At 70.7% G+C, this 41,585-nt stretch carries 35 protein-coding genes and 1 pseudogene (1 of these 36 running past the window's edge); 14 read left to right on the forward strand and 22 right to left on the reverse strand.

The features are described from left to right. Positions 1 to 339, reverse strand: the start of a protein-coding gene (locus ACIRFL_RS05980) for an LLM class F420-dependent oxidoreductase (protein WP_404024339.1). Its footprint begins 585 nt before the window's first position; the window shows 339 of its 924 coding nt (coding positions 1-339); it begins with the start codon at positions 337 to 339; its stop codon lies off the left edge, out of view. A 345-nt stretch (positions 340 to 684) separates the two neighbouring features. Here ACIRFL_RS05980 and ACIRFL_RS05985 point away from each other — a divergent pair, with 345 nt between their 5' ends. Further along, the gene (locus ACIRFL_RS05985; RefSeq protein WP_404024341.1) at positions 685 to 2,868 is read left to right on the forward strand and encodes a SpoIIE family protein phosphatase; all 2,184 of its coding nucleotides are present in this window, start codon (positions 685 to 687) and stop codon (positions 2,866 to 2,868) included. Between the two features lie 131 nt (positions 2,869 to 2,999). Here ACIRFL_RS05985 and ACIRFL_RS05990 read toward each other — a convergent pair whose 3' ends face one another. After that, positions 3,000 to 3,920 (reverse strand): NADP-dependent oxidoreductase, encoded by a 921-nt coding sequence (locus ACIRFL_RS05990; RefSeq protein ID WP_404024343.1) that lies wholly within the window; start codon positions 3,918 to 3,920, stop codon positions 3,000 to 3,002. Between the two features lie 270 nt (positions 3,921 to 4,190). On the opposite strand from ACIRFL_RS05990, the gene ACIRFL_RS05995 reads away from it, so the two are divergent. The 3 genes from ACIRFL_RS05995 to ACIRFL_RS06005 are packed head-to-tail and all read left to right on the forward strand — an operon-like array spanning position 4,191 to position 7,419. Beyond that, positions 4,191 to 5,015, forward strand: coding sequence for a 6-phosphogluconolactonase (locus tag ACIRFL_RS05995; RefSeq protein ID WP_404024345.1), 825 nt, complete (start codon positions 4,191 to 4,193; stop codon positions 5,013 to 5,015). 56 nt (positions 5,016 to 5,071) lie between these two features. Further along, a complete protein-coding gene (locus ACIRFL_RS06000; RefSeq protein WP_404024347.1) occupies positions 5,072 to 6,373 on the forward strand; it encodes a hypothetical protein in 1,302 nt (433 codons plus the stop codon). Continuing rightward, positions 6,370 to 7,419 (forward strand): BadF/BadG/BcrA/BcrD ATPase family protein, encoded by a 1,050-nt coding sequence (locus ACIRFL_RS06005; RefSeq protein WP_404024349.1) that lies wholly within the window; start codon positions 6,370 to 6,372, stop codon positions 7,417 to 7,419. Before ACIRFL_RS06000 ends, ACIRFL_RS06005 begins: the two co-directional genes overlap by 4 nt. 48 nt (positions 7,420 to 7,467) lie before the next feature. Here ACIRFL_RS06005 and ACIRFL_RS06010 read toward each other — a convergent pair whose 3' ends face one another. Beyond that, positions 7,468 to 8,214, reverse strand: coding sequence for a GntR family transcriptional regulator (locus ACIRFL_RS06010; protein ID WP_404024352.1), 747 nt, complete (start codon positions 8,212 to 8,214; stop codon positions 7,468 to 7,470). Positions 8,215 to 8,349: 135 nt separating this feature from the next. On the opposite strand from ACIRFL_RS06010, the gene ACIRFL_RS06015 reads away from it, so the two are divergent. The 4 genes from ACIRFL_RS06015 to ACIRFL_RS06030 all read left to right on the forward strand — a co-directional run bounded on the left by ACIRFL_RS06015 (position 8,350) and on the right by ACIRFL_RS06030 (position 14,079). After that, on the forward strand, positions 8,350 to 9,726 hold the full coding sequence (locus tag ACIRFL_RS06015) for an ABC transporter substrate-binding protein (protein ID WP_404024354.1): 1,377 nt from the start codon (positions 8,350 to 8,352) through the stop codon (positions 9,724 to 9,726). A 2-nt stretch (positions 9,727 to 9,728) separates the two neighbouring features. Continuing rightward, positions 9,729 to 10,697 carry a carbohydrate ABC transporter permease gene (locus tag ACIRFL_RS06020; protein WP_404024356.1) on the forward strand — a complete coding sequence of 323 codons (969 nt, stop codon included), beginning with the start codon at positions 9,729 to 9,731 and terminating at the stop codon, positions 10,695 to 10,697. After that, entirely contained in the window at positions 10,697 to 11,509 is an 813-nt protein-coding gene (locus tag ACIRFL_RS06025; RefSeq protein WP_404024358.1) for a carbohydrate ABC transporter permease, read from the forward strand. The genes ACIRFL_RS06020 and ACIRFL_RS06025 overlap by 1 nt, the downstream gene beginning before the upstream one ends. A gap of 143 nt (positions 11,510 to 11,652) precedes the next feature. Then, positions 11,653 to 14,079, forward strand: coding sequence for a beta-glucosidase (locus ACIRFL_RS06030; protein ID WP_404024360.1), 2,427 nt, complete (start codon positions 11,653 to 11,655; stop codon positions 14,077 to 14,079). A gap of 176 nt (positions 14,080 to 14,255) precedes the next feature. On the opposite strand, the gene ACIRFL_RS06035 is transcribed toward ACIRFL_RS06030, so the two are convergent. The 7 genes from ACIRFL_RS06035 to ACIRFL_RS06065 form a co-directional block, all read right to left on the reverse strand. Further along, positions 14,256 to 15,347, reverse strand: a complete 1,092-nt coding sequence (locus tag ACIRFL_RS06035) for a histidinol-phosphate transaminase (RefSeq protein WP_404024363.1) — start codon at positions 15,345 to 15,347, stop codon at positions 14,256 to 14,258. Continuing rightward, positions 15,344 to 16,882, reverse strand: coding sequence for a histidine ammonia-lyase (gene hutH, locus ACIRFL_RS06040; RefSeq protein ID WP_404024434.1), 1,539 nt, complete (start codon positions 16,880 to 16,882; stop codon positions 15,344 to 15,346). Before hutH ends, ACIRFL_RS06035 begins: the two co-directional genes overlap by 4 nt. A 168-nt stretch (positions 16,883 to 17,050) precedes the next feature. Beyond that, positions 17,051 to 18,253, reverse strand: a complete 1,203-nt coding sequence (locus tag ACIRFL_RS06045) for an alpha-hydroxy acid oxidase (RefSeq protein ID WP_404024365.1) — start codon at positions 18,251 to 18,253, stop codon at positions 17,051 to 17,053. A 14-nt stretch (positions 18,254 to 18,267) separates the two neighbouring features. Continuing rightward, positions 18,268 to 19,737 carry a purine-cytosine permease family protein gene (locus tag ACIRFL_RS06050; protein ID WP_404024368.1) on the reverse strand — a complete coding sequence of 490 codons (1,470 nt, stop codon included), beginning with the start codon at positions 19,735 to 19,737 and terminating at the stop codon, positions 18,268 to 18,270. Positions 19,738 to 19,790: 53 nt separating this feature from the next. Further along, positions 19,791 to 21,131: a histidinol dehydrogenase gene (gene hisD, locus ACIRFL_RS06055; protein WP_404024370.1), complete on the reverse strand. Its 1,341-nt coding sequence runs from the start codon at positions 21,129 to 21,131 to the stop codon at positions 19,791 to 19,793. Positions 21,132 to 21,306: 175 nt separating this feature from the next. Beyond that, complete coding sequence (locus ACIRFL_RS06060) at positions 21,307 to 22,035, reverse strand: SDR family NAD(P)-dependent oxidoreductase (RefSeq protein ID WP_404024373.1); 729 nt, start codon at positions 22,033 to 22,035, stop codon at positions 21,307 to 21,309. Position 22,036: 1 nt separating this feature from the next. Beyond that, the gene (locus tag ACIRFL_RS06065; protein WP_404024375.1) at positions 22,037 to 23,092 is read right to left on the reverse strand and encodes a zinc-binding dehydrogenase; all 1,056 of its coding nucleotides are present in this window, start codon (positions 23,090 to 23,092) and stop codon (positions 22,037 to 22,039) included. A gap of 167 nt (positions 23,093 to 23,259) precedes the next feature. Between ACIRFL_RS06065 and ACIRFL_RS06070 the strand changes: the two genes are divergently transcribed. Further along, on the forward strand, positions 23,260 to 24,039 hold the full coding sequence (locus ACIRFL_RS06070; protein WP_404024378.1) for an IclR family transcriptional regulator: 780 nt from the start codon (positions 23,260 to 23,262) through the stop codon (positions 24,037 to 24,039). A gap of 346 nt (positions 24,040 to 24,385) precedes the next feature. On the opposite strand, the gene ACIRFL_RS06075 is transcribed toward ACIRFL_RS06070, so the two are convergent. From ACIRFL_RS06075 to ACIRFL_RS06110, 8 genes are all read right to left on the reverse strand, one after another. Beyond that, positions 24,386 to 25,186: an IclR family transcriptional regulator gene (locus ACIRFL_RS06075; protein ID WP_404024381.1), complete on the reverse strand. Its 801-nt coding sequence runs from the start codon at positions 25,184 to 25,186 to the stop codon at positions 24,386 to 24,388. Between the two features lie 120 nt (positions 25,187 to 25,306). Beyond that, positions 25,307 to 25,942, reverse strand: coding sequence for a hypothetical protein (locus ACIRFL_RS06080; RefSeq protein ID WP_404024383.1), 636 nt, complete (start codon positions 25,940 to 25,942; stop codon positions 25,307 to 25,309). A gap of 128 nt (positions 25,943 to 26,070) precedes the next feature. Continuing rightward, entirely contained in the window at positions 26,071 to 26,694 is a 624-nt protein-coding gene (locus ACIRFL_RS06085) for a bifunctional 4-hydroxy-2-oxoglutarate aldolase/2-dehydro-3-deoxy-phosphogluconate aldolase (protein WP_404024385.1), read from the reverse strand. Continuing rightward, a complete protein-coding gene (locus ACIRFL_RS06090) occupies positions 26,691 to 27,443 on the reverse strand; it encodes an IclR family transcriptional regulator (RefSeq protein ID WP_404024389.1) in 753 nt (250 codons plus the stop codon). Before ACIRFL_RS06090 ends, ACIRFL_RS06085 begins: the two co-directional genes overlap by 4 nt. A gap of 12 nt (positions 27,444 to 27,455) precedes the next feature. Next, positions 27,456 to 28,451, reverse strand: coding sequence for a sugar kinase (locus ACIRFL_RS06095; RefSeq protein WP_404024392.1), 996 nt, complete (start codon positions 28,449 to 28,451; stop codon positions 27,456 to 27,458). After that, on the reverse strand, positions 28,448 to 29,458 hold the full coding sequence (locus tag ACIRFL_RS06100; protein ID WP_404024395.1) for a 2-hydroxyacid dehydrogenase: 1,011 nt from the start codon (positions 29,456 to 29,458) through the stop codon (positions 28,448 to 28,450). The genes ACIRFL_RS06095 and ACIRFL_RS06100 overlap by 4 nt, the downstream gene beginning before the upstream one ends. 2 nt (positions 29,459 to 29,460) lie before the next feature. Then, a complete protein-coding gene (locus tag ACIRFL_RS06105; protein WP_404024397.1) occupies positions 29,461 to 30,252 on the reverse strand; it encodes an SDR family oxidoreductase in 792 nt (263 codons plus the stop codon). Positions 30,253 to 30,258: 6 nt separating this feature from the next. Then, a complete protein-coding gene (locus tag ACIRFL_RS06110; RefSeq protein WP_404024400.1) occupies positions 30,259 to 31,314 on the reverse strand; it encodes a zinc-binding dehydrogenase in 1,056 nt (351 codons plus the stop codon). 217 nt (positions 31,315 to 31,531) lie between these two features. On the opposite strand from ACIRFL_RS06110, the gene ACIRFL_RS06115 reads away from it, so the two are divergent. Both ACIRFL_RS06115 and ACIRFL_RS06120 read left to right on the forward strand, forming a co-directional pair. Further along, on the forward strand, positions 31,532 to 32,719 hold the full coding sequence (locus ACIRFL_RS06115) for an enolase C-terminal domain-like protein (protein WP_404024403.1): 1,188 nt from the start codon (positions 31,532 to 31,534) through the stop codon (positions 32,717 to 32,719). A 630-nt stretch (positions 32,720 to 33,349) separates the two neighbouring features. Next, a complete protein-coding gene (locus tag ACIRFL_RS06120; protein ID WP_404024406.1) occupies positions 33,350 to 34,540 on the forward strand; it encodes a mandelate racemase/muconate lactonizing enzyme family protein in 1,191 nt (396 codons plus the stop codon). Positions 34,541 to 34,577: 37 nt separating this feature from the next. Here the strand turns inward: ACIRFL_RS06120 and ACIRFL_RS06125 are convergent, their stop codons facing one another. Beyond that, on the reverse strand, positions 34,578 to 35,816 hold the full coding sequence (locus ACIRFL_RS06125) for an aminotransferase class V-fold PLP-dependent enzyme (RefSeq protein WP_404024409.1): 1,239 nt from the start codon (positions 35,814 to 35,816) through the stop codon (positions 34,578 to 34,580). A gap of 92 nt (positions 35,817 to 35,908) precedes the next feature. Here ACIRFL_RS06125 and ACIRFL_RS06130 point away from each other — a divergent pair. Further along, positions 35,909 to 36,022: pseudogene (locus ACIRFL_RS06130) on the forward strand (GntR family transcriptional regulator); the annotation flags it as partial. Between the two features lie 26 nt (positions 36,023 to 36,048). Here ACIRFL_RS06130 and ACIRFL_RS06135 read toward each other — a convergent pair. The 3 genes from ACIRFL_RS06135 to ACIRFL_RS06145 form a co-directional block, all read right to left on the reverse strand. Continuing rightward, entirely contained in the window at positions 36,049 to 36,615 is a 567-nt protein-coding gene (locus ACIRFL_RS06135; RefSeq protein ID WP_404024440.1) for a hypothetical protein, read from the reverse strand. A 107-nt stretch (positions 36,616 to 36,722) separates the two neighbouring features. Then, entirely contained in the window at positions 36,723 to 37,619 is an 897-nt protein-coding gene (gene murQ, locus ACIRFL_RS06140; RefSeq protein WP_404024411.1) for an N-acetylmuramic acid 6-phosphate etherase, read from the reverse strand. Positions 37,620 to 37,666: 47 nt separating this feature from the next. Further along, a complete protein-coding gene (locus tag ACIRFL_RS06145; protein ID WP_404024412.1) occupies positions 37,667 to 38,614 on the reverse strand; it encodes a MurR/RpiR family transcriptional regulator in 948 nt (315 codons plus the stop codon). 213 nt (positions 38,615 to 38,827) lie between these two features. Here ACIRFL_RS06145 and ACIRFL_RS06150 point away from each other — a divergent pair, with 213 nt between their 5' ends. Further along, positions 38,828 to 39,817, forward strand: coding sequence for a BadF/BadG/BcrA/BcrD ATPase family protein (locus tag ACIRFL_RS06150; RefSeq protein ID WP_404024414.1), 990 nt, complete (start codon positions 38,828 to 38,830; stop codon positions 39,815 to 39,817). A gap of 8 nt (positions 39,818 to 39,825) precedes the next feature. Next, positions 39,826 to 41,391 (forward strand): sodium:solute symporter, encoded by a 1,566-nt coding sequence (locus ACIRFL_RS06155; RefSeq protein WP_404024416.1) that lies wholly within the window; start codon positions 39,826 to 39,828, stop codon positions 41,389 to 41,391. The last annotated feature ends 194 nt before the right edge of the window (positions 41,392 to 41,585 follow it).

Below are 41,585 nucleotides of genomic sequence, written 5' to 3' on the forward strand. Positions count from 1 at the left end.
GGGCCGGGTGAAGGGAAGTCCGAAGCCGGTCTCCGTCAGCAGCCTGGTGCCCAGGGCCAGCCCGAGGTGGTAGCGGCCGTGCGTCGCGGCCTGGGCGGTCTGGGCCTGGCTGGAGACGAGCAGCGGGTGCCGGCCGAAGACGGGGAGCGCGGACGTCCCCACGTGCAGTCCGGGTACCTCGCGCCCGGCGATCGCCGCGAGCTGGGGCGAGTCCGCGCCGAAGGTCTGCCCGAACCAGGCCGAGTGCAGACCCGCCGCCGCGGCCTCGCGCGCCAGCTCCACCGTGGTGTCGACCTGGTTGTCCGCGTCGGACGCGTTGAGTGCTACTCCTACCGTCATGCCAGTCAGAACGGTCGGCGGCCGAACCCGCATTCCGTCCGCATGTTTCAGCTTCTTGTCAGTCATGTGTACGGGACGCAGCCCACACCGGTCCGGCACCGGTGACTGCGCAGAGCCCCGTCCCCTGGCGCAGGCCGCGCGGAGGCGTGCCGAGGGCGGTGCGCGGCCGGCACCGCCGTCGTCGGGCAGCGGGCGGGAAAACAGCAAAGTGCTGCCGGAGTATTAGTTGATCGAAAAACGTGAACGCGGACCGCCTCATTCAACCGCTGAATAGCCGATGGGCCGCCCGCACATTTATCATGTGCTCTATTGGAGGTGGTTCGACGGCGCCGGGAGCTGAGCGGTATGAACGCTGACACGCGCGGGCCCGGCCGCCGAGCGGATGCGCGTACCGCCGGCGGCCGTGACGACGTCCTCGTGGACGCCGCGTGCCGCACGCTGCGTGATCTGCACGCTTCCTCGGTGGCCCTGTTCCTTCCCGTGCAGGGTGAGCCCATCCTGGGCGCGGCCGTCGCCGCCGTCGAACCGCTCGGCGTCGGACTGATGGAGCGGCTGCCCATGGACGACGAGATTTTCCCGTCCGTCGCCGCCTATAAAACCGGCAGGCCCAAGGTCGCGCACTCCATCGACACGCTCGGCAAGTATCCGGAATTCGCCGTCTTCGTTCCCTATCCCCTCACCATCGCATCGGCGCCATTGGAATCGGCGGGTAAACGCTTTGGTGCGATCGCCGCCTTCTGGCCCGGAATTTGCCGTCATATCCGTCCTGATGAACTGGACCGGCTTTCCGCTGTGGGCCGTGAGGTCGCCCGCGAACTGATTCCGTTGGCAGCGGCGGGCGTCTCCATGCAAGCCGGCGAGATTCCGCTGGTGACCGCCATGTGTACGGTGTCTCCGGCCGCCGGGGACGACACGGTGCGGGACGCGGAGGTGGCTCCCTTCCTGTACCACATTCAGCAACTGGCCCTGCGGCTGACCGGGGCGCTCAGCCTTGAGGACGTCGTCCAGGTGGTCAACCGGCGAGTCGTCGCCGGACTGAAGGCCCGGGCGACCGTCATCACCTCGCTGGAGAACGGGCGCCTGCGGGTGGTGGGCGCCTCCGGTTGTTCGCAGGTTTTCCTGCGGCGGCTGGAAGTCTCCTCGTCCCGTGGCGGCATGCCCGAGGAACGCGCGATGACCGAGAAGAGCCAGCTCTTCTTCGACACGTCGCATCCGGAGACGAGGGATCGGGTCGAGTCGGCGGCGGGCGAGGGCGCCGAGGAATACGTATGGGTGGTGAGCCCCCTTATGGCGGGTACGCGCGTGCTCGGTACGTGTTCCATCGGTTTCACGGCCGACGGCCGTCACTTTGCCGCCGAGCGCGCCGCCCTCCATGCCCTGGTGCCCCTTCTTGGGCAGGCGTTCGAGCGGATCCGCGCCGAGGAGGCCTCGCACGCGCTGGCGCGGCAGTTGCAGCAGGCCCTCCTGCCGAGAATGCTGCCGAGTATTCCGGGACTCGTCTCCACCAGCCGCTATGTGCCTGCCAGCGGTGGTCTTGAACTGGGCGGCGACTGGTACGACCTGATTCCCGTCCCGGCCGGCGGTGTCACGGCCGTCATCGGAGACGTGCAAGGCCACAGCACGGCCGCGACGGTGGTGATGGGGCAGCTCCGCAGCGCCGTTCGGGCCTATGCCACCGACGGTGCCGGCCCCGGTTCACTGCTGCGGCGTACCAATCGTCTGCTCGGCGAACTGAAGACGGACCTCTTCGCCACCTGCTGCTGTGCCTTGCTCGACCCGGAAACCGGATGCATGCGCGTCGCGACAGCCGGTCACCCGTTTCCCTTGATCAGGCAGGCGTCCGGTGACTATCTCGATCCCCGGGCGGATGTGGGCCCGCCGCTCGGAGTCGACGCCGAGTACGAGTACAGCGATGTCAGCGTTCATCTGGATCCCGGAGCACTGGTCGCCTTCTACACCGACGGTTTCCTGCGCGCCGGCCCCGGACATGAGATGAGCCGCGGTGTCATCGACGGCGCCTTCGCCGTCTCCCACGGCCAGTTGGAGGCCATCGGCGACGAGGTGGTGAAACGCACGACCGTCTTTCCGCGGGCCGTGGACGATGCGGCACTGCTGCTTCTGCGCTATGAGGAGCCCTCCGCGCAGGCACGTCACTTTGTGCAGCGTCTGGAGATCGCGCGGCGTGATCTGCGGGGAGTGCAGCGCGCCCGACTGTTTCTGCGGGCCTGGCTGGCCGCATGGTCGCTCAACGCGCTCCACGACGAGGCGCAACTCCTGCTGTCGGAAGTCGTGACGAACGCGCTCGTCCATGCCGACAGCGACGTGGACCTCAGGGTGCGGCGGTATCCGCACTATCTGCGCGTGGAGGTCAGGGACAGCGATCCCCACCCCGCCATCAACGTCGGACGTCCTGGCGAGGCCCAGGCGGAAGGCGGCCGGGGGATGATGATCGTCTCGACGCTCGCCTCGGCATGGGGCAACTCGCCGAGCGGCCGCGGAAAAACCGTGTGGTTCGAGCTGCCTTTCTGACACCGGCCCGGCACCGCGGACCTGTGCGACGCGGCTCCTGCGCGGGGCCGAAGTTGGTGGGCCCGGTGAAACCGAGCCCACCAACTTCGGCAAGTACCGACGCGCAGTCCGGTCACGACGGGTGTCCTGGTTCAGTCTTCGGTGACGCGGATGATCGTCTTGCCCGGGGTGCGTCTGCCGGGGGTGAATGCGGTGGGTGCCTCGGCGAGCGGCCGTACCGCACCGACGTCCTGCTTGAGCCGGCCGTCCCTCAGCCGTGTGGCGAGATCGGCGAGCCGGGCGCGGTCGGGTTCGACGACGAAGAAGACCGCCCGCCCGTCCTTCGGCCGGACCCTGGGCGGCGTGACGATGCTGACCAGCGTGCCACCGGCGCGGACGAGGGCGGCCGAGCGGTCGAGGATGTCGCCGCCGATCACGTCGAACACGACATCAACCTCGCCGGCGTCCTGAAGCTTGTCGGTCCGCAGGTCGATGAAGGTGTCGACGCCGAGTGCGCGTGCCCTGTCCCGGCCGGAGGCCCGGCCGGTGCCGATGACACGGGCGCCGGCCTCGCGGGCGAGCTGCACCGCGATCGAGCCGACGCCGCCCGCGGCACCGTGGACGAGGACGGTCTGGCCTGCGGTCAGGCGGCCGTGGTCGAACAGGCCCTGCCAGGCGGTCAGCCCGGAGATGGGCAGCGCGGCGGCCACGGTGTGGTCGATGTCCGCCGGCAGCGGGGCCAGGTTGCGGGCCTCCACCGCGGTGTACTCGGCGAGCGTGCCGTTGCGGGCCCAGTCGGCCAGGCCGAACACCCGCTGTCCCACACTCAGGCCGGTGGTGCCGTACCCCAGCTCCACGACGACACCGGACAGCTCGTGCCCGGGCACGCTCGGCGTCCGGTCGCGGCCGGCACGATCGGTCCACGTGGCGGGCCAGTCCAGCTCGCCCGGGGTGAAGCCGGCGGCGTGCACCCGCACGATGACGTCGTTCTCGGCCGCATGGGGGTAGGGCATGTCCGTCAGGGACATCCCGGCAGGACCGGCGTCACGGTCCCGCACAGCGATGGCTTGCATACAGGTCCTTACAGGAGAGGGACGATCCAGGTGGATGTATGCCGTTCCGCATGATCGATCTCACCTGGTCTCGCGTGTTCCTTCCGCGGAGACCGTGCCGCCGTCATCGATGACGTGGCCGGCGCCCGGTTGCGGGAGCCCGACCAGGCCGGCCGCGCAGGACAAGGGTGATATCACTTGGGCCATTGCCCAGACCAGTCAGACCACAGTACTATCCGTGGAGTAACTGGTTCGCCCGAGTCTTTGGCCGGTTGAGAAGGAGTTCATTCTGTGCGGGTTTCGCCGATCGTCTTCCCGGACCCAGCGGCCCTGGGGCGCAGACTTGCCGCGGAGATCGCAGACGAGATCGAGGACGCCGCGCGCGCAGGACGGATGTATGTGCTCGGCTGTCCGGGGGGCCGCAGCGCCGCCAGCACCTACCGCGCCCTGGCGCGGGAGGTGGCGGCACGCCGGATGGACCTCGGACACGTCGTGATCGTGATGATGGACGAGTACGTCGAGGCCGTGGCGTCGGACGCGCACGGCTCGCGGTACCGGGTGATCGATCCCGGGCTGCCCCACAGTTGCCGCCGCTTCGGGCGGACGGAGATAGTGGAGCCGCTGAACGCGGCCGCGGGGCCGGGGCGGACCATCGCCCCGGAGCGGCTGTGGGTGCCCGACCCGAGTGACCCGGAGGCGTACGACCGCCGGATCACGGAGGCCGGCGGCATCGATCTGTTCCTGCTCGCCTCGGGGGCGGGCGACGGGCACGTCGCGTTCAACCCCGTGGGCAGCGCGGCGGACTCCCGCACCAGGGTGGTCCCGCTGGGGGAGCAGACCCGGATCGACAACCTGTCGACCTTCCCCACCTTCCGCGGGGTGGACGACGTGCCCCGGTACGGGGTCACCGTCGGTCTCGACACCATCCGTTCGCAGTCCAGGCGCGTGGTGATGGTGGTGCACGGCCGCGACAAGGGCCAGGCGGCCCGGCGCCTCACGCTGGCCACGGGATACGAGGCCGACTGGCCGGCCACCGTGTTCGCCGACTGCGCCCACCCACAGCTCTACCTGGACCAGGCGGCGGTCGCCGCCTCCGCGTCGTTCGCCTCGCTCTGACGTCGCACCTCATATCGCAATCCGAAGTAGATTCACCCACAGATCCTGGAGGATCGATGGCTCGCGTAAAGATCGCCTACCTCGGCGGTGGCTCCTCGCGTGCGGCGGGGACGATGGCCTCGTTCATGCACCACGGCAAGGAGTTCGACGGCTCCGAGTTCGTGCTGATCGACCTGGAGCAGGACCGGCTCGACGTGGTCCAGAAGCTCACGCAGAACATGGCCCGCAACCGGGGTCTGGACATCACCATCACCACGTCGACCAACCAGCGCGAAGCCCTGCGCGATGTCGACGCCGTGCTCAGCAGCTTCCGGCCGGGCGGTTTCGAGGCCCGCGCGCTGGACGAGCGGATCCCGCTCAAGTACGGCGTCATCGGCCAGGAGACGCAGGGTCCCGGCGGCATGATGATGGCGCTGCGCTCGATCCAGATCATCAAGAGCCTCTGCGCCGACCTCGCCGAGGTCGCTCCCGGCGCCCGGATCTTCAACTACACCAACCCGGTCAACATCGTCTCCCAGGCGGTGTCCGACTACACCGACATCCCGATCGCCTCCTTCTGCGAGGGCCCGATCGTCTTCCCGCCGGTGGTCGCCAAGGCCGCCGGTCTCGACCCGGACAAGCTCAAGGCCAACCTGGTCGGCATCAACCACAACTGCTGGTCCAACGAGGCCACCTACGACGGGCAGGACGCGTTCCCGATCCTGCGCGAGCGGTACGAGGCGCTGAAGGGCAAGCCGACCGACGACATCAACGGTCTGCGGGCGCTGCACCTGGCGGTGGCGATGGAGTCCATCCCCTCGGACTACTTCAACTACTACTACTTCCGGGACGAGATCCTGCGCGAGCGGCAGCTGGCCGAGAAGACCCGCTCCGAGATCATCATGGACGAGCTGCCCGGCTACTGGCAGCACTACCGCGAGCAGGCGGACTCCGACGCCCCGCAGCTGGAGCAGGACCGTTCCCGCGGTGGCATCCACGAGCTGGAGCTGGCCATCGACGCGATCAGCGCGTACTACAACGACGCTCCGATCCGCCAGCCCTTCAACATCACCAACACCGAGGGCTGGCTGCCCGGATTCGACGAGTCGACCGTCGTCGAGCTGTGGGGCACGGTGGACGGCAAGGGCTTCCACCCCGAGAAGCAGAAGCCGCTGCCGCACTCCGTGCTCGGCATCACCCAGCAGCTGGCCGAGTACCAGATCCTCACCGCCAAGGCCGGCTGGGAGGGCGACGTACGGGACGCGGTCCGCGCCATGACGGCCAACCCGCTCGTGCCGTCGCTGTCGGTGGCCGAGGCGCTGTACGCCGAGATGGCCCACGCCCAGCGCGCCTGGCTGCCGGAGCGTCTGCTGCCGTGAGCAAGGCACGGACGGCATGTACCGCGTCCACGCTCTTGCTCGGCGTGGACGCGGGCAACAGCAAGACCGCCGCTCTGGTGTCCACCGCCTCCGGTGAGGTGGTGGGCGCCGGGCGTTCGGGCTGCGGGGACATCTACGGGGCGCCGACCCCCGAGGCCGCCGTGGCCGAGGTGCTGGCCGCCGTGCGTACGGCGCTGGCACAGGCCGGGGCGGACATCGGCGACATCGCGGGCGCGGCCTTCCGGCTGGCCGGCGTCGACTGGCCCGAGGACCGGGACTACTGGGACGAGGCCCTGACCCGGCACTGCCCCGGTGCGCTCGGCGCGCGGACCGTCCTGAACGACGGGTATGCCGCGATCCGGTGCGGCGATCCCTCGGGCGTCGGCATCTCGGTGACCGGGGGCACGGCGGCGGCGATCGCCGCCCGCGGGCCCGGCGGCGAGCTGTGGGACATGGGCTGGTGGAGCCAGCACGCCATGGGCGCCGTGGGGCTGGCGAACGAGGCGTTCCGTGCGGTCTTCCTCGCCGAGCTGGGACTCGGACCGCGGACCGCCCTGACCGAGGCCCTGCTCACGCACTACGGGAAACCCTCGGTGGCGGCCCTCAACCACTGGTTGACCCGACGCCACGACCAGGCCACAGGGCGTGAGCGGACCAGTTGCGCACGGGTGGTCACGGCGGTGGCGACGGCGGGCGATGCGGTGGCCGTGGACATCGTCCGCGCCCAGGGCGCCCGCTTCGCCCAGTACGCCGGAGTGGCCGCGCGGCGCACCGGGCTCACCCGGGCCGAGCGGCCCGTGAGCATCGTGCTGTCCGGCTCGGTGCTGATGGCGCCGGGCTCCCCGGTCGCCGAGGCGCTGCTCGCGGAGCTGCCCGCCCATGTACCCGGAGCGGTGCTGCTCCGTGCCTCGCTGCCGCCGGTGGCGGGAGCGCTGCTGGACGCGCTCGGCGAGGCGGGCGTACCGCTGCACGAGCCGGACGTGGCCGGCGCCGTACTGGAAAGCGTCACGGGGAGCATGCCTGCCCAGGAGTTCTGGGCGACCTGAGGCGGGTGCCGGCGGAGCTGACCTCCGCCGGCCCCGCCCCGGCCGCCCTCAGCCCGATGCGATCGGGCGGAACAGGTCGGCCTGGAAGCGGTAGGCGTCGCTGCGGTAGACCATCTGGCCGGCCAGCACCGGGGAGCCGTCGTCGGTGTAGGTCAGCTCCTCGCCGATCAGCACCGGATCCCCGGGCGTGATGTCCAGCAGTTCGGCGGTTGTCTGGTCGGCCGCCGCCGCACGGACCGTGTAGGAGCTGCGGGCGATGCGCAGCCCGCAGGTCTGCTCCAGGGTCTCGTACAGCGAGCGGTCGGTGAGGTCGATCTCCGCCAGCTCGGGGGCGAGGGACAGCGCCACCACGCTGGTGTCCACGCACACCGGCACACCGTCCAGGCTGCGCAGCCGCTGCAGGTCGAGGACGCGGGAGGCGGGGGCGATGGCCAGCTGCTCGGCCTCCTCGAAGGTGGCGGACCGGGCGCGTTGGTGCAGTACCTTTGACTCCGGCCGCAGCCCGCGGGCGTGTGCCATCTCGGTGAAGCTCTGCAGCGTGCTCGGCGGTTCGCCGACGACACTGCGGCGGACGAACCAGCCGCGCTGCGAAGAACGCTCCAGCTTGTTCTCCTCGGCCAGGCGGCTCAGGGCCAGGCGCAGAGTGGAACGGCTGACCCCGAGGGCCACGGCGAGATCGCGCTCCCCGGGCAGCCGGCTTCCGGCCTGGTAGACCCCGCGGCGCAGTGCGTCACTGAGCCGACGGTAGGTCTGGTCGACGGCAGCCCCCGCCTTGGTGTCTTCCACGCTCGTCATACCTCCAACGCTACCAAAACTGGTCTGACAAATGGAATGAACAAACCAGCTTCATGAATCTGGACTAAGTGGTATGCCCTGGCCTAGGCTCGGTTCACCCGGGCTCTCGGGCACTCATCGAGAACAGGAGACATCGTGGTCTCGCGCAGCAGAACCCGACCGATCACCGGCGTACTCGTATCCCTCACGGCGGCCGGGCTGCTCGCCGGCTGTGTGCCGGGCACCAGCGGGGCCGGCTCATCCAACTCCGCCGGGAAAGACACGGTCGTCACCGATCCGGCCGCCATGGGCAAGGTCACGTTGAACGTGTTGGACACCTTCTCCGGCGGCACGGACAACGCCTGGATGACCTCCGTCGTCAACGCCTTCGAGAAGAAGTATCCCAACATCACGATCAATCGGACCTCGATGGCCTGGGGCGACGCGATGGCAGCCCTGCCGCTCAAGCTGAAGTCCCACAACCCGCCGGACATCGTCCCGCCCAACAACGGCTGGCAGTCCATGGGAACCCTGGTCCGCGGCGGGCTGCTGCTCAACCTGGACAACTATGCCGACGCCTACGGATGGAAGAAGTCCTTCCCGCAGTCCATCCTCAGCGAGCACCAGTTCAGCACCGACGGCAAGCAGATGGGCACCGGCTCGGTGTTCGGCACCCCGGTCGCCCGGGCCTCCCTGATCGAGGTCTACTACAACCGCTCGCTCCTCAAGCAGATCGGGGCGAAGGTGCCGACCACCTACGCCGAGTTCGATTCCGCTCTGGCCAAGGCCAAGTCGGCCGGCATCACCCCCATCACCCTCGGCAACGCCGATCAGAACGGCGTCACCCAGCCGCTCTTCTCGCTGACGGACGCCTTCGGCGCGCAGAGCAAGATCTCCGACTTCATCTACTCGAAGGGCGATACGGGCATCGCCCAGACCGGGTTCCCCAAGGCGGTGTCCACGTTCAAGCAGTGGTCCGACAAGGGCTATCTGACCAAGGACTACGCCGGCCTCGCCTCCGCGGACGCCGCCCAGTCCTTCGTCAACGGCAAGGGGCTGTTCCACTTCGACTACTCCGGCTCCCTCCCCCTCAAGGCGGGCCAGTCCAAGGGCTTCGGCTCGTTCGTGCTGCCCCGTGACGACGGCGGCAAGCCGGTGACCACCGCCTCCGCCGCGGCCAACCTCTCCATCTCCTCGAAGACCAAGCACGCCGACGCCGCCGCCGCCTTCCTGAATTTCGCTGCCGGTGAGCAGGCGGCCGAACTGGCCGTCGAGCACGGGACGATGCCGTTGCTGCACGCGAACGTCAAGGCGACCGGCGGGGACCCGCTGTTCGCGGACGACGTGGCCATCGCCCAGAGCATCTCCACCAACGGCACCGCCGTGCCCTTCCTGGACTGGGCCACGCCGACGCTCTACCAGACCATCAACACCACCATGCAGAGCATGCTGGCCGGCAAGTCCACCGAGAAGGCGGTGGTCACCGCGGCCGGCAAAGACGCCACCGCCTATGCGAAGACCCTGGGGAACTGAGGATGGTCACACTCAAGGAAGGAACCCCCGCGAAGGCCGCCATTCCCGACGCCGCCGCGGCCGGCCGTCATCCGCGCGGCGCGCGCGGCACCCGGCTCGCCTCCCCCCGCAGCCGCAGACGCCTGCTGGGACTCGCCTACCTCGCCCCCGCGTTGGTCATCTACGCGGTCGTCGTGCTGCTGCCCGCCGGCCAGGGACTGCAACTGTCCTTCTACCACTGGGACGGGGTCACCTCCGCCACCTGGGCCGGGTTCGGCAACTACACCGGCTTCCTCACCGACGCCACGCTGCGCCAGGCGGTCACCCACACGCTGTTCTTCATCCTGTTCTTCTCCATCCTGCCGATCATCCTGGGCATGGTCAGCGCCGCGCTGACCTCACGCAAGGACGTGCGCGGCGCCGGCGTCTACCGCTCGATCATCTTCCTTCCCCAGGTGCTCACCCCGGCCGTGGTCGCGGTCGTGTGGAAGCAGATCTACGCACCGGAAGGCCCCCTCAACTCCGTCCTCAGCGCGTTCGGCCTGGGCGGGCTGACCCGCGGCTGGCTGGGTGACTTCACCTGGGCGCTGCCCGCCCTCGGCCTGGCCGGAACCTGGGCGGCGTACGGGCTGTGCATGGTGCTGTTCGTCGCCGGAACCCAGAACATCCCCGGTGAGCTGTACGACGCCGCGCGCATGGACGGGGCCGGTCCGGTCCGGGAGTTCTTCACCGTCACCCTGCCGGGTCTGCGCGGACAGCTCGCGGTGGTGCTCACCCTCACCCTGCTGGGCGCCATCCGGGTCTTCGACGTCGTCTGGCTCACCACCAAGGGCGGCCCGGGGACGTCCACGATCACCCCCACCGTGGTCCTCTACCAGCGGGCCTTCACCAACCCGGACGTCGGGGCCGCCTGCGCCATCGGTGTCGTCCTGGCGCTGGTCTCGCTGATCGTGTCGCTCGTAGTGGTCAAACTGTCCGAAGGAGACGACTGATGATCTCGAAGCGGGAGAAGGTCTTCAACTACACCTTCCTCACCCTGCTCGCCGTCGGCGTACTCTTCCCGGTGATCTGGATCCTCGGCGTCGCGGTGAGTCCCGACATCGCGGGGACACTCGACCTCGGGCACATGCAATGGTCCAACTTCACCGAGGGCTGGCGGGAAGCCGGCTTCACCGGGTACCTGAAGTCGAGCCTGATCATCACCGGGACGGCGGTGTCCGTCTCGACCGTGCTGGCGATCCTCAGCGGCTACGCCTTCGGCGTGCTGGGCGTGGTGGGGGAGAAGATCCTCTTCCCGGTGCTGCTGTTCGGGATCATGATCCCGATGGAAGCGATCATCGTCCCCCTCTACTACGACTTCCAGTCCCAGGGACTGACCGACACCTACCAGGGCATCATCCTCGCCCATGTCGGCACGGGCGTGAGCTTCGGCGCGTTCTGGATGCGCGCGGCCTTCCGCGCGGTGCCGGCGAGCATCGGCGAGTCCGCCCAGATGGACGGCGCCAACAGCTGGACCATGCTGTGGCGCGTCTACCTGCCGATCGCCCGGCCCGCGATCCTCACCTTCGTGCTGCTGAGCTTCATGTGGACCTGGAACGACTACTTCCTGTCCCTGATCCTCGTCTCCGATCCGGCCCGCCAGCCCATGACCCTCGGGCTCGGCGCCTTCTCCGGCCGCTACCTCGTCCACGTCAACCTGCTCGCGGCGGCGGCGGTCCTGATCTGCCTTCCCGTGGTGATCCTCTACCTCTTCTTCCAGAGGCAGTTCATCCGCGGCATGCTCTCCGGCGCCGTCAAGGGATGAGCCACCCCGGCGGACCGCGTCCGCGCACCCCGCCGCAGACCGTCCGCGCACACACCGCACCACCCACACCCACCCTCAACTGCTCTGTACGGAATGACTTCTGCATGAACACGGCCAACGACTTTCCCCGAGGAGAAGCCGCTGTGACCCAGGCACCCGGCGCGACGGAAGCGGCTGTCGAGACGGCTCTCGCCCAGCTCGACCTGGACACGAAGACCCGGCTGCTGGCCGGGCAGGACCGGTGGTCGTTGCCGCCCGTCCCCGAGATCGGGCTGAGGTCCCTGGTCATGTCGGACGGCCCGATCGGTGTGCGAGGCGTGCGCTGGAGCGCGGACGACCCGTCGATCGCGCTGCCCTCGCCGACCGCGCTCGCCGCCACCTGGGACCCCGAACTGGCACGCCGCGCCGGTGTGCTGCTCGCCCAGGAAGCCCGCCGCAAGGGCGTCCACGTCCTGCTCGCCCCCACCGTCAACCTGCACCGCTCGCCGCTCGGCGGGCGCCACTTCGAGTGCTACAGCGAAGACCCGTATCTCACCGGGGTGATCGGCTCCGGCTATGTGAACGGTGTGCAGTCCGGGGGCGTCGGCACCACGGTCAAGCACTTCGTGGCCAACGACGCCGAGACCGATCGCTTCACGGTCGACAACCTCGTCTCCGCACGCGCCCTGCGCGAGCTGTATCTGGCCCCCTTCGAGGCGATCGTCGAGAACGCCCACCCGTGGGGCATCATGACCGCCTACAACTCGGTCAACGGCACGACGATGAGCGAACACCACTACCTGGTCAACGAGGTCCTGCGGGGCGAATGGGGCTTCGACGGCTTCAACGTCTCCGACTGGACGGCGGCCCGTTCGACGGTCGACGCCATCAACGGCGGCCTCGACGTGGCCATGCCCGGACCGCGGACCGTCTACGGCGCGGCCCTCGCCCAGGCCGTCAGGGACGGCAGGGCCGACGAGGCCACCGTCGACGAGGCCGTACGCAACGTCCTGCGGCTGGCCGTCCGCGTCGGCGCCCTGGAGACCGGCGAGCCGGCCGTCACCGAACCGCCGAAGACCGTCGACGGCGTCGCACTGGCACGGGAGATCGCCCGGCGCTCCTTCGTCCTCGTCAAGAACGACAACGACACCCTTCCCCTGCGGCCGGGCGGCACGGTCGCCCTGATCGGCGCCGCGGCCCGCGACGCCCGCGTCCTCGGCGGCGGCTCCGCCACCGTCTTCCCGGACCGGATCGTCTCCCCGCTCGACGGCCTCACCGCGGCCCTGCCCGAGGGCACGCTCAGCTACGCGGTCGGAGCGGACCCCAACACCGAACTGGCCACCGCCGACAGGGGGTTCACTCTGCGCGCCGTGTGCCGCGGCGCCGACGGCACGGTGCTCGCCACCTCGGACATCCCCAACGGGCAGATCCACTGGTCGTTCGCGGACCTCCCGGAGGGTGTCTCGTTCGACAACCTCCACAGTGTCGAACTGACCGGGTCCTTCACGCCGCGCCAGACCGGACTGCACACCCTCGGCATCAAGGGAGCGGGCGCCTTCCAGCTCGCCGTCGACGGGGTCACGTACTACGACGGTGTCCAGGCGCACGACGAGGGCGACCCCTTCGAGGGCTTCTTCAGCTCTCCCGTACCCCGCGCCCAGGTGGAACTCGCCGCGGGAGAACCCGTCGGCGTCAGCCTGACGCACGTCGTCGCGCGCGACGAGGACTCCCTCAGGGAGGACGTCACGATCACGTTGGCCCACCAGGAGCCGCAGCGTGACGCGGACGAGCTGATCGCCGAGGCGGTCGAAGCGGCCCGCGCCGCCGACACCGCCGTCGTCGTGGTCGCCACCACCGATCGCGTCGAGTCGGAGGGCTTCGACCGCACCGACCTGGACCTGCCGGGCCGCCAGGACGACCTGATCCGCGCGGTCGTGGCCGCCAACCCCCGCACGGTCGTGGTCGTCAACTCCGGCTCCCCGGTGGAAATGCCCTGGCGGAACGAGGTCGCCGCCGTCCTGCTCAGCTGGTTCCCGGGTCAGGAGGGCGGCGCCGCCCTCGCCGACGTCCTCACCGGCACCCACGAGCCCGGCGGGCGCCTCCCGACCACCTGGGGCTCCCTCACCGACGCCCCGGTCTCCCAGGTCGTCCCCGAGAACGGTGAACTTCCTTATAGCGAGGGCGTGTTCATCGGCTACCGGGCATGGGACAAGGCCGGCCGCGCCCCCTCGTACCCCTTCGGCCACGGCCTTGGCTACACCGACTGGACCTACAAGTCGGCAGAGGTGTACGGCAACGTCGCCAAGGTCCGCGTGCACAACAGCGGCGACCGGCCGGGCCGGGAGATCGTGCAGGTCTATCTGGCTCAGGCCGAGCGCTCCTCGGACCGCCCCGCGCGGTGGCTCGCCGGCTTCGCCGTGGTGGAGGCGGGGCAGGGCGAGACCGTCGAGGCCGTCATCGACATCCCCCGCCGCGCCTTCGAGGTCTGGGACGAGGCGACCGGCTCATGGGCCTTCGTCAAGGGTGCGTACAACATCCATGTCGGCCGTTCGATCGCCGACCGCAGGATCACCGTCGCGGTCCACGTCTGACCCGGGCGAGACTCCCGCGGGCCCCGCTCCGGCACCTGACACCCGGACCGGGGCCCGCGGGCTCGACGAACGGACGAGCGTGGCGACTTGCCTTGCCGTTGTGCGGGCGGCCTCGGGGGAGCCGAGGGACGCGGGCGCAGGGCCGCCGTCGCTGCGCCCCGGTGTCCCACGCGTCGTCACTGTGCCGCGGAGGCGGCCCGGTCGCCGCACTCGTCCACGGCGGCCAGGACGGCGGCCTCCGCCTGAGGGCAGCCCACCGTGACGCGTACGCCCTCGCCGGCGAAGGCACGCACGGACACGCCGCGTCGCACACAGGCCGCCTGAAGGGCCTCGGCCCGGTCCCCGACGGGCAGCCAGACGAAGTTCGCGCGGGAGTCCGGCGTGAACAGGCCCCGCTCGCCGAGCGCCCGGCGGAACGTCTCGCGGCTCTCGGTCACCGTGTCCACGATGTGCCGGGTGTGTTCCCGGTCCGACCAGGCCGCGAGCGCCGCTGCCTCGGCCACGGCACTCAGACCGAACGGCGGCGCCGTCGCCCGCACCGCCCGCATCACCTCGGGCGAGCCGATGGCGTAGCCGGCCCGCAGACCCGCCAGCCCGTAAGCCTTGGAGAAGGTCCGGAAGACGATCACATTGGGGCGCTCGGCGACCAGGGCCGCCGCGTCCGGCTCCGTCCGGTCGAACTCCTGATAGGCCCGGTCCATCAGGACGAGCACATGGCTGGGGACGGCATCGAGCAGCGCCCGCAGCCGCCGCGGCGGCAGCGCCGTCCCGGTGGGGTTGTTCGGATCGCAGATCAGCATCGCGGAGGTCCGCGGGGTGAGGGCGGCGAGCATGGCCTGAGTGTCGTGACGGTACTCGTGGTCCAGGGCCACGGGGACGGCCTGTGCGTCGGCGATGCCGATCAGGATCGGGTACGCCTCGTAGCTGCGCCAGGCGTGGATCACCTCGGTGCCGGGCCCGGTGAACGCGGTCAGTGCCAGTTGCAGCAGGGCGAGCGAGCCGCCGCCCACGACGACCTGGTCCTCGCGCACTCCCATCCGCTCGCTGATCGCGGCGATCAGGTCGTCGCCCGCCAATGACGGGTACAGATGGGCGTGCGCCGCGGCCCGCGCGACGGCCGCACGGATGGCCGGTGAAGGAGCCACGGTCGACTCGTTGGAAGAGGCACGCCAGCGTACCGAGGCGCTGCCGGCGGCGCGGGAGTACACCGGCAGGGCGGCGATGCGGGGACGCGGGGTGGGCGTTGCCGCCGTCGGTCGGGTGTTCACTTCAGCTCTCCAGTGACGTTCTGCGCGGCGGCCAACAGGTCCCCGCCGGCTGCCAGGGCCACCGTCTGCTCGATCTCCGGTGACAGGAAACGATCGGGGCCCGGTCCGGGCACCCGGGTACGGACGAGGTCGCGGACGGCCGCGGTGGCCGGCGCAGGCCGCAGCGGAGCCCGCAGGTCAAGGGCCCGGGCCGCGGTGAGCACTTCGATGGCCAGGACCCGTGTCAGCCCGTCGACGGCCCTGCGCAGCTTGCGGGCCGCCGACCATCCCATGGACACGTGGTCCTCCTGCATCGCCGACGAGGGGATCGAGTCCACGCCTGCGGGCACCGCGAGGCGTTTGAGTTCGGAGACGACGGCGGCCTGGGTGTACTGGGCGATCATGTGGCCGGAGTCCACGCCGGGATCGTCGGCCAGGAAGGGCGGCAGGCCGTGGCTGCGCGCGGGGTCGAGCATCCGGTCGGTGCGGCGCTCGCTGATGCCGGCCAGGTCCGCGACGGCGATCGCGGCGAAGTCCAGGACGTAGGCCACCGGGGCGCCGTGGAAGTTGCCGTTGGACTCCACCCGTCCGTCGGGCGTCACCACGGGGTTGTCGATGGCGGACGCCAACTCCCGCTCGGCAACGGTCCGGGCGTGCGCGAGGGTGTCGCGGACGGCCCCCGCGACCTGCGGGGCACAGCGCAGCGAGTAGGCGTCCTGGACGATCGTGCAGGTGTCCGTGCGGTGGCTGGCCACGATGCCGGAACCGGCGAGCAGGGCCAGCATGTTGGCCGCCGATGCCGCCTGCCCGGGATGCGGGCGCAGGGCCTGCAGATCCGCGGCGAAGACCCGGTCGGTGCCCAGCAGCGCCTCCACGCTCATCGCCGCCGCGATGTCGGCCAGGCGCACCAGAGCGTCCAGGTCCTCCAGGGCCAGTACGAGTTGACCGAGCATCCCGTCGGTGCCGTTGATGAGGGCCAGGCCCTCCTTCTCGCGCAGGCGCAGCGGGCGCAGCCCGGCTGCTTCCAGCGCCTGAGCGGCCGGTACGCGCCGGCCGCTGTGGTCTTCGACGACTCCTTCGCCGGTGAGCGCGAGCGCGACGTGTGCCAGCGGCGCCAGGTCTCCGGAACACCCCAGGCTGCCGTACTCGTGGACGACGGGCGTGATCCGTGCGCTGAGCATGGCCGCATACGCCTCGGCGACCTCGACCCGCACCCCCGTGCGGCCGGTGGCCAGGGTGGACAGGCGCAGCAGCATCAGCGCGCGCACCACCTCCTGCTCCACCTTTGGACCCGAACCGGCCGCGTGCGAGCGGACCAGGCTGCGCTGCAACTGTCCCCGCAGGGGCGCGGGGATGTGCCGGGTGGCCAGCGCCCCGAACCCCGTGGAGACCCCGTAGACCGGGTCGGCGGAGTTCGCGAGGTCTTCGACGCGCTGTCTGCTGGCGGCCATCGCATCCCTGGCCTCCTGCGACAGGCGGACGGCGGCACCTGCTCGGGCCACGGCCAGCACCTCGGAAGCGGACACCGGCCCCACACCCACGACCACGGGGGGCACGTCCGTCCGCACCGGACCGGTCGTCATCTCGGCTGTACTCATCACACCTTTTCCATCGGTCTCGTATCTCAGATTCAAGTCTCGGATGATTGGCAGGGGTCGCCTCCCGAGCCCGGGGGCGGGCCGCCCGACATCCGTGCCGGGCGGTGCCCTCCGTGCCGGGCGGTGTCAGTCCCGCACGACCAGCAAGTGCCCTTCGTGGCGCAGCTGGTCGACCGAGGCCACGCCCAGCAGCTGCATCGTGCGGCGCAGTTGGCCGGTGAGGAGCTGCAGGAGCCGGGTGACCCCTTCCTGGCCGCCGGCCGCCAGGGCCCACAGGTAGGGGCGCCCGATGAGGCAGGCGTCGGCGCCCAGGGCCAGCGCGGTGGCGATGTCCGCGCCGTGCCGGACGCCCGAGTCGACCAGCACGCAGAAGTCCTCACCCACCGCCGAACGGACCGGTTCGACCAGGTCGATGGGGGCGATGGCACGGTCGAGCTGGCGCCCGCCGTGGTTGGACAGGTGAACGCCGTCCACTCCGAGGTCCTTGGCCCGCACCGCGTCCCGCGCGCTGACGGGGCCCTTGACGACCAGCTTGCCCGGCCACTGGTCGCGGATGCGCGCAACGTCGTCCCAGGTGACCGCCGGGTCGAACTGGCTGGTGATGTTCTCGATGGTGTACCCGGACGCACCCTCGGAGCCGCCGGAGCCGACATTGGCGAACCGCAGGGCCGGATGGCGCAGCATGCTCGTGCAGTAGCGCGGACGCGTGCCGATGTCCACGAGGCCGGCCAGGGTGAGGGCCGGCGGGATGGTGAGCCCGTTGCGCACATCGCGTACCCGGAAGCCGGACACGGCGGTGTCCACCGCGATCTCCAGAACCGAGTAGCCGGCCTGGGCGGCCCGCTGCACCAGCAGCTCGGTCAGCCTGCGGTCCTTCCACACGTACAGCTGGAACCAGCGCTCCGCCTCGGGTGCCGCAGCCGCGACGTCCTCCAGCGACGTGGTCGCCATGGTGGACAGCACATAGGGAAGGCCCGCCGAAGCGGCCGCGGCGACCACCGCGGGTTCCCCGAGGGGGGAGATCATGCGGGTGTACCCGGTCGGCGCAAGACCAAGGGGTGCCGAGACCGCCTGGCCGAGGATCTTCGTGCTGAGGTCGGGGTCCGAGACGTCGGTCAGCGAGCGCGGCACGAACCGCCGGCGGCGGAACGCGTCGACGTTCGCACGCAGACTCGTCTCCTCGTCGGCGCCCCCGTCGACGTAGTCGAAGACGGAGCGCGGCAGCGCCCTGCGGGCCAGCAGCCGGAAGTCCTCCGTGGTGTGCGCGGCCGCCAGTCGGCGCCGGCGCCCGTTGAGATCGATCGGCTTGAGCTGGATGAGCTCGCGCACTTCATGGATTCGCACTAGCTGTTCGCCTCGCCTCGTACCGACTCGATCACGCTCATGCCGCCGCCGGGGCGGCTGCGGTCCGCCCCGGCGTGCACCGGCACGTCCCCCTCGGTGGCGATGTGGCCGCGCCGCACGGGTGCCGTCTTCATGATGAGCAGGTAGAGACCGCCGCTGACGAAGATGCCCACGATCCAGGAGATGTCCGCTCCGCCCAGCGGCGCGACGAGGGGACCGACGTAGAAGGCGGAGCTGACGAAGGGCAGTTCTATGGCGATGCCCGCGACATAGGCGGTCATCGCCCGCCAGTCCACCCCGCCGTAGCGGCCGTCGCGTTCGAAGATGTCGTCGATCGCGTACCGCTCCCTGCGGACCAGGTAGAAGTCGACCAGGTTGATCGACGTCCACGGGATGAGGAAGTAGGCCAGCAGGAGAATGAAGTTGGTGAAGTTGTCCAGGAAGTTGCTGCGGCCCGTGATGGCGAGGACGGTGCCGACGGCCGCGGACGCGAGGATGGTCAGCGTACGCACCGTGACATTGACCGGGCCCTTCACGAAGACGGTGAACGTGGTCGTGGCGGACATGAACATGCCGTACAGGTTCAGGGCGTTCACGACGATGTTGCCCGCGATGATGATCAGGAAGAACGCCCATGTGGCGGTGCCCGCCTGACCGACGATGAAGTCCACCGAGCCGCCGGCGAACGCCTTCGCGGCGGCGGCGGTGGCGACGGCACCGAAGGCGAACATCCAGCTGGAGGCCAGGACGGTACCGGTGTAGGTGTACCAGAACGAGGCGCGTACGGGTGTGTCGGCCGGCAGGTATCTGGAGTAGTCCGCGACGTACGGGGCGTACGTCAGCTGCCAGGTGGCGGCGATGGACGTCGCCAGCAGGAACGTCCCCCAGCTGAAACCGCTCCCGCTCCAGTCGCCGAGGCCCACGTGCCGTACGAGCTGCACGGACAGGAAGAGGAACGCGACACCGCTGAGTACCGACAGCCACTTCTCGGTCGCGTGCAGCAGACGGTAGCCGTACAGGGCCAGCACGGCGGTGACCGCGTTGGCCGCGACGATGCTGAGATCCACCGGCAGCCCCAGCCAGCTGCTGATGGCCTGCCCGGTCAGTACGGCGCTGCTGGCGAAGTACCCGACGTACATCAGCAGGACGAGCAGCAGCGGCACAACGGCGCCCAGGTAGCCGAACTGGGCACGGCTTTGGATCATCTGGGGGATGCCGAGCCGGGGGCCCTGGGCGGAGTGCAGCGCCATGAAGACGGCACCGACGAGATTGCCGACGACGATCGCCAGCAGGGCCCAGGGCAGCGGAAGGCCGACCGCCACCGTGATGGCGCCGGCGGCGATCGCGGTCACCTGCAGATTGCCGCCGAACCAGAGCGTGAACAGGCTGCGGACGCTGCCGTAACGCTCACTGTGCGGAACGAAGTCGATGGAGCGTTGCTCGACGCTCGTGAGGGAGTTTGCGCTCATGTCGGTGTCTCCAAGGGCTGCGCCGGCCAGATGCCTTGAGCCGGCCAAGGGCATCAGTTCTCAAGACGCGCTCGTACCGAGTTGGCGTGGGCGGGGAAGCCCTCGTGCGCACAGAACGCGAAGACCGTCTGTGACGTGGCCTTAAGGGCCCTGTGGTCGGCCTTGGCGACGGCCGTCCACTTACGGAAGGCGTTGGCGGTGACACCGCTGGTGACCTTCGCGTAGCCACTGGTCGGCAGGGCCGCCGGGCAGCCGATCACGAAGTTGGCCATGGAGACCGTGGTGTTCTGTCCCAGAAGGATCTCACCGGCGTCGACGACCTGGTCCAGCACCCGCTGCTCGTCGCGGGCGACGATCTGCATGTGCTCCGGTGCGAAGGCGTTGGCCACCTCGGCCGCCTCGGCGAGATCCCGGGTGAGGACCACGCCACCGTTGCGCCCCAGAGCGGTGAGGGCGTAGCCGCGCCGCGGCTCGGGCAGCTCCCGCAGCTGGGCGGCCAGTTCGAGCTGGACCTTCTCCAGCAGCTCCGGACTGTCGGTGACCAGGACACTGGTGGAGTCCGGGCCGTGCTCCGCCTCGTTGAGCAGGTCCGCGGCCAGCAGCCGGGGGTCCGCGGAGTCGTCGGACAGGACCAGGCTCTCGCTGGGACCGAGCAGCATGACGCTCGCGGTCCCGAACCGCTGCACCTCGATCTGCGCGCAGGTGACGGGCGGGCTGCCCGGGCCGCAGAGCTTGCGCACGGCCGGTACCGTCTCGGTCCCGAAGGCGAGGGCGGCGACACCCGCCGGGCCGTTGGCACGGAAGACCTGGTGGATGCCCAGCTCGTCCGCGGCCACCAGCACGGCCGGGTCCACCTTGCCGCCCGAGCCGGGCACCGGCGGGACGATCACGGCGATCTGGGGCACACCCGCGACGACGGCCGGCACCGCGAGCTGGATGAGCACCGACGGGTAGGAGCCCTTGCCGCTGGGGACGAAGAGCCCCGCGCTGGCGATGGGACTGACCTTCTCGCCGACCCGCAGTCCCGGAGCGGTCTCGAAACTCCAGTCCCCGTGCGCCGTCAGCTGCTCGTTGAAGCGACGCACGTGGGCGATGCTGTCCCGGATCGCGGCGAGCAGTTCGCCGCTCACCTCCTCGCGGGCAGCGGCGAACTCGGCCTCGGTGACCTTGATCCGGTCCGCGGTGATGGTGCACTTGTCGAACTTCTCCAGGGCGCGCAGCAGAGCGGCGTCACCATGGGCACGCACATCCTCGATGATCTCCAGGACACCCGCACGCAGGGACGGATCGAAGATCGCGGCGGTGCCGCGGGTCAGCAGGTCGGCCCGGGCCGTGGCGTCGAGTTCGTGCCAGTACCCGCGTTCGCGCAGGACCGTGCTCTTGGTGTCCGACATCGCATCCGCTCCTTGTCTCGGTCTGTCTCGGTCTGTCTCGGTCTGTCTCGGCTGTCTCGTCCGGCTTGGCCGGCCTGGCTGTCTCGGCTTCAAGACAGCTGTCTCGCTCGGAAGTTGGGGGCTGCCACTTCCCATGAGAAGTGGCGGATGACTCGGGGACGACGGTGGCGGACGCCTACAGGGATCGGCCCCCGTCTAGGGTGACGACTGCGCCGGTCATGAAGGAGGCATGGGGGCCGAGCAGGAACTCCACCGTGGCACCTGCTTCGCTCAGGTTGCCGAAGCGCCCTGCGGGAATGTGCCTCAGCAGTTCGGCGGCCGTCTGCTCGTCACTGAGGTACTGATGCGTCATGCGGGAGGGGAAGTACCCCGGGCACAGGGCGATCACGGACAGCCCTTCGCCGCTCCATTCCAGCGCCAGCGACTTGGCGAGGGCCACGGCCGCTGCCTTGCTGACGTTGTAGTCGGTGAAGCCGGCCTCAGGACGCTGTGCGTTGACCGAGGCGTTGATGACGAGGTTTCCGGGGCGTGCCAGGTGCCGGTGGGCGGCCCGGCACACCCTGAAGGCGCCGAGCGTGTTGACGTCGAGAACCTGCTGGAAGTGCCGGGCGCTGAGTTCGGCGGCGGGCTTTCCTTCGCCGTCGATCCCCGCGTTGGCGAACACCCCGTCGAGTCCGCCCAGGGACTCCACCGCTTCGAGGACCGCCGCGTCAACGGCGGCCTCGTCGCGTACGTCGCACACGCTGCCGCCGACGGCGGCACCGGCTGCGACGGCGGCGGTGACGCCTGCCGGGCTGGTTCCCGTGATCCACACGTCCGCGCCCGCGGCCGTCAGGTGTTCGGCGCAGGCCCTGCCGATGCCGCTGGTGCCTCCGGTGATCACATACCGTCGTCCCCGGGTCATGTCAGGACCTCCGCCGCTGTGCCGACGGAGTTCGCTGCGGGTCCGGGTGTGCGGGTGTGTGCGGGTCGCAGGACACGATGACCTTTCCGGCGGTGCGCTGGACTCCTTCGGCGAGGAACGCCGGCAGGTCGGCCAGCGGGACCCGGTGAGTGACGAGGGTGCTGTAGCGGCCGGGATCGGCGGCCAAGGCGTCCAGGGCCCGGTGCAGATGTGCGGTGTCGAACCCGACGCTACCGGTGATGTTCACCGACTGCTCGACGATCGCGGACGGGGTGACCGGCGTGGGCTTCGAGGAGAGCGCCACAAGGAGAACCGTTCCGCCGGAGGTGACCGAGGACAGCGCGTCCGACAGGCTCCCCGGGTAGCCGGCGGCGTCGATGACCAGGTCGAACCGGGGCGGCCCGTCGTCGTTACCCGGCAGGTCGGACATGGCCGCCGCGGCCGGGACCCCTCGCGCGGCGGCGAGGCGGGAGCGCGCCGGCGAGGGTTCCACGACGGCGACGGGTGCCTCGGGCCAGCGGCGCGTCACCTCGGTGTGGCAGAACGCGCCGATCGGGCCGTACCCGACGACCAGCACCGACCGCGGAGCCTGGTGAACACGGTCCAGCGCGGACATGGTCACGGCCAGCGGCTCGGCCAGGACGGCCACGGACAGGTCGAGCCCCGCGGGGACGGGATGAACCATGTGGGCGGGCACCGTCAGACGATCGGCATAGCCGCCGGGCCTGCGTTCCCCGAGCCAGGCCATGGCGGTGCACAACCGCGCGGCACGGCCGCAGCCGTCACACACACCGCACGGGATGCGCGAGTCCACCACCACGGGCATGCCCTCGGCCAGCCCGGGAGCCCGGGAGGTGACGATCCAGCCCGCCACCTCGTGGCCGAGCGTGGCCGGCCAGTACTCGACCCAGTCCCCGGTCCGCATGACGTGCAGGTCCGATCCGCAGACACCCGCCCAGGCGACCTGAACGACCACGTCACCCGGATCGGGGGCGACCGGAGGCCGCTCGGCGACGGTCAGCGCGAGATCTTGATCCATCAGCAATGCTCGTGCCATTGCGGGTACCCTTGCCCTGTCTCGTATCTAAGACTAGAGTCTCGACTTGTCCCGAACCATACGACAGGGTGCGCCCGTACGGAAGACCTCGGCCGTCGGTTGTCCGGCCCGACATGTGCCGGGCGCCGGCTGCCCGCAGCGGGCCGCGATGAGTTAGGTGGTGCTTGGTGTCGAGCAGCAAAGTGAAGTCCGCCGAGCGTGTCATGGCGGTCCTGGATCTGCTGAGCCGGCGGGTCACGCCGCTGTCCGCGCTGGAGATCGCCGCGGCGCTGGACCTGCCGAAGAGCACCACACATCATCTGCTCAACGTCATGCGCGACATGAGTTATGTGGCCTACTGGCCCGATCGCCGGGTGTGGTCCCTCGGGATCAGCGCGCTCGAGATCGGTGCCGCCTATCTGCGCACCGGACACCTCCAGTACGAAGGACAGCGCCACCTCAGCGCGTTGACGGCGCGGACCGGGCAGACCAGCCATCTGGCGGTCCTCCAGGGAACCGATGTGCTCTACCTGGACAAGCGGGAACCGCAGGGATCGGGCATCCGTCTCGTCACCGACGTGGGGACCCGGCTGCCGGCCCATCTCACCGCTGTCGGGCGCTCCATCCTGGCCTTCCTGGACCACAGCGAGTTGCGTGCACGGTTCGCCGAGTACAGCTGGCCGCAGCGCACGGACGTCAGGCTCGACTCCTTCGAGCAGTTGACCTCGTTGCTCGCCGACGTACGCACGGCGGGCTACGCCGTGGAGGTCGGCTCCACCACATCGGGCATCGAGTGCGTCGCGGCGCCCGTGCGGACCGGCGACGGAAGTGCGGTCGCGGCCATCGGTGTCGCCACGGTGGCCGGCACCCAGAATCTCTCGCTCGACCAACTCGCCGCCGAGGTCCAGGCGGTGGCACACCGGTTCTCCGCCGAACTGGGACACGCACAGGTCGAATCGGCGGACTGAGCCAAGGGCATGTCCGTGGTTCCGGCAAGAGCACCGGTGCGCGGGCCGGCCGCTCGCGGCCGATCACTCGGGGAGGTCGCCGCAGCCCGCCGGGGTTCCGAGTCCGGGACGTCCGCCGACGGCCGGGACTAGGTGACCCTGCAGGGCTTCGACTATGCGGCCAACGGGTACCGCATGACGCCGCACGTGCCGCGTCCGCACTCCGAGGCTGACTACGCCGACGGCACCCGCTGAACCCCCAACAGGGTCCGTCGACAAGGCCCTTCACCGTGTCGATCCCGGCCGGCATCGCATCCGCAGGACCTGGCCGCGGTGTGCCGTCCGGGCACCGCAGGCGCCCGCGAACTCAACCGGCCGCGCCGCGATCGACGTAGCCGAGGGCCGCCGAGATCTCGGCAGCGGCCTGCGCCACCAAAGGCCCCACCTCGTCCAGCACCCCCTCCATGCGTTCGGCCACACCCGCCACACTGATCGCCGCCACCGGCATTCCGGTGTGGTCGTACACGGCGGCACCACAGCAGCAGCTCGACTCGTCGAACTCGCGGCGGTCCTCGGCCCAGCCCCGCTCCCTGGTGGCCTCGACGACCGAGCGCAGGGAGCCGACCGAGTCCGCGTCGACGGGTGAGTCCGCGGAGGCCACCAGTTCGGCCAGCTTCTCCTCCAGCCGCGTCTGGGAAAGGCCCGCGAGATACGAGCGGCCGAGCGAGGTGGAGTGCAGGGGCCGGGCGACACCCAGCTCTCCCGTCACCGCGACCGGCCGCGGGCCCCTCTCACGGTGGACGAACACCATGGTGGCGCCGTTGGGCACCGCGAGACTCGCGGTCTCCTGGGTCTGGCGCATCAGACGGGTGAGAACGGGTACTGCCTGTTCGTTCAGACCGGTGGAACGGATGGCCGCGGAGGCCAGCCGCGCAGCGGACGGCCCGAGGCGGAGCAGTCCGCTGCGCGGTTCCTGGGCCAGCCATCCCTGTTCGACCAGACGGTCGACGAGCCGGTAGGCGGTGCTGCGGCTCAGGCCGAGCGCCGCTGCCAGGTCCTGGGTGGTGCAGGTTCCTACGACGCCCAGATGATCGAGCATGGCCAGTCCGCGGTCCAGGGCGCCCGCTCCCGGGGCGAGGACCGTGGAGGGGGTGGCGGGCGAGCGCATGACGGCCTCCGAGTGAAACGCGATGTCAGTCACTGAGACTAGCGCGCTCACCCGGTGCCGACGGCTGCGAGGGGACACCGGCGGTGTCGGCACCGGACGGGTGCCCCTGTGTGGCGGGTGTCAGGTCCGGGAGATGAGCTTCGTACGGCCGCCGTCGCCCAGTTCCTCGGCGTCCTCCCGCTCGGCCCGGGTCCGCGGCGAGCGCGCCAGCACGAGGGACAGCAACGTCAGGGCCTGGCAGACCACGACGAAGGCGACCACCAGCCAGGGGCCGTCGGCCGCCGCCACCAGCGCGGTGGCGATGAAGGGAGTTGTGCCTCCCAGCACCATGACGTTCAGCTCGCGGGAGAAGGCGATCGCCGTGAACCGGTAACGCGTCTCGAAGAGTTCGGACAGGAAGGCCGACTGCGCGCCGAGCATCGCGCTCTGCCCGATGCCGTAGGCGACCGTCATGGCGACGACGATGAGCACCGGCTGTTCGGTCTGCAGCAGAAGGAAGTACGGCGGAATGCAGTGCGACGCCGCTGTACGGGTGTGCGGCTCGAAGGCGCGTGCCGGGGGGTGTTCCGGAACGGCGGGGTGGTGACGGCGGAGCGGCCCGTCATGCGTCGTGCCGGGGTGGTGGGCTTGGGCCGGCGGCAGGCGGGAGCGGATGGGCGGGGCCTGGAGCCGCTGTAGTTCCGCCGCCGGGCGCAGGGGATGGGCCCGGTGACGAGGTGTGCTGCGGCAGGACCGCCTCGGGCGTGGTTCGAGCACGGCGAGGCGGTGGTGTCCGCTGACCGGGCGCGGGACCCGCACGGGGGCAGGCGGGGTGTGTGGCGAGCGGAGCGGATGCTGGAGCGCGGGGTGTGTGGCGAGCGGAGCGGATGCTGGGGCGCGGGGTGTCAGCGCACGGGGCTCACCGCCTCTCGCAGCCGGGGCAGGGCGGCAGGGTCGGCCAGCGCAGAGCCCACCGCGACGGCGGCGCATCCGGCCGACAGGAACGCGGCGGCGTTGTCCGCGCTGATTCCGCCGGTGGCGACGAAGTGGGCGTCGGGGAAGGGCGCGAGCTGAGCGGTGACCCAGTCCGGTCCGAGCTGCCGGGCCGGGAACGCCTTCAGCCAGGTGTGGCCCAGGGCCAGGGCGGCCGCGATGTCGGTGGCGGTGGCGACGCCCGGCAGATGGGGCAGGCCGGCCTGCGCCGAAGCCTCGATGACTTCGGGGTGCAGCCCCGGGGCCACGGTGAAGGCCGCACCGATGTCCATGACCGCGCGCACCCGCTCGGCGCTGGTGACCGTGCCGGCTCCGATGTGCTTGCCGCGGGCGCGGGCGGCTTCCACCGCTGCCCTCAGCGACGGGAGGGCGGACGGGGACTGGACGGGTATCTCGACGAGGTCCACGCCGAAATCCCAGGCGTGCTCGCACAGTTCGACGGTGGTGGCGGGGTCCTGACCGCGGAATATGCCGATGACGGGCGTTGCGGCCAGGTGCTGGGCGAAGAAGGCGTCACTGCGGTCGGCAGCGGTCATGGAGTATTTCCTTTCCAGCCCAGCTTGGAGCTGATCCGTTGGGCGGCCTTGCGGAACTCATCGAGCTGGGCGCGGAGTTCGGCGAGCGGGGCGACGGCGGACAGGGCGGTGACGGAGATGCCGTGGGTCGCCTTTCCCCGGGCGTCGAAGACGGGGACGGCGATGCAGTTGATGTAGCCCTCGTGCTCGCCGTCGTCCTCGGCCCAGCCGCGGTCGCGGGTCTGGCGCAGATCCTCCTCCAGGGACTCGCGGCTGGTGCGCGTGGTCTCGGTGAAGCGTTCGAACGTGGCCTGGCCGAGGATGCGCTCCCGGGTCGTCGCGTCCTGGTAGGCGGTGATCACCTTGGCCACGGCCGCCGTGTGGGTCTGTGCCTGAAGGCCGATGCGGGAGCCCATGGCGACGCTGCCCCTGCCGTCGATCTTGTCGACGTAGATGACGCGGTCGCCGACGAGTTCGCCGAGGTGGACGGTGTGGCCGTGGCGGTCGGCCAGCTCTTGCAGCACGGGGTGGGCGAGGGACCGGGCCTCGACCTGGTCGAGGGCGAGCTGGCCGTACGCGATCAGCTGGAAACCCATCGCGTAGTGGCCGCCGGCGTCCTTGCGGACGAATCCCGCTTCCTCAAGGGTCTGCAGGAGCCGCAGAGCCGTCGACTTGTGCACACCGACGTGTTCGGCCACCTCGTTGAGGGAGCGCGGCTGCCTGGAGACGAAGCCGATGATGTCGATGGCGCGGGCGACTGTTTGCGACATGGATGCGAGTCCTTAATTGCTGTCCTGGGATACGCGGTTGGCCTCGTCCTCGAGCAAGGCGATCACTTCCCCCGCCGGTGGGAGCGGCACCAGATCGGACGCGGAGGCGAGGACCTGCGCGGCGGCGTAGTGTCCGAGCCGCAGACGCAGGGTGTCATGGCGCCCGCTGAGCCATCCACTCAGCCAGCCGGCGGCGAAGGCGTCCCCGGCCCCGACCGGGTCGACGACATCGACCCGCCGGGAGGGCACCCGGGTGGTGCTGGTCCCGGTGAAGGAGACCGCCTCGACGGCGGCGTCCTTCACGACGAGATGCTCCGGCTTGTCGATCAGGGCCCGCACGCTCTTGGCGTCGGTGGTGCCCCAGAGCGCGGCGGCCTCGTCGCGTCCGACGAAGACGACGTCGCTGTGCTGGGCGAGATCGAGCAGTGTCGCGGCGGCCCGCTCACGGGGATCCGCGGTGCCGCTCGCACGTTCCCACAACACCGGCCGGTGGTTGACGTCGAAGCTGATCGGGGTGTCCCCCCAGGGACGGTCGAGCACGATGCGGCGGGTGAGCTGGGCGCAGGTCGGGGACAGGGCGGGCAGCACACCGGACAGGTGCACGAGACGCGGGCTCACCCGGTGCCAGGCCGCGGAGTCGGCGATGCTCATGCCGGCGGCCGCCGAGCCGTTGCGGTAGTAGGCGACTTCCGTGCCGTCAGGTGTGGGGTCCTTGAAGTAGACGGCGGTGGGCCGGTCGGGGTCACGGCGTACGAGCGATGTGTCCACTCCGTGTCCGGACAGCACGGTGACGACGATGTCGCCCAGCCGGTCGGCGCCCAGCGCGCCGGCCCAGTGCGTGCGGTGGCCCAGTTCGGCAAGGAGCGCGGCGACGTTGGACTCGGCGCCGCCGGGCCGCAGGACGAAGCTGGACTCCGCGTCGAGACGGCCGCCGTCCTGTGGGGTGACCATCACCATGGTCTCGCCGATGGTGAGGACGTCGGTGGTGATCGGCTGGGTGGGGTTCATCCGTGGGTCCCCGTTTCTGCCGTGCGGACCACGTTGCGCAGCGGCTGCTGCGCGGCCATGCGCTTGAGGTTGTCCGCGACTTCCAGGGCGCGGTCGCGGTAGGTGTCCTCGGCGGTGGCGGAGAAATGCGGTGTCATGATCACGTTGCTGAGTTCGTGGAAGGGCAGGGGTGAGGCGGGGGTGCGACGAGCGTCGGCCGGTGTCGTCCACACGTCGAGCGCTGCCGCCTTCAGGCGCCGGCCGCTCAGCGCGTCGTAGAGGCTGGGCTCCTGGACCAGTGCCCCGCGGCCGACGTTGACCAGGATGCCGTCGGGGCCGAGCAGGTCGAGTTCACGGGCGCCGATCATATGGCGCGTGGAGTCGTCCAGGGGACAGGCCAGTACCAGTACGTCGGCCTCGCGCAGGAGTTCGTGCAGGGCGTGAGGCCCGTCCACCCAGTCGAAGTCCGGGTCGTCGGTCGTGCGGTGCGCGGCCGAGCGCCGGATTCCGATGGGACGCATGCCGACAGCCGCGCACAGCTGTGCGATGGACCGTCCTATGTGGCCGGTTCCGACGACGCCGACGGTGGCGCCCGGAAGGTTGCGGAACGACGGCGCATGCGGGTCGACCAGCCGGGTGTGCCAGTGTCCTCGACGCAGCCGCGCATCGCGCCACAGCAGGTCCCGGCGGCCGGCGAGCAGCGTCATCAGTACGTGTTCGGCGACGGAGCGTCCGTGGCCGAAGGAGTTGGCGACCGTGACGGTGGCGGGCAGATGCGGCCAGGCGATGTGATCGGTGCCGGCGGCGGTGACCTGGAGCAGCCGCAGCCGGCCGGCGCTTCGGGCCAGGTCTGCCGGGAAGAACACGCTGACGCAGGCGTCGGCGGTCGCCAGCTGGCCTCTCAGCCGCTCGCCGTCGGCCAGCGGGACGAAGCACATGTCGACGCCGTGGTTCGTCAGCGTGGTGTCCTCACGCAGCCAGGGCCAGACATTGTCGTCGGTGACCACGGCCGTCAGTCGGGCGGTCATGCTCAGGTCTCCCGGGGAGGGTAGGCACTGGTGTCGACGTACATGCGGTTGTGGACGGGGGTGAGGACGAGTTCGTTGACGCACACCTTGGCGCGCAGCCCGGCCAGCCAGCTGACCGCTTCGGCGACATCGTCGGCATCCAGCATGCGGGCCATCTCGTCCTCGGGCGGAGGGACCGGCCGGGTGCGCAGGATGTCGGTGACGACCTCGCCCGGGCACAGGTGGGTGGCCCGGATACCGGAGCGTCCCTCCTGGTCGTTGAGACTCTGCACGAGGGCCCCGAGGGCGGTCTTGCTGGACCCGTAGGCGGCTCCGGCGGCGGACATGTACTGCCATCCGGCCCAGGACGAGACGACGACGACCTGGCCGAAGCCGGCTCGCCGGAAGCCGGGGAGCACGGTGAGGACACAGCGGGTGACCGCGTTGAGGTTGGTGTCCACGACCTGGTCGAAGCCGGCGGGTGTGAGGTCGGACCACCACCGGCCCGGGACGTTGGTTCCGGCGGAGCAGACGAGGAGTTCGAGAGGGCCGTCGAGCGCGGCGGCGACGCGGGCATGGGCGGCCTCGACGGAGGCCGCGTCGGTGACGTCGACCGGGACGGCGTGCGCTCGGCCGCCCTGCGCCGTGATGGCCTCGACCACCTCGTCGAGGAGTGCCGTGCGGCGCCCGGAGACGGCGACGACGTATCCGTCGCGGGCCAGGCGTTCGGCCGTGGCGCGGCCGATTCCGCTGGAGGCTCCTACGATCCAGGCACCCGGTGCGCGGGTGGCGGTGGAAAGGGCGGATGCGGGCATGGGTGATCAGCTTCCGTCGTGGTTCGGTTCGATGAGAATCTTGACGCTGCCTTCGCCCTGCTCCGCGGCCTGGAAGGCCGCTTCGCTCCGGTCGAGCGGGAAGGTCGTCGTGGGCAGGGCCGACAGCCCGAGTTCGTCCTTCTCCAGCAGGGCGACGGCGGTCAGGAAGTCCTCGCGTGCGTAGACGCGGGTGCCGATCAGACGCTGCTCGGCGAAGTTGATGCCGCGCAGGTCGACGGCCGGTGGCTGCTTGTGGACCCCGGCGACGACGACGGTGCCCTGGATCCGGGCCGCGTCGGTGACCTGGAGGGCGACCGCGCTGTGGCCGGCGGAGTCGAAGACGATGTCGGCACCGTCTCCGCCGGTCAGCTCCTTGACCTGCCGGGGGGCTTCGGGCCCCGCCGGCAGCACGGTGAAGCCGCGTCCCTCAGCGGTGCGCCGACGCCATTCGTTGGGTTCCACGAGGATGACCCGGTGGGCTCCGCGGTGCCTGGCGACCAGGGCCGTGAGCAGCCCGATCGGTCCGGCACCGAAGACCGCGACGGTGTCGCCTGGCCGCAGGCCGGAGCGGGCGACGGCGTGCACGGCGACGGCGAGCGGTTCGGCCAGCACGGCGAGGTCGTCGGGCACATCGCTGTGGAAGGGATGGGCGGCTTCCGCGCGGACCTGGACGTACTGGGCGAGGCCGCCCGGCTCGTCGACGCCGTAGAGGCCGAGCCGGGCACACACATGGGAGTTCCCGGAGGCACACGGCCGGCACGGGGGTGTGGTGCCCCGGTCGTGGCAGGCGATGAGCGGGCGGATGGCGACGCGCGTGCCGACGGCGAGTGCGGTGCCGCCCGGGGCGTCGGCGACGACACCGGCGAACTCGTGGCCGATGACGACTCCGGGCCGGGCGCGGGCGTGCTCGCCGTGCCAGATGGCGAGGTCCGAACCGCAGATGCCGACCCGGGTCACCTTGACCAGCACCCAGCCAGGCCCGGGGGAGGGCACGGGAACGGTGTCCAGGGCCAGTTCGCCGGGTCCGGTCCACCTGATGGCCCGCATGGTCTGTGTGTTCACTGCCAACCGCCTTCTCGATGCCTGCCGCGACGGGTTCGGGTGAACTCCCATTCAGTGATCTTGTTGCAGCATTTGCAACGCTGTCGCAGCATATGCAAAAACTAGGTGGCTTCTGCTTACCATGTCAACGGCCCGGCCCCGGGAATCCGGTACCTGCCCGCACCGGCGGCCCGCCGCGCGCACCACCAGCACCAGCCACCTAGCAACGAGGTTCCACATGGAGATCGTCAGCGTTGAAGCGCGACATGTTCCCCGCTCGATGTGGGGGAACTTCTGGCAGCAGCAGAAGAGCGTCCGCGGGCCGAGCCCGATGAACGAGTTTCCGCGCCGGGGCGACGGCTGGTCCTGGTACACATGGCCGCAGGGTGTGGTCGTCGTCCGCGTCACCCTGGCGGACGGCACCACCGGGCTCGGCTACTCCGAGGACGGCATCGGAGCCGCCACCTTGATGGTCAACGCCCATCTGGGCAGGATCGCCACCGGCCTGGACGCCCATGCCACCGAGCAGATCTGGGAGCAGATGTACCGCTCCTCGATCGTCTACGGCCGCAAAGGTGCAGCCGTCGAGGCGATGAGCGCCATCGACATCGCCGTCTGGGACGCACTCGGCAAGTCGGCGGGCCGGCCCGTGTACCAGCTCCTGGGCGGACCCTCCGGCAAGCCCGTCCGCGCCTACGCCAGCAAGGTGCAGCCCGACGACGACCTGCGCGAAGTGCGCCGCATGGCACGCGACTACGCCGAGCGCGGATACACCGGCGTCAAGGCCAACTTCCCCTACGGGCCCGCCGACGGACGCGCCGGACTGCTCGCCAACCTGCGCTACATCGAAGCGATCCGGGACGAACTCGACGACCGCATCGAGCTGATGAGCGACGCCTACATGGGGTGGGACCGGCCGTTCGCCACGGCAATGGTGCGCGGGCTGGCCGGTCTCGGGCTGCGCTGGGTGGAGGAACCGCTCATCCCCGACGACATCTGCGGCCATGCGATGCTGCGCGACCTGGGCCTGGTGCCGATCGCGACGGGGGAGCACGAGTTCACCCGGCACGGCTTCCAGCAACTCCTGGACGCGGGCGCGGCCGACGTCCTCCAGCCGGACGTGCACCGCGTCGGGGGCATCACCGAACTGCGCCGGGTCTGCCAGCTGGCTTCCGGGGCGAACATCGAGGTCATTCCGCATGTGTACTCGGCGGCCACCCTGCATGTGGTGCTCCCCCAGCCCAACTGCGGCTGGATCGAACACCTCACCAACCCCTCGTACTGGGGGGCCGGCGAGCGCGTCGACGCCCTCTTCCTCGGTGAGCCCGAAGTCCGCGACGGCGCGCCCGAACTGCCCACCGCCCCGGGGATCGGTCTGACGATCAACCCGCAGGCCCTGCCGGAGCTGGCCGACTGGCAGGAGTGATCACCCCTCGGAAATCGGCAGGCGCCCCGGGCAACCCACCCGGGGCGCTTGTGCGTTCAAGGGCGGCGGCCCGCACCCCGTGGCGGCAGGGCGTAACTCCTGCCCTCGACGAGCCCGGGGTGGTCCGTGCTGTCGCCCGGCCTGCGTCCACATCCTTGACATGTTGTCGCGGACACTCCTACGTTAACTGATCGTCCCGCTGGGCGACATTTAATCCCATTCAATGGGACTGAGGTGGGGCAACTGGGCCGTGTCAACGACGACGGAAGAAGGCTGCGCATGACATCTCCCCCTGGCGGCGGCGGAGTTCCCGGTGCGGCAGGACACATCGGTGCCGTGGGTGTTCGCCGCCGTCACGATGTTCCTGCCGGCCCGCGTCGGGGAACGCACGGACCGGCGCAAGTCGCTGCTGGTGGCGAGGCTGGGTGCCGCGGCCGTCGGTTCGTACCTGGCCGCGGTGACCTCAGGGCCACCTCCCAGGTCAGGCTCCCCACGGGCGAGTTGCCGACAGGAAACGCCTGACACCGCCGTGCCCGGCAGCGGAGCACCCGCCCGCGCACCCCGGACGGCACCCCGCACACCCCCTGGTCCATGACCTCCATGGACGTCCCGTTCAGCAAGGAGCACGCAATGAGCATCGCCCCCAGCGACTCGGTGGAGTTCAAGCCCTGGGCGCCCGCGCCCGGGGAAGCCACCACCGACCGCATCGCATCCGTCCGCCTGTCCCTGGTCCACCTGCCGCTGCACGCGCCCATCAGCGACGCCAAGGTGCTGACGGGACGTCAGAAGCCGCTCACCGAGATCGCCTTCCTGTTCGCCGAGGTCACCACCGAGGGCGGCCACCACGGGCTGGGCTTCAGTTACTCCAAGCGTGCCGGCGGCCCCGCCCTCTACGCCCACGCCAAGGAGATAGCCCCGGAGCTGATCGGTGAGGATCCCAGCGACATCGGCCGGCTGTGGAACAAGCTGGTGTGGGCGGGTGCCTCCATGGGGCGCAGCGGCGTGGCGGTGCAGGGAATCGCCGCCTTCGATATCGCCCTGTGGGACCTCAAGGCGCGGCGCGCCGGGCTGCCCCTCGCGAAGCTGCTGGGCGCGCACCGGGACAGCGTCGACATCTACAACACCAGCGGCGGCTACCTCTCCACGCCTCTGGAGCAGGTGCTCGACAATGTCGACCTGGCTCGCAGCCGCGGGATCGGCGGCATCAAGCTCAAGGTCGGATCACCGGATCCGTCCGTCGACCTCAAGCGCGTCGAAGCGGTCCGCGCACATCTCGGTGACGGCGTTCCTCTGATGGTCGACGCCAACCAGCAGTGGGACCGCATCACCGCGACCCGCGTCGGCCGCGTTCTGGAGGAGTTCCGTCTCACCTGGATCGAGGAACCCCTCGACGCCTACGATGCCGACGGCCACGCGTCCCTCGCCGCCACGCTCGACACTCCCATCGCCACGGGCGAGATGCTCACCAGCGTCGGCGAGCACGCCACGCTCATCGAGGCCGGCGCGTCCGACTTCGTGCAGCCCGACGCGCCCAGGGTGGGAGGCATCACCCCGTTCCTGCGGATCGCGGCACTCGCCGACCACAAGGGCCTCGCGCTCGCACCGCACTTCGTGATGGAGATCCACGGCCATCTGTCGGCCGCCTACCCGGGCACCGCCTGGGTGGAGCACTTCGAGTGGCTTGAGCCGATGTTCAACGAACGCCTGGACGTCAGGGACGGCCGGTTGATCATCCCGAACCGCGGGGGACTCGGGCTGTCGCTCAGCGAACAGGCCGCCGCCTGGACTCGGGAGTCGCAGACGTTCGGCAGCCGCTCCTGAGACACGCCCCGCCGCTGGTCACCTCCGGTCGGCATGGTCAACGCTCCCCTCGACCAGTCGCAGCGCCGGACCACTCGCCCAGCACGGGGACGCAGTGCTCGGCGAAGTACTCGTAATCGGCGGCGGTGTTGTACACGTGGGTGGACAGCCGGAGGTAGCCGACGCCGGCGAAACTGGTGAAGGCCGCCGCGACGCCCAGTTCGCGCGCGACCCGGTCGCGTAGGCCGTCGGCCTCCACACGGGTGGTGGCAAGGCCGTCGGGCAGCCGGATCAGCCGCATCGCATCGACCGGCATGCCGACGTCCACCGGCTCGTCCCGGCCGGTCAGTTCGGCGAGCGCGGCACCGACGACGTGCTCCGCGTAGTCGGCGAGCCCGCGCATGTAGGTGCGCGCGGTCCGCCAGCCCCAGGTGTCCTCGATGAAGTCCAGCGCCGCGGGTGTCGCGAGGTAGCTCGTGGCGTCAAGGGTGCCCTGGATGTCGAACCGTTCGGGAAACGGCTCCTCGGCGCCCCAGGAGTCGATCAGCGGGTAGAGGTCGGCACGCAGGGGCGAGCGGGCCACCAGCACCGATGAACCGCGCGGAGCACAGCCGAACTTGTGGAGGTTGCCGATCCAGAAGTCGCAGTCCAGGCCCTGCAGCGGGTCTTCCAGCAGACCGGGCACGTGTGCCCCGTCGACCAGGAGCGGGATGCCGCGGCGCCGCGCCTCGGCCCCGATCCGCTGCACCGGCATGCGGCGGGCCGTGGCGGAGGTGATGTGGTCCACCACGATCAGCCCCGTCCGGTCGCCGGCCTGGCCCATCACGGCCTCGTAGGCTTCGTCCTCGCCGGCGGCGAGCGGCACGTGAACCGTCCGCACCCTGCCGCCCCAGCGGCGGGCCAGCCGCGCGGCACCCATGCTCACGGCACCGTAGCCGTGATCGGTGACCAGGATCTCCCCGCCGGGCCGGGTGGGCACGCTGTGGTAGACGGCACTCGCGCCGCCGCTGGCGTTCGGTACGAGGGCGAGGTCCGCCGCCGCGACCCCCAGAAACGCGGCGATGGCGACGCGGGCCTCGGCGACGCGCGCGGCGAGGTGCGGGAACCATGTGCCGGGGTTGCCGTCCATCTCCCTGCGCAGGCCGTCCTGCACGTTCTGGGCCGCGAGCGGGACGGCTCCGAACGACCCGTGGTTGAGGTGTCTGACCTGCCGGTCCAGAGACCAGGCGGTCGCCGCGGGCCTGCCGTCCTTGAGCAGAAGGGGAGAGGGCGCGGTGATGAGATCGGACTTGCTCACGTCGCTCCAGGCGCATGTCATCGGACGCAGATCGAAAGAGATCTGATGTTCTGCGGCATGCTGGCATGGAATCCGCGAGACACACAACGCGCATGGTTTCCAGCGGCCGCTTCGGCACCGGGGATCGCCTTCCGCCGGAGGGCGAACCGTGTGAGGAACCGGGTGTCTCGCGCGGCTCCCTGCGTGAGGCCGTACGCATGCTCGCCGCGCTCGGTGCGTGGGCGCGCAGCGATCAGTCGGTCGGGTCGTGGGTCTGGGCGAGCGGGGGGAGGCCGTGGGCGGTGAGGACGCGGTCGGCGAAGCCTGGGTCGGCGAGGGGGACACCATGGGCGGCGAGGAGGGTGAACAGGTCCGCGAGCTGCCGCGGTTCGGTGCCCCGCAGCCGATGGCCGGGGGCGAGGCCGAGGACGCCGACCACGGGGCCGCGGCCGTCGGAGGGCGTCGTGGTCAGGCGCAGACGCATCGTGAGGCGGGCCGCGTCCGAGTCGGGGTCCTCGCCGAAGGTCATGTCCAGGGCCGTGATGTCGTGCCAGCGGTAGCGGCGCCGCAGCAGTGCCCTGGAGAGGGTGAGGCCCCCGCTGTCGGCACGCACCCAGAAGGTGCCGGGTGCGGGCAGCGCCACGACGGGGACGACCGCGGCGACGATCAGCAGGCTGGGACCGACGCCCAGCCGGTCCACCGCGCCGCTCGCGCCGAGCACGACGGCCACCACAAGGCCCAGGAGGCAGCCCGGCCCCACGCCCGAGAAACGCCACAGAAAGCCCAGCCGTACGGCCTGGGACCGGTTCGTCGTGTCCACGGGCTCCATCCTGGGGCCTTGATGTCACCGTTCGTCCCCGCTTCCGGGGCTGTCGTGTCACAGGTCCACCACAGCCGTGCCGAACCGGCGATGTGGCTCACCGCAGGTCAGGGGCGGCCGATGGCGGTGCGTGTGTCGCCGTGCGCCAGGTCCAGGCGCCGGGCGGCCTCCTCGGCGGTGCAGTGGGCGAGCAGCATGACGATGGCCGTCTTGGCGTGCCCGCCGGCAGCCCGCAGGGCCTCGGCGGCGGTGTCGGCATCGGCCCCGGTGGCCTCGACGACGATGCGCCGGGCCCGGTCGACGAGCTTTTCGTTGCTGGCCCTGACGTCGACCATGAGGTTTCCGTAGACCTTGCCGACCTTGACCATCGACGCGGTCGAGAGCATGTTGCAGACCATCTTCTCGGCGGTGCCGCCCTTGAGCCGGGTCGATCCGGTGAGCACTTCGGGGCCGGTGGGGACCTCGATGGGGATGTCGGCGTAGCGGCTGACCACCGCGTCGCGGTTGCAGGCGACCGACACGGTGACGGCGCCCTTGGCGGCGGCGTGCTTCAGGCCACCGACGACGTAGGGAGTACGGCCGCTGGCGGCGAGCCCGACGACCGTGTCCTGGTCGTTCACCCCGATCTTCTCGAGGTCGTCGACCGCCCTCGCGGGTTCGTCCTCGGCTCCCTCCACCGCCACGATGAAGGCGCCGGGGCCACCGGAGAGCAGGCCCACGACCTGCTCGGGGGAGGTGCCGAAGGTCGGCGGGCACTCGACGGCGTCGAGCAGTCCGATGCGGCCGCTGGTGCCGGCGCCGAGATAGATGAGCCGTCCGCCCCGCCGCAGGGACTCGGTGACCGCCTCGACGGCCGCCCCGATCTGCGGGAGGGCGTCGCGGACGGCGAGGGCGACGGTCTGGTCCTCGGCGTTCATGACCGAGAGCAGTTCGGAGACCGGCATGCGGTCCAGTTCTGTGGTCCGCTCGTTGCGGGCCTCGGTGCCGAGTGTGCTCAGGTCCACGGCGCGGGCATCCTTTCGGGGGGGGTGTCGGGTGGGCGGAACGCGGGTCATTCGTCGGCCGGTGCGCGGCGCTGTGCCTGCGGGCGACGGCGACGCTGGACGGCCCCGTAGGTCTTCTCCAGGGCCGTGGTCGTGGCGTCGAAGGATCGCTGCGCGACGCCGACGAACAGGCAGTCGATCAGCGCGAGTTGGGCGATGCGGCTGACGGTGGCCCCGGATCGGAAGGGTGTCTCGCGGGCGCAGGTCGTCAGGACGAGTTCCGCGCTCTGCGCGAGGGTGGAGCGCGGCACGTTGGTGAGGGCGATGGTGGTGGCGCCGCGTTCCGCGGCGGCCCGGAGGGGTTCGACCGTGTCCTCGGTCTCCCCGGAGTGGGAGATGGCCAGGGCGACGTCGCCGGGCCCGAGGAGGGCCGTGGCGGTCAGGGCGGCGTGCCGGTCGGTCCAGACGAAGGCCATGTGGCCGATGCGGTGCAGTTTCTGGTGCAGGTCCTGGCCGACGAACGCGTTGGCGCCGACGCCGAATATGTCGATGCGGCGGGCCGCGGCCACCGCGGTGACCGCGCGGCCCAGCGCCTCGGTGTCGAGTCCGGCCCCGGTGTCCTCCAGGGCGCGCACCTCGTTGTAGATGATCTTGCGGACGATGTCGCCGAGTGTGTCGGTGGCGCTGATGTCGGTGCCCGGTACGGGCCGGCTGCCGCCGAGTGCGTGCTCGCGGGCCGCCGCGGCGGCCAGGGCGAGGCGCAGCTGCGGGTAGTTGGGGATCCCCACGGCCCGGCAGAAGCGCATCACCGTGGCCACCGAGGTCTCGGCCTGCTTGCCGAGCGCGCTGATGGACAGCTCCGCCGCCTGGGCCGGATCGGCCAGGACGATGTCGGCCACCCGTCGTTCGGCAGGGGCGAGGGACGGCAGTGCCGCACGGATGCGCGCCAGGGTCTCCGTGGGGGAGGTGTCCTCTGCGGGCTGGGCGGCGGTGCGAGGTGTTTCCCGGCGGGCCATGGGTCGTTCCCTCCTGAGTGGCTGGGGCACACGCTAACCGCGCCGCACCAGGTACGTCAAAAAGTTACGGATAAAAACTCGCAAGGTTAGTTATTGACATGTGGAGGTCGGCCTTCTGATACTCGCTGGACCGCGATCCGCGCCGGTCACCGGTCCCCGTCCGTTCCGTGACCGTCCGATGCGATGGATCCCCACCGACCGAAGGCATGCCGTATGACAGCAGCAGTAGCGGTAGACGTGGGCAAGACCGGCTGTCGTGCCGCCCTGTGGGCCGACGGCGCCGTTCGCGCCCGTACCGCCGAGGAGGTGCACGGAGCTCCCGGGCTCGCCGCCGAGAACGGAGTGGCGCTGGCCCGTGCCGCCGTGCGCGCCGCCGTCCTGCCGCTGCTGGAACGGGAGCCCTCGCTCCGGCCCGCCACGGTCTGCGTCGGCGCGGCGGGGGCGGCCACCGCACCGGAGGCGGCCCGCGCCCTGGCCGTCCTGCTCCTTGAGGACCTGCCCGTGGACGAGGTGGCCGTCACCAGCGACGCGATCACCGCCCACGCGGGCGCCCTGGGCGGCCGCACCGGCGTGGTGCTCGCGATCGGCACCGGCTCCGTCGCCATCGGCATCGGGGACGACGGGGCGTACGCCCGCGTCGACGGCTGGGGCCCCTGGCTCGGTGACGAGGGCGGCGGCGCCTGGATCGGTGCCGCCGGCCTGCGGGCCGCGCTGCGCGCCCACGACGGGCGCGGACCGGACACCGCGTTGCTGGCCGCCGCCGTCGAGCGCTTCGGCGAGGCGGACCGACTGCCCTCGGCCATCAGCTGGGACGGCAACCAGGCCCGTGCCATCGCGGCCTTCGCCCCGGACGTGGCACGGGCGGCCGCCGCGGGTGACACGACGGCCTCCGCGATCCTGCGGGACGCCGCCGGAACGCTCGCCGAGACCGTGCTCGCCGCCGCCCGCCGAACCGGCGGCGACGCCGTCACCGTCACCGGCGGGCTCACCGGCCTCGGCGAACCGCTCCTCGGTCCGCTGCGCTCGGCGCTCACCGACTCCCCGCGCCGCCTCCGGCTCCAGGCCCCGCTCGGGGACCCGCTGGACGGAGCAGGACTGCTGGCGCTGGACGCGTCGGCACCCCACGAACCCCATGTCGCCCGGGTACGGCGGGCGACCCCCCTCGTCCCCACCCTGCCGTCGACACCGTCGGCCCCTGTTTAGGAGAGAGCGTGCGCCAACTCGACCTCGTGGTGGTCGTCGTCTATCTGGTCGCCATCGCGGTGATCGGACTGCGGCTGGCCGGCCGGCAGAAGACGGCGAAGGACTATTTCGTCGGTGAGAGCCATATGCCGTGGTGGACGGTGTCGTTCTCCGTGGTGGCCACCGAGACCAGCGTGCTCACGGTCATCAGCGTGCCCGGCGGCGCCTACAGCGGCCAGGCCTTCGGCAACGTCGAACTCGCCCTGGGCTACGTCATCGGCCGCGTCGTCGTGGCCACCGTGCTCATCCCCCTCTACAAGCGCGGCGGGTTCGTCAGCGCCTACCAGTACCTGCGGGACAGATTCGGGCTCAAGATGCAGGGGCTCGCCTCGGTGACCTTCGTCTTCACCCGGCTGCTGGCCGAGGGGGTGCGGCTGTTCGCCTCCGCGATCCCGATCAAGCTGCTGCTCGACGAGTTCGGAGTGCACGCCGGCTACCGGGTCATCATCGTCGTCCTCACCCTGATCACCGTCGTCTACACCTACCTCGGCGGCATCAAGGCCGTCATCTGGACCGACGCCATCCAGATGGGTCTCTATCTGGGCGGGGCGATCCTCGCCATCGCGGTGCTCTCCAGCCACGTCGGCGGTGCCGGCTTCGCGGACGCCCTGCACGCCGGCCACTTCAAGCTGTTCGACACCGACTTCGGGCTCGCCCACATCCTCACCAGCCCGTTCGCCCTGCCGACCGCGATCATCGGCGGTGCCATCTTCGCGATGGCCAGCCACGGCTCCGACCAGCTGATCGTCCAGCGCATCCTGGCCACCCGGACGCTGCGCGACGGCCAGAAGGCCATGATCGCCTCCGGTGTCTTCGTCACCGTGCAGTTCGCCGCTTTCTCCCTGGTCGGTGCCCTGCTGTGGTCGTACAACCAGGGCCGGAGCTTCAAGGAACTGGGCCTGGCCAGCTCCGACAACCTGTACCCGGACTTCATCCTGCACGGCCTGCCCGTGGTGATCTCCGGCCTGCTCGTGGCCGGCATCCTCGGCGCGGCGATGGGCTCGCTGTCCTCGGCGCTGAACTCGATGTCGAACTCGACGGTCGCCGACATCATCCACAGCTTCTTCCGCGGCACGCCGTCGGAGGAGTTCCTGCTCAGACTCGCCCGGGTGATGACCCTGGTCTGGGCGGTCCTCATGGCGGTGTTCGCCTGCGCCTTCAGCACCAGCACCGGCAACGTCTACCTCACGGGCCTGACCATCGCCGGCTACACCTACGGCGCGCTCCTCGGCGCGTTCCTCCTCGGACGGCTCGTCAGACGCGCGAACGAGGTCGACTCCGTCGTGGCGTTCGTGGTGACCATCGCGGTCATGACCTACATCGTGCGCCAGGTGAAGATCGACGTCACCGTGGCCGGGGCCACCGTACCCACCGCGATCGCCGCCCAGTGGCTGGTCCCGATCGGCGTGGTGATCACCCTGGTCGTCGGCGGTCTGATGAGCCTGTTCCACCGCGCCCCCGAGGCCGCCGAGGCCCGTGCGGGCGACGGCGGGTCCGGACCCGACCGCGCGGCGGCGGCCGTCGGCACCGAGTGACGAGGCACGCAGCCGACCCGGTGGGGGGGGGGGGGGGGGGCCCCCCCCCCCCCCCCCCCCCCCCCCCCCCCCCCCCGGCCCCCCCCCCCCCCCCCCCCCCCGCCGGGTTCCCCAGGGGAAACGCGCGGTGAAACCTCCCGGTCCCCGGCCGGGTGCACACCCCCGTGGCAGCCGGAGGACAGCCCAGCAGGGCG

Origin of the sequence: Streptomyces sp. NPDC102462 (genome assembly GCF_044765425.1) — a bacterium.
GTDB lineage: Bacteria > Actinomycetota > Actinomycetes > Streptomycetales > Streptomycetaceae > Streptomyces.

Coding starts and splice junctions, on each gene's coding strand:
- ACIRFL_RS05985 (WP_404024341.1), top strand. CDS start 685: ATGAACGCTGACACGCGCGGGCCCGGCCGCCGAGCGGATGCGCGTACC.
- ACIRFL_RS05990 (WP_404024343.1), bottom strand. CDS start 3,920: ATGCAAGCCATCGCTGTGCGGGACCGTGACGCCGGTCCTGCCGGGATG.
- ACIRFL_RS06000 (WP_404024347.1), top strand. CDS start 5,072: ATGGCTCGCGTAAAGATCGCCTACCTCGGCGGTGGCTCCTCGCGTGCG.
- ACIRFL_RS06010 (WP_404024352.1), bottom strand. CDS start 8,214: ATGACGAGCGTGGAAGACACCAAGGCGGGGGCTGCCGTCGACCAGACC.
- ACIRFL_RS06020 (WP_404024356.1), top strand. CDS start 9,729: ATGGTCACACTCAAGGAAGGAACCCCCGCGAAGGCCGCCATTCCCGAC.
- ACIRFL_RS06025 (WP_404024358.1), top strand. CDS start 10,697: ATGATCTCGAAGCGGGAGAAGGTCTTCAACTACACCTTCCTCACCCTG.
- ACIRFL_RS06050 (WP_404024368.1), bottom strand. CDS start 19,737: ATGAGCGCAAACTCCCTCACGAGCGTCGAGCAACGCTCCATCGACTTC.
- hisD (WP_404024370.1), bottom strand. CDS start 21,131: ATGTCGGACACCAAGAGCACGGTCCTGCGCGAACGCGGGTACTGGCAC.
- ACIRFL_RS06060 (WP_404024373.1), bottom strand. CDS start 22,035: ATGACCCGGGGACGACGGTATGTGATCACCGGAGGCACCAGCGGCATC.
- ACIRFL_RS06065 (WP_404024375.1), bottom strand. CDS start 23,092: ATGGCACGAGCATTGCTGATGGATCAAGATCTCGCGCTGACCGTCGCC.
- ACIRFL_RS06075 (WP_404024381.1), bottom strand. CDS start 25,186: ATGCGCTCGCCCGCCACCCCCTCCACGGTCCTCGCCCCGGGAGCGGGC.
- ACIRFL_RS06085 (WP_404024385.1), bottom strand. CDS start 26,694: ATGACCGCTGCCGACCGCAGTGACGCCTTCTTCGCCCAGCACCTGGCC.
- ACIRFL_RS06090 (WP_404024389.1), bottom strand. CDS start 27,443: ATGTCGCAAACAGTCGCCCGCGCCATCGACATCATCGGCTTCGTCTCC.
- ACIRFL_RS06095 (WP_404024392.1), bottom strand. CDS start 28,451: ATGAACCCCACCCAGCCGATCACCACCGACGTCCTCACCATCGGCGAG.
- ACIRFL_RS06100 (WP_404024395.1), bottom strand. CDS start 29,458: ATGACCGCCCGACTGACGGCCGTGGTCACCGACGACAATGTCTGGCCC.
- ACIRFL_RS06105 (WP_404024397.1), bottom strand. CDS start 30,252: ATGCCCGCATCCGCCCTTTCCACCGCCACCCGCGCACCGGGTGCCTGG.
- ACIRFL_RS06115 (WP_404024403.1), top strand. CDS start 31,532: ATGGAGATCGTCAGCGTTGAAGCGCGACATGTTCCCCGCTCGATGTGG.
- ACIRFL_RS06120 (WP_404024406.1), top strand. CDS start 33,350: ATGAGCATCGCCCCCAGCGACTCGGTGGAGTTCAAGCCCTGGGCGCCC.
- ACIRFL_RS06145 (WP_404024412.1), bottom strand. CDS start 38,614: ATGGCCCGCCGGGAAACACCTCGCACCGCCGCCCAGCCCGCAGAGGAC.
- ACIRFL_RS06150 (WP_404024414.1), top strand. CDS start 38,828: ATGACAGCAGCAGTAGCGGTAGACGTGGGCAAGACCGGCTGTCGTGCC.